This is a genomic window from Sinobaca sp. SA16-1 (genome assembly GCF_059510515.1).
On record NZ_JCAKFL010000002.1, the window covers coordinates 115,343 to 173,013 of the forward strand.

The 57,671-nt window shown below is 40.1% G+C and carries 62 protein-coding genes and 1 pseudogene (2 of these 63 running past the window's edge); 16 read left to right on the forward strand and 47 right to left on the reverse strand.

The window, feature by feature from the left end:
* From AC5W2J_RS04660 to AC5W2J_RS04670, 3 genes are all read right to left on the reverse strand, one after another.
* Positions 1-9, reverse strand: the 5' end (the start) of a protein-coding gene (locus AC5W2J_RS04660) for a Glu/Leu/Phe/Val family dehydrogenase (RefSeq protein ID WP_496058328.1). It extends 1,245 nt beyond the left edge of the window; the window shows 9 of its 1,254 coding nt (coding positions 1-9); its start codon is at positions 7-9; the stop codon falls past the left edge of the window.
* A gap of 125 nt (positions 10-134) precedes the next feature.
* On the reverse strand, positions 135-392 hold the full coding sequence (locus tag AC5W2J_RS04665; RefSeq protein ID WP_496058329.1) for a hypothetical protein: 258 nt from the start codon (positions 390-392) through the stop codon (positions 135-137).
* A 76-nt stretch (positions 393-468) separates the two neighbouring features.
* Entirely contained in the window at positions 469-1,338 is an 870-nt protein-coding gene (locus AC5W2J_RS04670; protein ID WP_496058330.1) for a Cof-type HAD-IIB family hydrolase, read from the reverse strand.
* A 226-nt stretch (positions 1,339-1,564) separates the two neighbouring features.
* Between AC5W2J_RS04670 and AC5W2J_RS04675 the strand changes: the two genes are divergently transcribed.
* Complete coding sequence (locus AC5W2J_RS04675; RefSeq protein ID WP_496058331.1) at positions 1,565-3,376, forward strand: alkaline phosphatase D family protein; 1,812 nt, start codon at positions 1,565-1,567, stop codon at positions 3,374-3,376.
* 73 nt (positions 3,377-3,449) lie between these two features.
* Here the strand turns inward: AC5W2J_RS04675 and AC5W2J_RS04680 are convergent, their stop codons facing one another.
* The 14 genes from AC5W2J_RS04680 to AC5W2J_RS04745 form a co-directional block, all read right to left on the reverse strand.
* Positions 3,450-5,504: a DUF2157 domain-containing protein gene (locus AC5W2J_RS04680; RefSeq protein WP_496058332.1), complete on the reverse strand. Its 2,055-nt coding sequence runs from the start codon at positions 5,502-5,504 to the stop codon at positions 3,450-3,452.
* Positions 5,505-5,880: 376 nt separating this feature from the next.
* Positions 5,881-6,180, reverse strand: a complete 300-nt coding sequence (locus tag AC5W2J_RS04685; RefSeq protein ID WP_496058333.1) for a TIGR04104 family putative zinc finger protein — start codon at positions 6,178-6,180, stop codon at positions 5,881-5,883.
* A gap of 342 nt (positions 6,181-6,522) precedes the next feature.
* Complete coding sequence (locus AC5W2J_RS04690) at positions 6,523-6,999, reverse strand: cupin domain-containing protein (protein WP_496058334.1); 477 nt, start codon at positions 6,997-6,999, stop codon at positions 6,523-6,525.
* Between the two features lie 13 nt (positions 7,000-7,012).
* The gene (locus tag AC5W2J_RS04695) at positions 7,013-7,489 is read right to left on the reverse strand and encodes a cupin domain-containing protein (RefSeq protein WP_496058335.1); all 477 of its coding nucleotides are present in this window, start codon (positions 7,487-7,489) and stop codon (positions 7,013-7,015) included.
* Between the two features lie 87 nt (positions 7,490-7,576).
* Positions 7,577-8,053, reverse strand: a complete 477-nt coding sequence (locus tag AC5W2J_RS04700) for a quercetin 2,3-dioxygenase (protein WP_496058336.1) — start codon at positions 8,051-8,053, stop codon at positions 7,577-7,579.
* A gap of 379 nt (positions 8,054-8,432) precedes the next feature.
* Positions 8,433-8,984 carry a dihydrofolate reductase family protein gene (locus tag AC5W2J_RS04705; protein WP_496058337.1) on the reverse strand — a complete coding sequence of 184 codons (552 nt, stop codon included), beginning with the start codon at positions 8,982-8,984 and terminating at the stop codon, positions 8,433-8,435.
* A gap of 352 nt (positions 8,985-9,336) precedes the next feature.
* Positions 9,337-10,860, reverse strand: coding sequence for an amidase (locus tag AC5W2J_RS04710; RefSeq protein WP_496058338.1), 1,524 nt, complete (start codon positions 10,858-10,860; stop codon positions 9,337-9,339).
* Positions 10,861-11,089: 229 nt separating this feature from the next.
* A complete protein-coding gene (locus AC5W2J_RS04715) occupies positions 11,090-11,653 on the reverse strand; it encodes a cysteine hydrolase family protein (RefSeq protein ID WP_496058339.1) in 564 nt (187 codons plus the stop codon).
* Between the two features lie 264 nt (positions 11,654-11,917).
* Positions 11,918-12,259 carry a hypothetical protein gene (locus AC5W2J_RS04720; protein ID WP_496058340.1) on the reverse strand — a complete coding sequence of 114 codons (342 nt, stop codon included), beginning with the start codon at positions 12,257-12,259 and terminating at the stop codon, positions 11,918-11,920.
* Positions 12,260-12,580: 321 nt separating this feature from the next.
* Positions 12,581-12,937 carry a hypothetical protein gene (locus AC5W2J_RS04725; protein ID WP_496058341.1) on the reverse strand — a complete coding sequence of 119 codons (357 nt, stop codon included), beginning with the start codon at positions 12,935-12,937 and terminating at the stop codon, positions 12,581-12,583.
* Positions 12,938-13,086: 149 nt separating this feature from the next.
* Entirely contained in the window at positions 13,087-13,482 is a 396-nt protein-coding gene (locus AC5W2J_RS04730) for a general stress protein (protein WP_496058342.1), read from the reverse strand.
* A 269-nt stretch (positions 13,483-13,751) separates the two neighbouring features.
* The gene (locus AC5W2J_RS04735) at positions 13,752-14,048 is read right to left on the reverse strand and encodes a hypothetical protein (protein WP_496058343.1); all 297 of its coding nucleotides are present in this window, start codon (positions 14,046-14,048) and stop codon (positions 13,752-13,754) included.
* Positions 14,049-14,211: 163 nt separating this feature from the next.
* The gene (locus AC5W2J_RS04740; RefSeq protein WP_496058344.1) at positions 14,212-14,958 is read right to left on the reverse strand and encodes a Na-translocating system protein MpsC family protein; all 747 of its coding nucleotides are present in this window, start codon (positions 14,956-14,958) and stop codon (positions 14,212-14,214) included.
* 167 nt (positions 14,959-15,125) lie between these two features.
* Positions 15,126-15,584: a DUF2512 family protein gene (locus tag AC5W2J_RS04745; RefSeq protein WP_496058345.1), complete on the reverse strand. Its 459-nt coding sequence runs from the start codon at positions 15,582-15,584 to the stop codon at positions 15,126-15,128.
* Between the two features lie 423 nt (positions 15,585-16,007).
* On the opposite strand from AC5W2J_RS04745, the gene AC5W2J_RS04750 reads away from it, so the two are divergent.
* Positions 16,008-16,412, forward strand: a complete 405-nt coding sequence (locus AC5W2J_RS04750) for a DUF6326 family protein (RefSeq protein WP_496058346.1) — start codon at positions 16,008-16,010, stop codon at positions 16,410-16,412.
* A gap of 66 nt (positions 16,413-16,478) precedes the next feature.
* Here the strand turns inward: AC5W2J_RS04750 and AC5W2J_RS04755 are convergent, their stop codons facing one another.
* From AC5W2J_RS04755 to AC5W2J_RS04795, 9 genes are all read right to left on the reverse strand, one after another.
* Positions 16,479-17,210 (reverse strand): Na-translocating system protein MpsC family protein, encoded by a 732-nt coding sequence (locus tag AC5W2J_RS04755; RefSeq protein WP_496058347.1) that lies wholly within the window; start codon positions 17,208-17,210, stop codon positions 16,479-16,481.
* Positions 17,211-17,530: 320 nt separating this feature from the next.
* Positions 17,531-18,094 (reverse strand): hypothetical protein, encoded by a 564-nt coding sequence (locus AC5W2J_RS04760; RefSeq protein ID WP_496058348.1) that lies wholly within the window; start codon positions 18,092-18,094, stop codon positions 17,531-17,533.
* 995 nt (positions 18,095-19,089) lie between these two features.
* On the reverse strand, positions 19,090-19,362 hold the full coding sequence (locus AC5W2J_RS04765) for a transaldolase family protein (RefSeq protein WP_496058349.1): 273 nt from the start codon (positions 19,360-19,362) through the stop codon (positions 19,090-19,092).
* Between the two features lie 22 nt (positions 19,363-19,384).
* Positions 19,385-20,107 carry a tubby C-terminal domain-like protein gene (locus tag AC5W2J_RS04770; RefSeq protein WP_496058350.1) on the reverse strand — a complete coding sequence of 241 codons (723 nt, stop codon included), beginning with the start codon at positions 20,105-20,107 and terminating at the stop codon, positions 19,385-19,387.
* A 93-nt stretch (positions 20,108-20,200) separates the two neighbouring features.
* A complete protein-coding gene (locus tag AC5W2J_RS04775) occupies positions 20,201-20,443 on the reverse strand; it encodes a hypothetical protein (RefSeq protein WP_496058351.1) in 243 nt (80 codons plus the stop codon).
* A gap of 37 nt (positions 20,444-20,480) precedes the next feature.
* Positions 20,481-20,687, reverse strand: a complete 207-nt coding sequence (locus AC5W2J_RS04780) for a hypothetical protein (protein ID WP_496058352.1) — start codon at positions 20,685-20,687, stop codon at positions 20,481-20,483.
* Between the two features lie 625 nt (positions 20,688-21,312).
* Positions 21,313-21,735: a hypothetical protein gene (locus AC5W2J_RS04785; RefSeq protein WP_496058353.1), complete on the reverse strand. Its 423-nt coding sequence runs from the start codon at positions 21,733-21,735 to the stop codon at positions 21,313-21,315.
* A 45-nt stretch (positions 21,736-21,780) separates the two neighbouring features.
* Positions 21,781-22,005, reverse strand: coding sequence for a hypothetical protein (locus tag AC5W2J_RS04790; protein WP_496058354.1), 225 nt, complete (start codon positions 22,003-22,005; stop codon positions 21,781-21,783).
* A gap of 48 nt (positions 22,006-22,053) precedes the next feature.
* Entirely contained in the window at positions 22,054-22,653 is a 600-nt protein-coding gene (locus AC5W2J_RS04795) for a recombinase family protein (RefSeq protein WP_496058355.1), read from the reverse strand.
* 291 nt (positions 22,654-22,944) lie between these two features.
* Between AC5W2J_RS04795 and AC5W2J_RS04800 the strand changes: the two genes are divergently transcribed.
* Both AC5W2J_RS04800 and AC5W2J_RS04805 read left to right on the forward strand, forming a co-directional pair.
* Positions 22,945-23,469 (forward strand): tubby C-terminal domain-like protein, encoded by a 525-nt coding sequence (locus AC5W2J_RS04800; RefSeq protein ID WP_496058356.1) that lies wholly within the window; start codon positions 22,945-22,947, stop codon positions 23,467-23,469.
* A 196-nt stretch (positions 23,470-23,665) separates the two neighbouring features.
* Positions 23,666-24,508, forward strand: a complete 843-nt coding sequence (locus AC5W2J_RS04805; protein WP_496058357.1) for a hypothetical protein — start codon at positions 23,666-23,668, stop codon at positions 24,506-24,508.
* Positions 24,509-24,699: 191 nt separating this feature from the next.
* On the opposite strand, the gene AC5W2J_RS04810 is transcribed toward AC5W2J_RS04805, so the two are convergent.
* The 3 genes from AC5W2J_RS04810 to AC5W2J_RS04820 form a co-directional block, all read right to left on the reverse strand.
* Complete coding sequence (locus AC5W2J_RS04810) at positions 24,700-25,212, reverse strand: tubby C-terminal domain-like protein (protein ID WP_496058358.1); 513 nt, start codon at positions 25,210-25,212, stop codon at positions 24,700-24,702.
* A 446-nt stretch (positions 25,213-25,658) separates the two neighbouring features.
* The gene (locus tag AC5W2J_RS04815; protein ID WP_496058359.1) at positions 25,659-26,471 is read right to left on the reverse strand and encodes a carbon-nitrogen hydrolase family protein; all 813 of its coding nucleotides are present in this window, start codon (positions 26,469-26,471) and stop codon (positions 25,659-25,661) included.
* Entirely contained in the window at positions 26,471-27,754 is a 1,284-nt protein-coding gene (locus AC5W2J_RS04820) for a sigma-54 interaction domain-containing protein (RefSeq protein WP_496058360.1), read from the reverse strand. Before AC5W2J_RS04820 ends, AC5W2J_RS04815 begins: the two co-directional genes overlap by 1 nt.
* A gap of 184 nt (positions 27,755-27,938) precedes the next feature.
* On the opposite strand from AC5W2J_RS04820, the gene AC5W2J_RS04825 reads away from it, so the two are divergent.
* The 5 genes from AC5W2J_RS04825 to AC5W2J_RS04845 all read left to right on the forward strand — a co-directional run bounded on the left by AC5W2J_RS04825 (position 27,939) and on the right by AC5W2J_RS04845 (position 32,066).
* Positions 27,939-28,718, forward strand: a complete 780-nt coding sequence (locus AC5W2J_RS04825; RefSeq protein WP_496058361.1) for a carbon-nitrogen hydrolase family protein — start codon at positions 27,939-27,941, stop codon at positions 28,716-28,718.
* Between the two features lie 10 nt (positions 28,719-28,728).
* Entirely contained in the window at positions 28,729-28,881 is a 153-nt protein-coding gene (locus AC5W2J_RS04830) for a hypothetical protein (protein WP_496058362.1), read from the forward strand.
* Positions 28,882-28,910: 29 nt separating this feature from the next.
* Entirely contained in the window at positions 28,911-30,314 is a 1,404-nt protein-coding gene (locus AC5W2J_RS04835; RefSeq protein WP_496058363.1) for a purine-cytosine permease family protein, read from the forward strand.
* A gap of 44 nt (positions 30,315-30,358) precedes the next feature.
* Entirely contained in the window at positions 30,359-31,357 is a 999-nt protein-coding gene (locus AC5W2J_RS04840) for an agmatinase family protein (protein ID WP_496058364.1), read from the forward strand.
* 445 nt (positions 31,358-31,802) lie between these two features.
* Complete coding sequence (locus AC5W2J_RS04845) at positions 31,803-32,066, forward strand: STAS domain-containing protein (protein WP_496058930.1); 264 nt, start codon at positions 31,803-31,805, stop codon at positions 32,064-32,066.
* Positions 32,067-32,131: 65 nt separating this feature from the next.
* Here the strand turns inward: AC5W2J_RS04845 and AC5W2J_RS04850 are convergent, their stop codons facing one another.
* A complete protein-coding gene (locus AC5W2J_RS04850) occupies positions 32,132-32,371 on the reverse strand; it encodes a hypothetical protein (RefSeq protein ID WP_496058365.1) in 240 nt (79 codons plus the stop codon).
* A 236-nt stretch (positions 32,372-32,607) separates the two neighbouring features.
* Here AC5W2J_RS04850 and AC5W2J_RS04855 point away from each other — a divergent pair, with 236 nt between their 5' ends.
* The gene (locus tag AC5W2J_RS04855) at positions 32,608-32,988 is read left to right on the forward strand and encodes a hypothetical protein (RefSeq protein WP_496058366.1); all 381 of its coding nucleotides are present in this window, start codon (positions 32,608-32,610) and stop codon (positions 32,986-32,988) included.
* 316 nt (positions 32,989-33,304) lie between these two features.
* Here AC5W2J_RS04855 and AC5W2J_RS04860 read toward each other — a convergent pair whose 3' ends face one another.
* Both AC5W2J_RS04860 and AC5W2J_RS04865 read right to left on the reverse strand, forming a co-directional pair.
* Positions 33,305-33,445: a hypothetical protein gene (locus AC5W2J_RS04860; RefSeq protein ID WP_496058367.1), complete on the reverse strand. Its 141-nt coding sequence runs from the start codon at positions 33,443-33,445 to the stop codon at positions 33,305-33,307.
* A gap of 439 nt (positions 33,446-33,884) precedes the next feature.
* Entirely contained in the window at positions 33,885-35,546 is a 1,662-nt protein-coding gene (locus AC5W2J_RS04865; protein WP_496058368.1) for a PAS domain S-box protein, read from the reverse strand.
* Between the two features lie 478 nt (positions 35,547-36,024).
* Here AC5W2J_RS04865 and AC5W2J_RS04870 point away from each other — a divergent pair, with 478 nt between their 5' ends.
* Both AC5W2J_RS04870 and AC5W2J_RS04875 read left to right on the forward strand, forming a co-directional pair.
* Positions 36,025-36,762, forward strand: a complete 738-nt coding sequence (locus AC5W2J_RS04870; protein WP_496058369.1) for a GntR family transcriptional regulator — start codon at positions 36,025-36,027, stop codon at positions 36,760-36,762.
* A 167-nt stretch (positions 36,763-36,929) separates the two neighbouring features.
* Positions 36,930-38,093, forward strand: coding sequence for a mandelate racemase/muconate lactonizing enzyme family protein (locus AC5W2J_RS04875; protein ID WP_496058370.1), 1,164 nt, complete (start codon positions 36,930-36,932; stop codon positions 38,091-38,093).
* A gap of 337 nt (positions 38,094-38,430) precedes the next feature.
* Here the strand turns inward: AC5W2J_RS04875 and AC5W2J_RS04880 are convergent, their stop codons facing one another.
* Together AC5W2J_RS04880 and AC5W2J_RS04885 are read right to left on the reverse strand one after the other, a co-directional pair.
* Positions 38,431-39,084: an FMN-binding negative transcriptional regulator gene (locus AC5W2J_RS04880; protein ID WP_496058371.1), complete on the reverse strand. Its 654-nt coding sequence runs from the start codon at positions 39,082-39,084 to the stop codon at positions 38,431-38,433.
* 484 nt (positions 39,085-39,568) lie between these two features.
* Positions 39,569-40,246 (reverse strand): dihydrodipicolinate synthase family protein, encoded by a 678-nt coding sequence (locus AC5W2J_RS04885; RefSeq protein ID WP_496058372.1) that lies wholly within the window; start codon positions 40,244-40,246, stop codon positions 39,569-39,571.
* Positions 40,247-40,555: 309 nt separating this feature from the next.
* Between AC5W2J_RS04885 and pdxR the strand changes: the two genes are divergently transcribed.
* Positions 40,556-41,935, forward strand: a complete 1,380-nt coding sequence (pdxR, locus tag AC5W2J_RS04890; protein WP_496058373.1) for a MocR-like pyridoxine biosynthesis transcription factor PdxR — start codon at positions 40,556-40,558, stop codon at positions 41,933-41,935.
* 201 nt (positions 41,936-42,136) lie between these two features.
* Here pdxR and paiA read toward each other — a convergent pair whose 3' ends face one another.
* From paiA to fba, 3 genes and pseudogenes are all read right to left on the reverse strand, one after another.
* Positions 42,137-42,655: a spermidine/spermine N(1)-acetyltransferase gene (gene paiA / locus AC5W2J_RS04895; protein WP_496058374.1), complete on the reverse strand. Its 519-nt coding sequence runs from the start codon at positions 42,653-42,655 to the stop codon at positions 42,137-42,139.
* Between the two features lie 25 nt (positions 42,656-42,680).
* Positions 42,681-42,920 (reverse strand): annotated as a pseudogene (locus tag AC5W2J_RS04900) (winged helix DNA-binding protein); the annotation flags it as partial.
* A 103-nt stretch (positions 42,921-43,023) separates the two neighbouring features.
* Entirely contained in the window at positions 43,024-43,878 is an 855-nt protein-coding gene (gene fba / locus AC5W2J_RS04905) for a class II fructose-1,6-bisphosphate aldolase (RefSeq protein ID WP_496058375.1), read from the reverse strand.
* A 170-nt stretch (positions 43,879-44,048) separates the two neighbouring features.
* On the opposite strand from fba, the gene AC5W2J_RS04910 reads away from it, so the two are divergent.
* Positions 44,049-44,825, forward strand: a complete 777-nt coding sequence (locus AC5W2J_RS04910) for a DeoR/GlpR family DNA-binding transcription regulator (RefSeq protein ID WP_496058376.1) — start codon at positions 44,049-44,051, stop codon at positions 44,823-44,825.
* A gap of 1 nt (position 44,826) precedes the next feature.
* Complete coding sequence (locus AC5W2J_RS04915) at positions 44,827-45,216, forward strand: tautomerase family protein (RefSeq protein ID WP_496058377.1); 390 nt, start codon at positions 44,827-44,829, stop codon at positions 45,214-45,216.
* A 41-nt stretch (positions 45,217-45,257) separates the two neighbouring features.
* Here the strand turns inward: AC5W2J_RS04915 and iolI are convergent, their stop codons facing one another.
* From iolI to AC5W2J_RS04965, 10 genes are all read right to left on the reverse strand, one after another.
* Positions 45,258-46,097: a 2-keto-myo-inositol isomerase gene (gene iolI / locus AC5W2J_RS04920; RefSeq protein WP_496058378.1), complete on the reverse strand. Its 840-nt coding sequence runs from the start codon at positions 46,095-46,097 to the stop codon at positions 45,258-45,260.
* Positions 46,094-47,134 (reverse strand): bifunctional inositol 2-dehydrogenase/D-chiro-inositol 1-dehydrogenase, encoded by a 1,041-nt coding sequence (iolG, locus tag AC5W2J_RS04925; protein WP_496058379.1) that lies wholly within the window; start codon positions 47,132-47,134, stop codon positions 46,094-46,096. Before iolG ends, iolI begins: the two co-directional genes overlap by 4 nt.
* Before the next feature lie 50 nt (positions 47,135-47,184).
* Positions 47,185-48,081: a myo-inosose-2 dehydratase gene (gene iolE / locus AC5W2J_RS04930; RefSeq protein WP_496058380.1), complete on the reverse strand. Its 897-nt coding sequence runs from the start codon at positions 48,079-48,081 to the stop codon at positions 47,185-47,187.
* A 12-nt stretch (positions 48,082-48,093) separates the two neighbouring features.
* Positions 48,094-50,007, reverse strand: a complete 1,914-nt coding sequence (gene iolD, locus AC5W2J_RS04935; RefSeq protein ID WP_496058381.1) for a 3D-(3,5/4)-trihydroxycyclohexane-1,2-dione acylhydrolase (decyclizing) — start codon at positions 50,005-50,007, stop codon at positions 48,094-48,096.
* 13 nt (positions 50,008-50,020) lie between these two features.
* On the reverse strand, positions 50,021-51,010 hold the full coding sequence (gene iolC, locus AC5W2J_RS04940; RefSeq protein WP_496058382.1) for a 5-dehydro-2-deoxygluconokinase: 990 nt from the start codon (positions 51,008-51,010) through the stop codon (positions 50,021-50,023).
* Between the two features lie 41 nt (positions 51,011-51,051).
* Positions 51,052-51,864: a 5-deoxy-glucuronate isomerase gene (gene iolB / locus AC5W2J_RS04945; RefSeq protein WP_496058383.1), complete on the reverse strand. Its 813-nt coding sequence runs from the start codon at positions 51,862-51,864 to the stop codon at positions 51,052-51,054.
* 179 nt (positions 51,865-52,043) lie between these two features.
* Positions 52,044-53,489, reverse strand: coding sequence for a sugar porter family MFS transporter (locus AC5W2J_RS04950; protein ID WP_496058384.1), 1,446 nt, complete (start codon positions 53,487-53,489; stop codon positions 52,044-52,046).
* A 143-nt stretch (positions 53,490-53,632) separates the two neighbouring features.
* Positions 53,633-54,508: a sugar phosphate isomerase/epimerase family protein gene (locus AC5W2J_RS04955; RefSeq protein ID WP_496058385.1), complete on the reverse strand. Its 876-nt coding sequence runs from the start codon at positions 54,506-54,508 to the stop codon at positions 53,633-53,635.
* Positions 54,509-54,552: 44 nt separating this feature from the next.
* Entirely contained in the window at positions 54,553-56,013 is a 1,461-nt protein-coding gene (locus AC5W2J_RS04960) for a CoA-acylating methylmalonate-semialdehyde dehydrogenase (protein ID WP_496058386.1), read from the reverse strand.
* A gap of 265 nt (positions 56,014-56,278) precedes the next feature.
* On the reverse strand, positions 56,279-57,307 hold the full coding sequence (locus AC5W2J_RS04965) for a LacI family DNA-binding transcriptional regulator (protein ID WP_496058387.1): 1,029 nt from the start codon (positions 57,305-57,307) through the stop codon (positions 56,279-56,281).
* Between the two features lie 335 nt (positions 57,308-57,642).
* On the opposite strand from AC5W2J_RS04965, the gene AC5W2J_RS04970 reads away from it, so the two are divergent.
* Positions 57,643-57,671, forward strand: partial view of an oxidoreductase gene (locus tag AC5W2J_RS04970; protein ID WP_496058931.1) — the 5' end (the start) only. Its footprint extends 817 nt past the window's final position; 29 of the gene's 846 nt are visible here — the first part of the coding sequence; its start codon is at positions 57,643-57,645; the stop codon falls past the right edge of the window.

Sequence of the window (57,671 nt, forward strand, 5' to 3'; positions counted from 1 at the left end):
TTCTGTCATTGTCCTACTCTCCTTCTATCCTTCATGCCGCTGTCTGTTTCTCTTGGACAAAAAGTAATTGCATGGTACAAGATACTCTTTGTACTCTTACCACTTTTCATGAAAGGTATAACCTACTCCAGGTATTATTCTTTTTTTTCCAGGCGCGTGAGCTTCCAGTAAATCGGAATAAGGATCAGAAGCAGGACTAAGCCGTACAAGTATGCTTCACCCAGGGATTCTGAGGTAATGTTAATAAACGGCATAATGACGAAGATAAATAAAACCAGAAATATTGCCTGAAACACAAGCAGTGGTTTACTGAACCGGCTGATATTCTTACAGGACGGGCATTTTAATTCCCACGGTTTGACGGCCCGGCTGCGCCATCTGGGTTTCCACATGGATATACGGCTTTGGCAATATGGACACGTTAAATGAAAAATGCGATCACCTGCTTTGTTCTTTTTTCTATAAAGCTTATGCTTTGTTCACTTTATCTTTTAAAAACGTACTCTGCAGGTAGGCGGCCACGCCGTCTTCGTCACAGGTGAACTCCGTTACCTCATCTGTGATCGCTTTAATGTCTTCGGCTGCATTCTGCATGGCTACAGCATGATGAACGTATTCAAACATCGGCAGGTCATTGTGGCTGTCACCCACCGCAAGCGTGTCTTCCCGGGTGAGGTTGTACCGCTCCACCATTTCTTTAATGCCGCTTGCTTTATTGATGCCCGCTGCCATCACTTCCACATTGTGTGAGGAAGAAGTGGACGTTGTAAAGCTCGTGTGTTCCTTTAAGCGCTCTAACTCTTCTTTCCATCCATCTATATGATCCGTTGTTCTCGAGAAGAAATAAAATTTCGAATAGCCGGCCTGCTCCGGCAGCGTTTCGGTCCAGACTATATCCTCTCTGACCGCCTGCTTGCGGGAGATCCATTCATTTATTTCCACTTCCTCAGGTTTCGGATCTTCTACCGCTCTTTCAATAAACTTCCGGTCTTCTGCCATAATGATGCGCGGGGCGTTATAAGGAAACAGCTCATAGTACACTTCCTTTTGCCTGGCACCTGCAATAATGGTCTCCACAAGCTCTACCGGCAGCGAATGTTCAAACATCACTTCTTCATTAATATGTCCTTCCATCCCATTGGAGGCAACGATCCCATCCACTTCAAACCCTTCCGGCACGAGGGACTTCACTTCCATCGCCGATCTTCCCGTAGCGATAAATACATAAAGGCCCTGGCTGCGCAGTTGATCAATCACTTCTTTAATTTCCATGCTTACGTTATTGCGGCTGTCGAGTACAGTGCCATCCATATCTAAAAAAATTGCTTTTGTTTTCATTTATTTTCCACTCCTGTTCGTTTCTTTTTATATGCGTGCTCTTCAATGCATAACATTCATCATGCCTTTCAAGTATATCAAAGACATGGTACCCTGCCTGCTTCTATTCCCCGCCGGCTGTCTATCCTAACATGAGATAAGATCGATTGAAGTTTCTAGAGTCCTTACGCTATCTGTAGTACACTCGGTAGTAGACTAATGAGGATTTCAAAAGGAGCGTTCTGCATTGAATGAGTACAACAGCTATATGTTTAAAAAAGGCCATCCTTTTTCCACTTATTTTCTGGAAGGCACCATTTTTCCAGTAATCGATACATTCGATTCCCTATTTACCGGAACCAATTCTTCTGAGGAAGTGTTTCCACAATCTGTTGTTTCCGGCGATCCCACGTCCAGCGGCATGATCCTCTGGACAAGGGTTAATCCTTCTTATATAAATGGCGCTGCCAATGGAAAAGTGGACAGAGACGCTTCTCTCTGGCAGACCGATCCTTTCCGCCTGGCAGCCGATGCAGAAGAGGACATTTTTGTGCTGCTTGAAGTGGCGCGCTCTGACGATTTTTTGTCTCCAGTCCTGCAGGCACTCGCTCCCGTCTGGAAAGAGCACGACTATGTCGTCCGGATAGATACCGATACATATCTGGAAGCAAACCATACCTATTACTACCGATTTATAACTACGGGCGGATATGCCAGTCCCGTCGGCCGCTGCCAGACGCTTCCTGGAAAAGACGAAGAAGTAGAGCAGGTTTCCATTGGGCACGTTGCCTGCCAGGACTATACGAACGGCCATTTTACGGCATTTACCCACCTGGCGGCTGAAGACATCGCCTTTTTCGTTCACCTCGGTGACTATGTGTATGAGGTGACGGGAAACGCCGATTACCAGGCTATGGATAACTTCCGGGAAGTAGATCTGCCAAGCGGCAGTCCTACCGCCTATACGCTCGCCGATTACCGGCAGCTGTACAAAACGTACCGCACTGATTTCCATCTCCAGCGCCTTCATGAGCGGCATGCAATGGTTGCCGTCTGGGATGACCATGAATATGCCAATGATACTTTTTACCCCGGTGTGGCGCCCGATGATGACCCCGATCCGAACATGGCACGCCGCTCTTCGGCGAACCAGGCATGGTTTGAACACATTCCCTGCCGGTTTACGTATCAGCAGGAGAATGCTTCTGAAAGCACCCTGGCGATTTACCGCCATATCGAAATTGGCAGCCTGGCCGGCATTTACATGATGGATGAACGCCTCTACCGGGACTCTTTCCCGTGCGGAAACGATCCGGCCGACCGCTACTTTACCGAAGGGTGTAAAGAAAGAGAAAGCAGTGGCCGTTCCATGCTCGGCACTCCGCAGCGCGACTGGCTGCTCGACAAACTCGCCTCCTCGAAGAGCAAATGGAACATCTGGGGCAATCAGGTACAGATTACCCAGCTCAAGTTTCTCGGCCGCTTCATTAACCTGGACTCCTGGGACGGGTTTCCCTATGAGCGGAATACGATCGCCCGTGCGATTGTGCAGCATCAAGTACCTAACTTTATTGCGCTGACCGGTGATTTTCATACGTTTGAAGCGTCGCATATTCAGGAGCACTACCGGAATGGAAAAAGCAAAGCGATCGGCGTCGAGTTTATGGCAGGACCCATCAGCTCCAACCATCTGATCGAAACAACAAAGAACTACGCCGATCATCTATTGGAACGCGTGCCGCTTCCTATCAAACAAACGACCGATGCGGTGGAATCCTACGTCCCTTCTGTGATTAAAGAAAGCATCAAACTGCCGGTCACCCGTTTATTTACGGAATTTCAGAATATCATAAAAACAGCCAATCCCTGGATAGAGCTGTTTGACAGCACGTCCCATGGCTATGCCGTTCTTACTCTCTCCGAAACAAAAGCGGACTGGAAGGCGTATGCGGTGGAATCGATCAAAGAACTCGAGTCCCCCAAATCGCTTTTGCTGCACTGCGAAGTGCCAGAAGGAGAATCGGTGATCCGCGTGTTAAAGAAAAACAGTTTTTTCTAAAAATAGAGCACAAGAAAAAGGAGCTGTCCTTACAAGGACAGTTCCTTTTTGGGGTGTGCGTTGTTATATGCTGCTATCGATACCGCACATCCTCTATTACCGCCACACCATCCGTTCCCATCCGCAGAAACACATGGCTGATTTCTCCTTCCGGCGCAGGATACGAATCAATTCCAAATTCTGTTCCGTTCCAGGCATTGACTCTGCCACGAAGGTGAGGAGACCGTGCTTCTTTTTTACTTGCTGTGATATTAACCATTCGATAGCTGCCATCTTCTGTTTCTTCCAACTGGGCGTACACGTAAGTTCCTGCTATAAAGTTTTCCTCATCTGTCCCGCCGTACATATTTATATACGCCTGGTTTCCTGCGCCTTCATATCCCGGACCGTAGTCTTCCACCTCCAGCCAAAGCGTCTCCCCGTCTCTTAATGCGGTTTCCTTTTGAACCGCTGGAATCAGCAGAACCGCTGCAGCAAGCAGCACTGCAGCAGCTGACAGTTTCCCGAGGTGCAGGGGGGCTTCTTCTAAACGGAGCTGCTTTTTCGTTTCCAGCATATAGGCAGTGAGGAGAAATCCCACTCCCAGGAGGAAAAGAGTAAATGTCAGATGAACGTGTGCCCAGAAGAGATCGATATACTGAATAAAAAGAAAAGCGAACCAAAGTACGGCTGTGATGGCAGCAGCGGTTCTGTCTTTTTGCTGCACCTGACCATAAAGCAGTCCTGTAAGAAGCAAAAAATATCCTATCAGATAGCTCCAATAAAGCAGCTCCGTACCCATCACGGTATAGGGAAGCTGAAACAAAAGCACCAGCGCCGCAAGGTATCCAAGCAGATAAAGGATTCGAATGGAAAACCGCCAGTATCCTGCTGCAGCCAGTATCAGGTTTAATCCGGCAGCCATCCAGACCACAGCCTGCGTGCTCTCCACTAACAAGAAGAGCCAGGTAAGCAGTGCTGCATTGGCTAAAGCATACACGATGATCCGGTAAAAAGGACGCTCGTCGCGCATCCAGATCCATCCTGTCAACGCCAGCAGAGGAATCATCTGCCAGACAGCCGCTTCTACGCTTAAGACAATCAATTGAATCATACTGAAAAATACGATGGCCTGAGAAAAAAAGGAATCCAGACCCCTTTTCCGCAACACAAAGCTGAACAGGACCAGAATACTTACAAACAGTACAATAGAGAGTTCCTCAAATAAAAACAGGCCGACGAAGCCGCTGAAAGCGCCCGCCGCTGTTAATGCTCCAACAAAAGTCACCGTATGCAGAAGAAACAATTTAGACTGCCCGCTCCGCCCGCGTTTCGCAAACGAAGAAATAAGCTTCACGCTGCCGTAAACGGCACCAGCAGCAAAGAGAAAGATTATAGCAAAGACGGCTCCGCTATATATGTCCATCATCGTAATAAACAGAAATTGAAACGCATACAGCCCCGCAAACACAATTGATATTTTAAGCGCGGCGGGGTTGCGGCGCATCGCATAAAAGGACGCGGCCAGAATGGCAAGATAGGCTGCGCCCGCGAACACTTCCACTTCAGGAAGCACATACCGTACGGCTCCGCAGAAAGGAAACCAAAGAACAGCAGCAAACCAGGCATGCTGCAGCAAAGCATCTTTTCCTTTTTTTATACTCCACCAGTAGATACATGCATTAACGGCGGATGCTGCTAACAGGCCGATCAGTGTGCCAATCTCCGGCCAATTGTAATAACCTGGAAAAATAATCGTCCAGAGCAGCGCCTGGAACAGAAGAAATCGAAGCACGAGCAGCGATCGAATTTCTACCTGAAGCGTGACAACCAGTACAGGAAAAAGCCAGAAGAGCAATAACCACCAGCTTTCTGCCTGAGAATGGTAAATCGTTCCTACAAGAGCAACAGCAGGACCCAGGCAGATAAAACCAGCAAATAAGCTCAGTCTGCTGAAAAAGGGATACTTTTTCCGGCCGAGATAGGCCAACACGAAAAACAATACAAGGAAACCAACGGTAACACCCACCTGCTCCAACCGATCAAACAGATACCACCAGCTCTCCATATAGACAACAGCTGCAGCAATAAGCAAAGCAATACCTAAAACGTACGTCCATCGAACCATTACAGCTTCCCTTGTCTTCATCGCAGTTCCCTCTCCACCCTGTACAGTGTATAAATCCTCTCCCTTGCATGGTATCTTCGTGATGTATCAAGATATATTTATTATACTTCAGCATTGCTCTAATTGGATGATTTTTGAAATTAATTTTTATCTGTGATTTTAAATAAAGACCAGCCAGAAGACTTTTTAGTCTGTCTGCCTGGTCGTTTTTTTATATCTCTAATAAACTACTTAACTCTCATGTATACCCTCTGTTTTGCTTGGCTGCTCATCTACCACATCATGAAGCGTGAATGATTCCTCTTCATACTTAATACGTGTCCCATCATCAACTATCTTAGTGATGATCTCTTTTTGCATAAAAACCACTTCGTTCTTTTACGTTATGTACTTTAGTTCAGAATAACGATTCTTCCTGATTAGAAAGTTTAAGATAAAAAGGATAACCTGCTAAAAATAATGGCAGTGCCATCAGAAAACCCGCTACTGCTAAGACAGACGGTCCCAGTATAAAATTGAATGTAAATATAAGAAACATAGTCGGAAATAACAGCCCGCTTGATACTTTCCGTGAACGGGCTGTTGGATATTGCGTTGATTTACAGTATGGACACGTCATTCCCTGGTCAATAGTGAAAGAATGCTTTACCGCTTCCCCCCCTTTCCATGCGGATGAACAATGCTGGCAGACAGGCATAGCTTATCACCTCTTTTATGTAAAAATTAACCATTTATATCAGTCTAACATTATCGGTAAGCTGTTTATCAGAAGAGAGTCTGCCCCCCGGTACACATTATTCGATCCTATACCGGTGTTTTGGTAAGATACTTTTACAGCAGTATCGAGGAGGGAGTATCATGAAAGAAACAGATCATCTGACTCTTGGCCCGGGAAGACCGAACTCCCTTTGATTTGTAAAATAACCTGGCTCCATTTCGCGTTGGATATCCTTGCCATGCCGGATGTACAAAAAAAACCTCTGAATCAAAGGCTGATTCAGGGCCCAGATGGTGTGCTCCCAGCATATCTTTTCTTTCGTTACTCCAACACTTCAACTCCATATTCAAGCGCTCGCCCGAAAAGTTTTTCCAGATCGGTTTCCACGTCTTCCGGCGGCAGCTTGTAATCAGTTGCCGGGACACTGCAGTCGATAAACAACTTCTCCAATCCCGCTGGCATAAGCATTGTAATGATTTTGGCAGGTTCGTTCTTTTCGATTTTATACATATGGGCAATGTTACGCGGCGCAAAAACAAAAGTACCGGGCTTGGCCCAAATGGTTTTCTCCCCAATCGTGAAAGTGGCTTCCCCCTCCAGCACGTAAAAGTATTCATCTTCGTGATGGTGAATATGGAGAGGCGTAATGAAATCAGGCGGATCGATTTCTTCGAGTAAACTGAAAGCACCGCCTGTTTCCTCCCCCATTACTTTCACTTCCATCAACGAACCTAGAAACCAATACATTTTTCCTTCCCCTCTGGCCAGCGAAAATGCATGGTTATGCTGCTTCTCCATTGTTTATTCCCACCTATTCCAGAATTTCAATACCGTGACTCTTTGCAGCCTCAGCAAATTTCCCGAGGTCCAGTTCCTTTCTCACCGGTGGCAGTTTTAATTCCTGGGCACTCTCACTAAACTTCATATACAGCTGTTCGATGCCGGCAGGTGTAAACATGATCAGTAGTTTTGCAGGAGAAGAGTCCCCCACTTTCATCTTGTACTGCGTGCCGCGCTGGGCATAGATAAAAGTCCCCGGTTTTCCGGCAATCGTTTCTTCGCCTAAGGTAAAGGAGATCTCGCCTTCCAGAACATAAAAGACGTCTTCTTCATTTTTTTTGACCGTCAGCGGCGTTTCATGCCCTGCAGGAAGCTGTCCTTCAATCAAGCTGAAAGCACCATTTGTTTCTTCACCCGTTGCCTTTATTTCCATTAAAGTTCCATCAAACCAATACGCTTTGCCTTCCCCATGCTTAATTGAAAAAGCGTTCTTTACTCGTTGTTCCATTTTTCTTACCTCCCATTATTATCGTTATGGGACAGACGGCAAGTTACCATTAGCGGGATTCAGTTGACAGGTTGGCATCTCGTTCAGCTATCCCAGAATCTCGATACCGTATTCCTGAGCGGACTTTATCATCTTTTCCACATCCGGCATAATGGTCTTTGCAGGCAGTTTACGCTCTGTAGCTGGCATTCCGGCTTCAATATAGAACCGTTCAACTCCTGCAGGTGACAGCATAACCAGCATTCTGGCAGGCTCATTGCCCTCCACTTTGAACTTGTGGGGGATGTTGCGCGGCGCGTAAATAAACGATCCCGGTTCTCCTTTAATCGTTTGGTCTCCGAAGGTATAAGTTAATTGACCTTCCAGAATATAAAAAACTTCCTCTTCGTTTCGGTGAAGATGCAGCGGCGTTTCATAGCCGGGTGGATGCAGTCCTTCCACCATACAAAAGGCATTGTTTGTCTCTTCACCAGTCGCCTTTACTTCCATAAGTGAACCATCAAACCAATAGGCTTTACCTTCTCCTTTCAATAATGAAAATGCGTTATTCATTTGCTGGACCATTTTTCTTCCCTCCCAAATTCACCCCAGAACTGAGTATCAGGCCACTTGATCCCCCCTTTCCTCTGAGTGATATTTCAGGATGTAAATCGATTCGTTCTGCCCTCCCTCCCGTTGGAGTACCGTGAATGAAGGCTGCTTCTTATATGTATGCTTACCTGAATTTGTACTATATATTATACGCCCATTTAAATGAAAATTCTATATTTTCAGAAATAAGTATCGTTAATTTTTCATTAAATCCAGCTGCTTGTGATTGAAAAAATCTCCAGTTCTCAAAAGCTGTACATTTGGCATGCATGAGCTCAGAGTATCATCGGACGCATGCATGCCTAACTGCTGAATAACTAAAACTATAAAGAAAACATACTTCTGTTTTTATTTAGTATTCCCTCATGATCTTATACCAGATTTCCACCTGCTTTGCGGTTTCGATAGTCCGCCTTTTTTCCAATCGGATCTCAAGTTCTTCCAAATGCTCGAATAATCGAACGCCCCGGCCAAGTATGATGGGCGCAATCCCGATTTGCAGTTCATCCGCTAAATGTGCTTTTAACAACTGCTGGCCGACATCTGCTCCCAGTACGACCACATCTTTTTCTTTGGCTGCCTCTCTGGCCTGTTGAATCGCGCTTTCAATGCCGTCTGTTATGAATGTAATGGTGAGATTCTCATTTTCTTTTGGATGTTTCGCAGGAGGGTTGTGGGTCAACACAAACAATGGCACTTGAAATTCATAGTTATCTGCATAAGCGTCCGGGTCTTCGCTCATATCAAAACTATTCCGTCCCATTACAACCGCTCCCGTGTTGGCCATTTCCGCTTGAATCACTTCGTTCGGCTCAAAGCTCTCATACAGTTTCCCCAATTCCCCATTCCGGTCGCTGATATACCCATCGACTGATAAAATCATTCCCAGGCATACTTTCCCCATGTTCTTCCCTCCGCTTCTTTTTTTCATTAAAAACTACCTCATTCAACTCTTCCAGGGGGAGAAAATCCGTCTCTTTTATGTATTCTTCTTTAACGCTCTATAACCCTTTTAAGGAATAAATCGGCTGCTTTCGAATGATAAAACGGCGTGATACAAATGGTCTTTTTAGTATGGAAGAACAAACAACATTTATCCTTATATAGAATCTTTAAGGTGGAGCCTCCAAGTTTTAACAATTTACCACGCTCAACAAAACCCATCGTATATCTGTGGATCCACGATGGGTTTAATACGACTATAGTGTCACAATTCTTTTTTGTTTTATATGAACCGATCCATTCTCAGATGGTTTTTATACGGAGACTGATTGTACCGACGTTACTTTAGATTGAAAGGCATAGGCTGTCTGCAGAACCTGCTCATCCATACCCATTTTCCCAACAAGCATCATTCCAACCGGAAGTCCATTTGATGTTCCGCACGGTACATTCATCGCAGGGTGGCCAGTAATATTAAATGGCGCTGTGTTCTGTATCATACCGAGCGCATTTCCGATCACTTCTTCACGAGTGGCGTCTGCGGGAGGAATCTCGGTTGCTTTCATGGGGGTTGTCGGCATAACAAGTATATCAAAATCTTCAAAAGCTTTGTCATAGGCAGCTTTCAATGAACGAGCGAGGTTTTGGGCCTTGGCGTAATATTTTCCATTGTATTGGCTCCGCATGTACTCACCAAGCAGCATGATCATCTTGACCGTCTCAGAGTATTCATCCGCTCTTATTTTCCTGGACTTTCCATAGTAATCTAGAAAAAAAGTACTATAATGGCCTTTATAGTTTTTCCCCATTCCGTTTTCGTTGATCATCATAGAGGTCAAACCTTCAATACCAATGCCATTCCATATATGAATTCCATCCACATGCATGGGGATGGATACTTCTTCAACAACTGTTCCAAATTCTTTTAGTGACTCTGCCGTTTCCTTGACCTTTCGATTGACATCCTCTTCCGAAACGTCCCATTCAAATCCTTCGCTGACAATACCTATTTTTAATGACACTTTTTCCTGAAGAGCATCACTGTAATTTTTCTTTTTCAGCCCGCTCTGCCTTGCATCCAGTCCGTCCTCTCCAGCAAGTACATCGAGCAGAAGAGCTACATCTTCAACACTTCGGGCCATAGGACCTGTGTGATCTAATGTTTGTTCAATCGGTACAATACCAGTATACGGAACAAGGCCATGAGTCGGTTTTAATCCATAAATACCACACCAGGCACTCGGCATTCTGATGGAACCTCCTTGATCTCCACCGATGGCCATATCCACTTCTCCAGAAGCAACGAGCGCCGCGGATCCACTTGAAGACCCACCGGTGGAGCGTGTCTCATCGTGCGGATTCAACACAGGGCCTGTGGCAGAGGTATGGCTGCCACCTGACAGACAAAAATCTTCGCAGACCGCTTTTCCTGCGATCGTACCGCCGGCTTCCAGGATTCTGGTGACTATAGTTGCATCTTCATTTGGTATATACCCTTCTAACAAAGCGGATCCGTTCATCATAGGCACTCCTGCCAGGCTGACATTGTCTTTAAGAACAATCCTTTTTCCAGCAAGCAGCCCTTCTTTTTCACCTGTAACTTCTGACTTCCAATACCATGCATTGTACTTGTTTTCTTCATCAGAAGGCCTATAGCCGGGTGTCCGAGGATATTTAACCGGAAGAGTCGGCTCTGCCAATTCATCAAGACGCGCGTATGAACCGAGTGTGCCCTCTATCAAGTCTTGATACGCTGCAACGTCTGCGTCCTCCAAATGTAAGTGAAATTGATCTGCGATTGTTTTTAATTGTTCTACTGTCGGTTTTTTTACTCTCATGTGATTCCCTCCCGTGAATTTTTGATATAAAAGGAAACTGCCTCCTTTTATTTTTACAATTGATGATTAAAAAAACCATTAAATTGACAGATAATCTACCTCAGTTTTTCCTACGGTGGAAAGTATATCTACTTTTTTTATAAATGTGCAGACAATAAAAAAATGCCCATAAAACAATGAAAAATGGAAACTTGTAAAAACAAGTTTCCATTTCATTATAATTATCATTTTATAGGGTGGTGGCTTTCTGTTGCAGGAAATCTTCGGTTGATATCACTTTCGCATACATGCCTTGGAGTGCGCCGACAAACGCATATTGAACCTGTTCTGCTGAAACGGTCTTATTTTGATAAGCCAACTCTCTTGTCGCACAGGCATCTTCGATAAGTGTTGTTTCATAGCCTAAATCCACGGCCGCCCGCACGGTTGCATCGATACACATATGTGTCATCATGCCCACCACTACTACCTTTGTTATTTCTTTTTCTTTTAATTGGTTTTCTAATTTTGTTTTTAAGAAGCTGTTGGGAAAGTTTTTGACAATGATGCTTTCTTCTTCCAATGGCTGAACTGCTTCATGCAGTTCTGCACCTTTTGTATCCGGAAGAAAGAAGCCGAGGGCCGGATCACTTGCGATATGTTGTACGTGAAAAATAGTATCTTTTTGATTTTGTCTAAACCATTCAAGAACTTTAGCAGCATTCGCAGCTGCGCTTTCAGGGTTGCTTAACTCCATTTTTCCATTTGGAAAATAATCGTTTTGAATATCGACAATGATTAAAGCTGTGCTCATTTGCTTCACCCCATTACTAAGATTTTAATACAAGGTAATCATATACTTAATTTCAACTTATATCGACCTTCAAATTTTCCGCTGATATTTCCCAAGTCCAAATATCACTTTTTTATATATAAAATTCTTGTGGAGAGTCTTCCTATTCTTTTTGTAAGTGTACAGACCATACGAAAAACGCCCATAAAGTTATCTATAACCTTTACGGACGTTTAATCTGATTTTTCTTTCTTTGCAGAGAAAACAATCGCTGGAGTGTTTTCTCTATAAAGAAGAGGAGAGAGTTTTTTTCTCACTTAATTGACCTGTTGCGACAAAAAATGTTTGCTCGTCGGTTTCTTTTCTACATATTTTCCGTAAAACAACCGTATATCGCTTCCCCTCTATCATAAGTTCATAGGGATGATTTGTTTCAAGCGCGTCCTGAATCGCAAACACAATCTTACCAAAATTGCTTTTTTTCGTTTTTTGTCTGCCAAAAAAACGTCTTTTCACTTTGTGTTCTCCTCGTTTGGAAACAAGAGGACATTTAAAATGCATCACAATCACTCCACATGTTACTATTCCATTTTCTAAAAATAAGGCTGAGTTTTGATTTCCAGCCATGTTTCTCTCCCCCCTTGTTTACTTTATATAAGGCATATCGATATTCTGCTGATCGTAGGAATGGATGGATCGACTGCCGGCATATGAACTAATGTGATTGTTCAACCGGTCATCTTTTTATCAAATGTTCAATTCATCAGCATGAAGGTTCCAACTGCTATAACAATGAGGATAATAAAAGCTGTGATCATATATGTCGTTAAGCTGTTCATACTACTCCTCCTTTTTCCCAACATGCTATTTTTGATTTGACGAAAACAATTTTTATGGTTAGTATAAAAACGCCTAAATAGACAATGATATTTTTGTTCAGGAACCAACTTATCCCCCTGTCACTTGCTTAGACAGATCATTTTGGTTAAAGAATCCCTTCTCTTTTCGTACATGACGAAGAGGATTTGAAAGAAGCGAATAAGGAGGAACAATATCCAAATCCACTTCTTTTGTTTTCATCAACACATGAAGTCGTTCTTGCACAACTGGTAGAAATGAGACGGTCGTAATAATCCATTCCCGGGGATGATAGGGGGAGATGGCTTCATAGAGTTCCTCTTCCGAAATAAAACAAACAAGCTGGTACCCCTGCTCCCGCCATGGTTTGAGATCACTTAATGTACCGACGATAATTTCATGGTTCTGCTTGCGGCAAAGATACGCTACCAAAGGGGTAGTATTCATGGGAAGCCTCCTTTTTTTATCATACAGATTATATGTCTATTCGATGTTATCAGCGTTACTCGCCTTTTTTGAATCGTATTTCGTTACAATGAGCCGGTCATTCTCTTGTACTCACTATTTCTTCTTTTTTAAAACGATTGGGATTGATTTCAGCCTCTATTTTTGGCAGCATACGAGCTGTCCGCATGGATCAGCACCACCATATTTCCACGTTCTATATCATCGATATAAAGAAGCGCTTCTTCTTCCAGCAGGCCTAACCGGATTAAAGTATCTTTAGTGTGCCCTCCGTGTTCGATACCTTCCGGTGTCCCGGAGAACACTTCCTTCATGCTGTCCAGAAAGTCGTGTTTTTCTTTGCTTCGCTGCCGTGGATTTTCTACCTGAATATTGGTATCTGTCTCTTCGGCCAAAATAGTTCCCCGTTCTTCATCATTGAGAACGATGGAAAGGTCGCTGGAACGAATGCCCTGTTTTTTCAAATATTCCACGCGTTCTCTTGCTTCATGTGCGGTTTCATATACACCCTGTAATTTTGTCGTCATTGTATCGCACCTTCCTTTTCCTTTTTTTGTTTTCTATCTGGATACCTCTCTTCTTGCGTTCTTTCACCATGTGTACTCTTTTTGTTGTATGATTGTTTCCTCCTTTTTCAGAATAGTCCGTAAAAAAAGCCACACCTGCCTTCGAAAGGCGGTGTGGCTCGGACAACAAACGTTCTTGTCTGCTGACTGTACCATAGGTTTATAGAACGGCCCTGCCGTACGTTTTGTCGTTATACAAAGAATGCCTATTTTTCTTAAAGAAAATCGAATCATGAATCATTTCTTATGTCAGCCTGCACGTCCATAGTAGTGTTATTTACATAGATGGTTTTCTTTTCTACTATGGTACAAGCTTCTTTTTCCCATTCATGCCGTAAAGCAGAAGGATAGCAGAGAAACGTAATAATCATTTCCTGGGAACGATAAAGCTGCAGAGCTTTCACTAATTCTTCCACTTCGCTGAATATGTTTTCTGTTGTTTCACCTGTAATTGTTTTAATTTCTGCCTCCGTTCCCACTAATACTTCATTGCTTTTACTAACATAGACAAAAGCAAATAATGTCATGGTAACGCCTCCTTTTAATGCCAATAGAAAAAGCCACATCTTCCCTAAAGAGGAGATGTGGCTTAGACAACAAACGTTCTTGTTTACTGCCTGTACCTTAGATGTATAAGCGGCTGTTCCGCTTTTTATATTATTCTAATTATATCACACTTTCCCTTTTATATCAATCCGCTCCGGTGTTTCCTCCCCTCTTCTTTCGGTTTTCTTTCGGTTTTTCTAAGCCAATCAATAAATATCCTTTATCTTTCTGAAAATGCCAGTCAACAAATGTTTCTTCAATCGTTCGCTGTAACAGACTTTCCAGCACATGCTTAGCAAATATTCTTTTTTCCAGCGGCCGCTTTACAATTTTTAAAGTCTCGACATAGTCCTGCTCGATTAGGGCATTTTCAATTTCAACAAAAACGCCAATACGTTCAACTAAAATAAGCCGTGGGTTTAACCAGAATAGATTGGTTTCCTCCGGTTCCTTCTGCACTTTTTCGCTGAGAGCGTTTATTTGTCGGTGAAACATCGTTTCATTCAATTCTTTGGGCCACGGAAACGCATCTACTTGTGATGGGGAAACGTCCAGTACAATCCACACCATTCCCGTACATTTTTTATTCTTTCGAAAGTTCCAATCATAATAAATTTCCAGAACCGTTTCGTTGGTTTCTTCTTCCACAATCTGCTGAATGACAGGAAGAATTTTGATCATCATCTGTTCGCGTAATTGATCCAATTGCAACCGGTTGTTTTGGTTCAATAACACCTCTTCCATTGGAGCTAAAAACCCTTGTAAATGGATGGTGACAAAAGGTGGGGTGACCATCACATAGATACTCTCAGGCCCTTTTCCAAAATGCGTTTGAAACATTTTCCCTAACCGTTTTGATGCCTGCTGCTCGTTTTCTTCTTGGGTATCCATTTGCGGCATCCTTTCTTTAAGCGATTAGCCTCTTCGGCAGATTATGTTTGATTTGTTCTTATAAAGCATTAGAAAAGAGCTGCAAATCCGCTAGTGAATTTGCAGCTCTTTTCAACAAAATACTTAAACAAATATACAGACCATTCTACGATACAGCTTTATTTGAATTACCGGTTTGAAGTTGCTATATGGTGATCTTTTTCAGGGAAAACCTTCTGGTCCAGGTATTTATGGAAAAACCATTCTCCTGCGCCGATGATAAGTGCGGAAATAATGGCTGCCTGTACGATGTCATCACTGGTGACAAGTATAACATCTCCCATCAACCAAATTACAAGAAAGGCCAGAACGATATCTCCAACTGTCGCCATAGCATTACGCTTTGTCTGGTCTGAATCAGCATCATTCGTGCCGACTCGAGTCGTTTGACCCGAAGCGGGTTGAATTGTATGATCTTCTTTTTTGCGGAAAACCATAAGATCCCCGAGCAAATAAGCCAACAAAGTTAGAACCAAACTGATAATCAGTGTATTGCCGACTTCTACATTGTAAAATGCTGTCAAGACAATTAATAGGACAACAGCAACCATAAGAAATTTCATACTAAGTGCTTTTAAGTGTTTCACTGTCTTTTCCCTCCTTTCTATTTTAATTGATAATTCCCTGGTTTCGTCAGCTATTATTCTGCTGCTTTACACGGACTGGCTGAATGAAGCCATAAAAAAATAGGCCGAAAAAGGCCTATGCGCCTTTCTCGACCTATTAGCAGGCATTGATTCCTCTAATTACAGCCGGTCATGTATAAAGTTAATTAGATCCATTTATCCGAAACCACGTCATTATTCTAAACGGTGTTACTCTTACTATTCCCAAGTGGAGTGTTCTTAAACGTACGCCATCTGCCTCTAATCAAAAAAACTTCCTTTTTTTGTATTTTTGGAAATATATAGTTGACAAAGTTCCAACAGCTTCTATAATTTTTAATATATACTAGTTTTGCCCCTGCTGAACACAATATTTCATGTGTACATAAAAGGGGGGCATGAAATATGAAATTTAATAAAGAAGACATGAAAATGAACCTTTCACTGTTATGGATATTTGTGCTTTTGAACATGATTTACGCCGACATTTTTGGATTTATGAAGACTGGGTTTATACAGGAAATTATAACGGGAAATGTTGACGGCATCCAGATCACACCTGGTTTTTTGTTGATAGCAGCCATACTTATAGAAATTCCAATTATTATGGTTCTTTTATCAAGGTTTTTGAAGTATAAAATAAATCGATGGGCGAACATCATTGCAGCTTCTTTCACTATTGTATTTATTATAGCTGGTGGAACAGCCGCTTCTTTCTATATCTTTTTTGCAGCCATAGAAGTGGTAGGTTTGTTACTAATAATATGGTGTGCTTGGAAGTGGACAGATCCTGACACTGCTCCTCTATAAGCTATTCATTTTATATAATAGTAGAAGGGCTTGTACTGTCATTAGTTTCGTACATTTCTAGTTAACTCAACCTATTGCTGTTTTTTTATTTTCTTTCGGTTTTTCTAAACCAATCAGTAAATATCCTTTATCTTTCTGGAAATGCCAATCGACAAACGTCTCATGGATCGTTCGCTGCAACAGGCTTTCCAACACATGCTTAGCAAATAAATTTTTTTCGAGCGGGCGCTTTACAGTCTTTAAGGTCTCGCCATAGTTTTGTTCAATTAATGCATTTTCAATTTCAACAAAAATGCCAATTCGTTCGACTAAAATCAACCGTGGATTTAACCAGAATAGATTGGTTTCCTCCGGTTCCTTCTGTACTTTTCTGCTAAGCTCAATAATCTGACGGCGAAACATCGTTTCATTCAATTCTTTAGGCCACGGAAAAGCATCTACTTGTGATGGAGAAACGTCCAGTACCATCCACACCATCCCTGTGCATTTGTTGTTCTTTCGAAAATTCCAGTCATAATACATTTCCAGAACTGTCTCGTTGAGATCTTCTTCCACAATCTGTTGAATAACAGGAAGAACTTTGATCATCATTTGTTCGCGTAATTGTTCCAGCTGCAATTGCTTATCCTGATGCAATAATATTTCTTCCATTGGAGCTAAAAAACCTTGCAGATAAATCGTTACAAAAGGGGGGGTGTTCATCACGTATATCGCCTCGGGGCCTTTTCCAAAATGAGTTTGAAACATCTTCCCTAATCGTTTCGATGCTTTCTGTTCCTTTTGTTGTTGAGTAAGCATTGAAAGCGTCCCCTTTCAATAATAAGCTTTTGTTTTGTTTACTTTTTATTAGAATCTTATAAACAAAAAAGATAGCATATGTGGTTTCCCTTTTTAGTATAGAATATCAAACTTTTCTTAAAAAAAGTAAAGAATAGCTTGCATTTCTACATACATAAAAAGAGCGGCCAAAAGTAGCTGCTCTTTTTGTTATTCAACAGTAGGAATAACTATTTTGTTTAAAAAAACTAGCATCATTTCCATAAAATGGCAATTTATTTAACAGTGAAATACATAGAGGAAGAGCGGTATTGCTCTTTCTCTTTCCACTACTCTTATGGTCAAGTGGTAATGATATCGTTTCGTAATACCTCGAAGAAGAACCGGTAGCTGCCTCTATCACCACCGTCATCAACGCCTTCAACAACAAGATCGTGAGTCCACCGTTCTACGGGGCGGGAACCGTCCTTACGCCGGTAATTAGGTTGAAGCGGGGGCCCGGAACCGCCCATAAGTTCTCCTGCGGAAATGAACTTGGCTTTCACTGGGCAGGCATCGTCTCCCATTCCGAGAACATTTCCTACCACCCACAAAGAAGCGTCGTAGAATGTTTCTTTCTCGCTGGCTACAACCAACTCAGCTCCAGCACCTATCAATCCCCCGGCTGCAGCGGCAGCGGCTTCATTCAACTTGGCGGCAACTTTACGGGTTATAGCCTCTACGTCCCCACTGTCTTTTTCAATCCATGCTACGCGAAGGTATAAATCTTCTACTGGTACTTCATTTACCAGAGGGACTTGGGGGAACGTCAGCCTTGCCCCTGGTTTGCCCATATTCAAGTATTTGCTGTCCGGAATCCGTATGGACTGAATCAATCGGTTGGCTGGTCCATGTACGGAGATCACTCCATAGACCTCGTCGGAGTTTTCCTGCCGTACTTGGCACTCAATCGCTACCAGCCGCACACTGACCACAGACTTTTCAGTGATACGTGTCTCATGATTCTGATGGTTGTATTGAATTTGACCAGATCGGCACTGTAGAGCCCACTTTCCAGGTTCCACCTCAGAGACGGGAAAAGTTGGGTCCAGCGGTAGACCGAGCGCAGAAAAGGTACCTCCGAAGCGCTCCCAGGCATTTTTTAGTTCCTCCTGGGCCTGTTGTCCCTCTAAAATCCGGCTAATATGACTCCGCTGGTTAGGGCCAATTTTGCGGATCGGAACTTTAATTTGTCCTCCATCTTTGAAAGGTTCTAAAACGTCAGATTGCTGACCTGGGAATAACCTCCCGGCCACCGCTCCTTTAAATCGGCTGGAGGTTTGAGCAGGGAACTCAATCACATCAGAATTGACTTTAAGCTGACCGTTGCGCAGTGCGGCAGAAATCAAATCGATGTTATCCGGACTAGGCATAGCGCATCACCCTTCCGTTTATTTTGGTTACTATTTTTGACTGTTGACGCCTTTTCACTTGGCTTCAGTCTTTCCATTTCGTAACATTTGATGATAATTTCTGTTAAAGCATCAGATAACTTTGAATCACTAAAATAGTTGTAAAGCAGATCTTCGAAACGTAACATTGTTGCAACAAAGCGCTTACTTTATGATTATAACGACCCAGTCTTAAAGGCGAAAAATACGTTCTTTTTCATTATTATGATTTTTCAACTACATAATATCATATTTTTAAAAATTATGAATTTTTAATTAGTAATATTAATTCTATTTATTTTTTGAAATACTTCAAGGTTTTTCCCAACTAAAATTTAAAAGAAAATCTTAGAAAATTGACCAAAAAACTAGTAAAAAAACAGTCTGGAAATTTCCGGACTGTTTTTACTCCTTTTTGAAATCCATCTGGTAAGCCCCTTTCTAATCTTGTTTAAATCCCTTCAAACTTTTCACCGTGCTTCATGACCAAACGACGCTTTCATTACATCAGGAGAAAGGGTCACCGCGTGACAGCCGGCTACACTTAACTGCTGCACCTGTTTTGCATTTTTAAAACTTGCTTCGAGTACTTTTGTATCAAATAGATGGTGGTCGATGATCTGCAGTAATTCCTTCGTCACGCCTATCCCATCCAAAAACATATTATCGATCCTGTTCACATAAAGAACGGGCATTCCGCTCTTAAACGATTTAAATAATCTTTTCTCTGTTAGAAATTTCATTGTGTTGTGATTAAAGTTTGCTCTATTTATTAAATCGATAGGAAAAAACAATCCAGCTAACTATTAATAACGGTTTATTTTCATCACTTACTACATGGGAGCTAATGCTTAATGAACGAACCCCGCCGATAAGGTCCCGCTCCACATCCCCTATCATTTCTCCGTCTTTATATACCTCCATTCGCTCTCGAATCGTCTTTGCTCGGAATTCATAGAGATGTCCATCGATTTCTAAAACCATATGCTCCAGCAACTTTTTCATATGTTCTTTTGTTAGCTCACTTTTAATTTCTGCTATCCTTGTGTTATTTTCCCAAATGGTATAACGTGCATGTCCTTTCCAATTCTCTTCACTAGAAACGATAAACGTTCGACCGTCCTGAAATTGGAATGCTAATTGCAAAAACCAGAGTCCTGGTGTACGCAATACATCCGCTACCATTTTATGATAGCTTTTGGCGTAAAATCGGTTGTATGTAGCTACTAATTCTTCTCCTTGAAAAATCTTCTTTTCTCCTGTGAGTAGCTTGTCTTTAAGTACAGTTGTCCATTGTCTACTTGAATCGGTTGGAGAATAAGCGGCGTCTTTATGCTTCTGCCTTATGCTAATCCAAAGAAAAAATGGTAAAGCCAGCAAGAAAATAGACGCCCCTTTAAGGTGGGAGGGGTTATACTCTCCTGCAATTGCCCACCTAAGAGAAATACCTATCAAAGCCGCTATAAATAAAACAACCATTTTTGTCATGTGACTTCCCCCACTTAACTCCTCTATAAAAAGACAGGAGACTTTCCTTTCTCCTCTAAATCTATAGTTCGTTTGTTCTTTTCATTACCCCCATTAAAAAAATAGAAAAATATAAGCTTGAACGAAGACAAGCAGTGTCGCGAAGGCGGAATGTTTCCGGTCTCTGGTAGACTCTTCTACTATGTACCATCTATACATATTGATGGGTATCCCTACAAACACCACAAGACCAAAGAAAATCCAAGATAAAGTAGGCGCTTCAAAGATAATCGCTAACGGAATATATAGGAGAATACCTGTCGCTACGAGGTAATACGTCATACGGATGGCTTTCACGTTTCCCCTCCTTCTTGTCTGTTCGAAGTATTCATCCTCATACGATATAAAAGGCGAATAAGATGAACAAAAATAAAAAAGTATACAATAAATTAGACTTTTTCTTCTCTGCTTGATAATCGATAAGAGTAAGAATAGTGAATGCTATTAGCATAATCAGCCCCATTATAGAATGATCTGCGAAAAAGAAACCAAGGGCCAGAATACAAATAAGGATTCGCATCGAATATTGGACCGTTGTCATGATGACCTCCTATACGATTACATGATTTTCTATACATTACGGCGCCAAAACGATAATTAAGACAAGCGCATACAGTCCAGCGGTCAGAAGACTGTACCATTTCCTATCTGCCTGATAATCAACGATACGGGCGGCGATAAGCGATAGAATAGGAAGATAGACAAATAGAAAGTAATCCGTAAATAAGATACCTATTCCGAAAACGCTGATACTTATTCTTGTAACAATTTATCATGTCGTCATACAAAGCCTGCCTTTTTTATAATATGTATCTCAGAGGGAGGATGTTTTTCTCTCACCGAGCAGACTCTACAAGGATTGTACTCGGTTTGTTTATTCATTCTTTTTTTATGTACATACCATTGCATTTATAAAACTTCTTATTCGGCAGGTTTTCTGCTTTTCAAAAAGGTATAAAAGATGGATCCCACAGAAAAGAAAGCTACAATAATAAGACCTCTTTGGATAGTACTTTCCCATTCCATACCATCTAAGAAAAGCCCACTGTATATTAAAAGCAAAAAGAAACCGATCAATGCTCCAATCAATATGTTTATAAGTGGTTTTATGTAATGGATAGCTATCTCCCTCTCTTTTACTGGTTGTTTCCTCTCGATAGACTAACCTAATCCTTTGTTTCCGGTTGGACGATCCATTTTCCCTTCTTTAATTGATACCCTTGTCGGGTCATCGAGAAGAAGTAGCCTCCTAACATAATAAGTAAAGAGACGGCAGCAATGACGCCTCCCATTAATATACTCATCCATAACCTTTCAAAGGTAAAAAGAAAGCCTGTCATCAGGATAGTTAAAATGGCAAAATAGGCGATCGGATTCTTTGTACCATCAAAATTTTGGTCAAATGTGGTCATACCTTCTTCTTTAAAATGCTTATACACGGTAAACCGAAAAAAGAAGCTGATCGTCGCCCCAGCCGCTACCCCTATTACTATATTATCTGCTACAGTTGCGACACCGAAAAGAACAGCAAAAGTAAAAATACCCAATATAAAACTTAATCCATGAAAAATGGCGTTTTTATCCTTCACTATCATCCTTCCTTTCTATTACTATTTAATAGATCCCCTCTCTTCTCACATAATCAAACGGGAAAATAGAGCCAGTAATGCTCCTACAATAAGTATAATTCCCCCTATTCGATATTTTTTAAATGACGGGGAGAAATAAAAATGCAGACCTAAAAATAAAATGCCCATAACAGTAAAAATACTTCCCCATTCTGATGAATCTATAAAAAAGAGTAACATCACTCCTATCAATATAGAAACTGCAGAAGCAATATAAAAAATGTAATTCATTAAAAACCCTCTTTTCTATAGCATAATATAAAGAAACAGATAACTAATTTAACTTTCTAATTGTTTTACTAATTTATAAAACGTTGTTTTTTTCACCTCAGCTTTTTCCATGGCCTTTACTGCGGTGATCTTTCCTTCTTTCCATTCCTTGTACGCCTCTAAAAAAGCATCACTTGCTTGCGCTTGTGGTCTTCCATACGCCTTTCCCTGTTTTAAAGCCATATCGATTCCTTCACGTTGGCGCTTTCGAATACGATCTCGTTCTTCCTGCGCCATCCAGGATAGAATTTGTAGCACCAAATCAGCAATAAAGGTCCCCATGCTGTCTTTATATTGGGTCGTATCCAGTAAGGGCATATCCAGGACGACAATATCGGCTTGTATTTCTTTCGTAATGGCATTCCATTCCTGGACAATCTCTTCCTTATTTCGGCCAAACCGATCCAAGGAATGAATATATAACACATCCCCTTTTCGTAGCATCCGTTTTAAGAGCTGGTACTGGTCCCTCTGAAAATCTTTTCCACTCACTTTATCGATAAAGATATCTCGATTTGGGATGCCTTTATCGTTCATTGCTTGGACTTGTCGTCCTTCATTTTGATCTTTGCTGCTGACTCGTATGTACGCGTAGTGACGATGTTCCATCAGTATCCCCTTTCTTTTTACAACCCTCCTGGAAAGTATACCGTTTCCGTTCGTAAATGTGTAGGCGAAATAAAAAACGACCGTAAAGTTAATTACAACTTTTACGGACGTTCATAGTGATTCTTTTTGCTCTTATTTTATGCGTTCCTAAAAGTTTACTTTTACGAACAACGAAAAAATACGTTACTAGCACTTCCTCTTTCCTATCCTTTTTACATGTTTAATTTAGGTAGAAAAGGAAATAGATAGAAGTAATGCATTTTTAATTATACATAAGGAGTTCGATGGTCATTGGAATACTTGTCATTTACAAAACCCTTTTTTGTTTTCTCTACTAAAAAAAGCAGTCTAAAAAACAAAGAAGGGCAAATAAAATATCGTTGTCAAAAATATTATGCTTCAAGAAGCGAATTATTTTTACTAAAGAACATCCACAACGTGAAAGTGTACGATGCTTCGAATAACCTTCAAGGTCATGTTATTCAAACCGAACGAGCACGTGATAAATGGAAAATAGAGTTTGGAGAGCAGCTAGAACATATGGCCCGTATGGAAGATGTGTCTACTATTTCCACTCACAAAAGACTTTCCATAAGCTTTTTAGATAAAAGGTGGTTAATTAAACATAATCTTGGTCAGAAAAAAGCACATATGTATCAAATAAAAAATAATGAACCGGAAGATGAAATGGTTACATTCACTACGGACAAAATAAGCTTATCCAATCACGAAATAATACCCGTTGAAACAGACGTAGATGAAAGATTGATCATAAGCGCTTTATATACGTTCGCTTTAATCAAAAGCAGAGAATAAAATTTAATTCCTATTATATCCAGAGCCACTCTTTAAGTCATCTTCCATACCCAGCTTAGGGAGGACACTATCTCTATAAGTGTTTTTTAATGTTCGCAGACCTCTCCCAACTAACCTTTCATACGTCAATGCTATTAATACGCATTTTATACCTAACCAGATCCTTTAAATTCGTTAACAGAGAGGAAGAAAGTAATTGATATACCAAACGTTATTAGTGTTTTGTGTTTTAGGAGGAGTATTTTTCATTCTAGATCCTTTACTGGGGGAGTCTTCCTCCCATCCCCATGAGCGTATTAGACCCGAACGGTATTATTCTTTACTTGGTCTATATGCCATTTTTGTTTTTTTCTCCATCGTTTACACTACCAGGGTGTTTAAAAACAGAAAGAAAAAACAACATCGGTCCCTGGCTCATTTAGACCCTGATCATCTAAAGCACCTGCAGCCGAATCAATATCTTTTTCAAGAACCTTATCAATTGCTGCATGACGTACCACACGGTATTTATAACCATCAAGGGGAAGTGCTGGCTGCATTTGAAATAAACGATTCGAAGACTTCACCACATGCTGATGTACTCACCAGACTAATGAAATATCCCAATGTCAAAATATCTTCTCACACGTCTTCTACGATTATCCAGTTAGAACATGAACCTTTTCGGAAAGCCATGTTTTTAAGAAAGTATAAGGTATATAGAAATGGAGAGTATCAAGGCTTTCTCGAAATACCAAAAGTAAAGCTCAATCATATGAAGCATCTGTTCTTTTTCAAATATACGAAAAACAACAAAGAATACCAGATAGCAAGTGGTCAGTTAGACACGGTGGCTTACTTGACTGATCTGGAAGAAGACCGGGATATCCTTACCGTGGAGCGCTCTACCCTGGGCCTAAATAAATCCAAAACAGCTGGGGAAAAAGGACGCATCCATACGATAGAAGACTCACATATACGGGACGAGAATGAGATGGCTTTAGAAGAAAAAATGGCTGTTTATTTACAAGCCTGGCTATTTGCTAACAAAAAATCATGATTTTCTGCGCTTCATTGAATACGATTGCTAAGGTCATAAGTTAAGGAACCGCGTATCCTAGTGTATTTATTTCCTAACACGATCCTTTGTTCATATGGGAGGTTCTGAATAGGAGAAGACACTTTCGATTAAAATACGAAGGGGGTCTTTCTATGCATACTATTGATGAAGCTCTAATAAAAATTTTGCACTTACGCTTTATGGAATCCACACCAAAAGGCGTGCACTATTCCATAGAACAAAATAGGGAGATCTGCCCCTATAAACGAGTCTTCTACCTCCCCTTCATACGTTCTTTTTACTGACGTGGTTCGATAGGTTTCTCCCACTTCTTCTTTTTCCGAATTTAATATTTTTCCTTTTCCAGAAAAGGTTGCTTTGATAGAAAAGAATGGGAGCTCCTCTACCTTTACATCCATTTGGTGCATTTTAAAAAACCCGTCTGGATTACTTATCCTACCAATAGAATGTTCTCCTTTCTTTATTTCCCATTCTCCTCCTTTAATCAAGGTGAAAGAGTTTTGGACAATACGATATTGGTCACCGTTTGTATCATGTATATTCAGATTAATATCATATTGTGGGCTTCTTGTTTGAGGGTTCGTAAAATATCTACTAATGGAACCTATTTGTTGGCCATTTTCATTTACATCAAATGTTTTATCTGATTTACCAACGGTTGGCGCTGTATATTCAAAGTGCATATAAACCCTCTTTCTCTTTTGATGTCTTATAGATCTATAAGGGAAGGGATCAGACATCCTTGCCTATTTATTGAATGAAATGATCTTTTGTTCATCCAAGACGTTATACAAATAGCATTACATACATCGCACCAATCAAAGCACCCGTTTCTACATGAGTAAAAGACTCCTGATCATGGATATACATTTTTTTCTTGAGCCTGGGAGGTTCTAAATAGGAAACATATGCTGCTGCTATTTTTTTATCAGCTGCATAATTCCAAACTCTAACTTTAAGGGATCACTACTAGCTTATCAAAACACTTCTTCTCTTTTTTTTCATCGATATCTAACTACTATGCTCCTAAACCGCTTGCAACAAAAGATCGAGAGATTTGAAAGGGTCCAGCCTGACAACTTTTATATCTCCATTTAAAAGCAGCGTAAACTTAAAACAAAGATCCCTTTTACTTATTACGTACGATTATAGGCTTCTTGTAGAGATCTTCTCTTCTGTTATTAAGATAATCTAGAAAGCCTCGAGCTTTTTTTATTTCCGGAAGGTGGAGTTTTATAACGGCCAACTCTTCGTTGTGGCCACCTTTATACAAGGACTGCCCTTTTGGATCTATCACTTGGCTCTCTCCAAAAAAGACATTATCAATGTGTAACCCAACTTTATTAACGGCTACCATAAAAAGATGATTTTCCATAGCACGAGCGTGGAGATAACTGTCTTGATATTGTTGATAAGGGACCATATTTGCTGCCAATACTATCACTATTTCTGCACCATTAGCTGCAAGCTTCCTTGCCATTTCCGGAAATTCCACATCATAGGTGATTAAAATTCCAATATTCCCCTCTGCACAATTTATGAGCGAGAAATGATCTCCTTCAGTAAAAATTTCTTTTTCATTATGATATAAATGAGTTTTTCGATATACATTCAATATCTCTCCGTTCGAATCAATAAAAATCGCAGAGTTATAAAGTTTATTGTCACTCGCTTCTGGAAAACCAGCTATTATTTTTATTCCGCAATTTTTAGCCGTGTCTTGCAGCATTTTAATACTTGGCCCCTCAACTGATTCTGCAAGTTCATATAGTTTGTCATTGATCACATATCCGGAAAGAAATAATTCCGGAAACACAATACATTCAGCACCTTGTTGTTTTGCCTCGACTATGGAAGTAACCATTCTTTTTAGATTTGCGTCTTTATCTAATAGTTCGCATCGCAATTGAGCAAGGGCCACAGTAAAAGAATCTTTTGCCATTAACTTTTATTCCTTTCTTTAAGCGAGTTCTTTTCAAAATATTTTTTAATTTTTTTAGAAATAGTAGATTGGTCTACTCCTAAAACTTCTGCTGTTTTATAAGTGTTTTCATATTGACGATAAGCTTGCAATATCAGTTTTTTCTCTACTTCTTCTTTCGCTTGTTTTAATGTGGGAAGTTCTTTTTCCCAACCTTCATTAAATGGAAGCGGATTTTCTCTTGTATTGTGATATATTTTAGCTTCTAATGCTAAATCTTTTTGCTCAAATTCTAACGCTCCATTTGTTATAATCAAGCGCTCTATAGTATTTTCAAGTTCACGCACATTCCCTAACCATTGCTTTTGACAAAGATTACTAATTTCTGCTGGAGTGAGAGAAAAAGAGCTTTCGTATTTTTGATTAAATTTTTGAATTAAGAGCTTAATTAAATCCGGGATATCTTCTTTTCGCTCACGTAGTGAGGGGATCCGAATTGGTACCACATTTAAACGATAGTATAAATCTTCTCTAAAAGCCCTCTCTGAAACCAATGAAGCTAGATCTTTATTTGTGGCTGTAATAATCCGTATGTTAATTTTTTTCCGAGAGATACCTCCAACTCTTCTAATTTTATTTTCTTGGACCACATCTAGCAATTTCGATTGCATAAAATATGGAATTTCTGCAATCTCATCTAAAAAAATGGTACCTCCTTCTGCCGCTTCGAATAATCCTATCTTTCCGGTATTTTTCCCTCCCGTAAAAGTTCCTGGTTCATATCCAAATAATTCCGATTCTATTAAATTTCCTGGTAATGAACCACAATTAACCGTTACAAAAGGCATTTCTTTTCTACTGCTTTTATTATGAATGAGGCGAGCAATGGCACTTTTTCCAACCCCTGACTCCCCTAATAACAAAATTGTAGGATCTACTTCAGCCATGTTATCAATAATTTGAAGGATCTGTTTCATGGGTGGTGATTCAAAAATCATTTTTGTGTCTAAATGTTCTGGTTTCTGATAACCAAAACGAATGAATACATAGGCTTTACAAGCTAAGTTTTTTAAAGAATACGAACAATAATAAACAACATCTCCATAGTGAGTTTTTATCGATTGAGAAGTTACCTCAAAATCAAGAGAAGTCGTAAAGACGTTTCCCCAGTTTAAATCACGAATATTCTTCCCATTTTCAAAAAAAGTATTAGGATGTTGTAAAACTATTTTTTCCTTTCCTTGGATATCAACAATTAATCCTTCTTCATCGGTTAAAATCAATATTTGATGAAAAAATGCCATTTTATCTCCCCATTTTGATGCTTTATATCATCATGATGCGCCAAAACATCGTAATTTTATTAATTTAATGAATTATATCATCTTTTTAAGATAATTATCTAAAAAAGACTGAAAAATCAATCTAATTATATTGGCATGATCATTGCATTAATAAAAGGAAATGTGAATTAAAGGAGGGAAAAAAATGAATATTACTATTGCTCAATTCACACCACTATTAGGCAACAAAGAAAAAAATTTAGAGAAAATTGAAAAAATCATTAAAGAATCTAAAGAAGACTCTACTGATTTAATTATCTTTCCTGAACTTTGCTTAACTGGATATGCGATTCATAAATTATCCGAAGATATATCTGAAAAACTTCAAGGAGAAAGTGTTCAAACAATGCAAAACCTTTGTTTAGAAAATAAAGTTAATGTGGTATTTTCCTTTCCTCAACGTAACGATAAAGGTCTATATAACACCGCGGTATACATCAATGATGAAGGGGAGATTCAATCTGTTTATCAAAAAACACATTTATTTGATAAAGAAGCAAATATTTTTGAACGTGGTGAACATTTCCCAATCGTACAAACTTCTTTTGGTAACATTGGATTAATGATTTGTTACGATTTAGAGTTTCCTGAAGTGGCAAGAATTTTGAAAATGAAAGGGGCAGACCTTATCGTATCTCCCACAGCCAATATGGTGCCTTATGCGGAATACCAAGAAATTTACACTAAGAGTAGAGCCATGGAAAATGAAGTTCCTTTAGCCGTATGTAATCGAACAGGCAAGGAAGAAGAGATGACTTTTTTTGGCCAGAGTATGATAGTAGACGCATTTGGTAATTCTCTACTAAAGCTAGGAAGCAAAGAAGAAGTAAAAACGATTCACGTTCCATTAAATCTCCCCAAAGATCCAAAATTAGATTATTTGCACAATCGTCAAGCTGACTTGTACTCTGACTTAATCTATTAATGTAAGGAGGATGAACATTATTAGTAATGATAGAAAAGATGAGTTACAACAATTTGCCGAAGAATTAGAGATAGTCACTGATGTAACAAAGACTGATCACCATTTATTATTTTGGATAGGTGTCACGCCATTCTTTATCCTGTTTCTCTTTATCGGACTATAACTTATATTGGCCATGAAAGGAGAACTCTCATGCGGAAAAGCTCAATCGATATCGCACCTATCGCAGCGAAAGATCGAGATGCTAGTCCATTTACGATGTTTTGGCTTTTTGCTGGTGGAAATGTTCTATTAGCAACGTTTATGGTGGGTAGTGCTTATGCAGAAGGGCTTGGACTGACATTAATGATTGTTGCTACTATCTTTGGTAACTTAGCAGGGTATACTATATGCGCTTGGTCTAGTCAAAAAAATGTTAAGTATGGAATAGATGAGGCAATTTCTCATCGCCCAACTTTTGGCTATCATGGCGCATTATTTGGAGTAATGCTAATTGTTTTTATTACCATCGGCTGGGTTGGAATTCTTTCTAACATGACAGGAAGCGCTGGCCAAATGGCTATGAATACTATAACTGGTGGTTTTAGCTTCAAAGGGGATTACAGTCTATACGCGCTTGGTGGGGGCATTCTTGTTCCGCTTATCCTATTATTAATCAATCCAAAGATTGGATTCAAACTTGCTAATGTAACAGTTCCACTGATGGTATTATTTTCCCTCTACATGCTCTATGAGATGATTACAGGCAGTGGGGCTGCTTCATTATCAAGGATAGAAGCAACGGGTAGTGTTAGCTGGATGTACGCCTTTGAAGTCATCTTCGCTTTTGCTGTCGTTTGGTTACCTTACTTGGGAGCATGGAATAAGTTTTCAAAAACCGAAAGAGGTGGATTTTGGGGCACTTACCTTGGCTTAGCCCTTATCGGCATATTGTTTGGAATTATTGGAGGTATAGCAACCCTTCTAACTGGAGAAATCGACCCCACTTTATGGATGGCTGAACTGAATTTAGGTATTTCTGGTTTCATTATCGTAATTTTAGGGACCATTACAAGTTCTGCGATGCTGTTATATGCAGCTATTATGGCGATTCTTACCGTATTTCCCAAATGGAACTTTCACCTAGTTGCTATCTGTACGGCAGCTCCAGCGGTCATTTTCGTCTATGAAGGTACGTTAAGAGGAATCTTTGACTTAATTCTTATTTTTGGGGGGATGTTAGCAGGACCATATTGGGCGATTATATTAATTGATTATTTCTTCTTAAGAAAACAAAAAATCGACGTGAAAGCTTGTTTTGACCCAAGAGGCATTTACCGTTATTTTAATGGAGTGAACCCAATAGCTGTCACTGCTCAAATTATTGGTATGATTACCTGGATTTTTCTTGGTGGTTGGATGACAGGCTTTAACATGCTTACATTTTCATTAGGTGATCAATTTTTCTACTTCACATCTGCAACACTTCCTTCAATGGGAATCTCTGCCATGGTTTACTTTGTACTAGCAAAAACTGTTGCTTCGCAATATTTATTTGTAGGTAAAGAAGATAATCAACCTTCTATCCCTGAAAAAAAGACCGCTAGTAAAGTTTAGAAAAAATCAATCCAATCACACAAATCAAATGGAGGCTGATTAAGATGACTAATGATACTTGGAGTAGTGTATTACACGCAGGACCAGCGACCTTTTTAAATAGCCCTTTAATAGAGCCCGATCGTCAAAAATTAATGAAACATAATGTGAAAGCTGGAATTCTTGGAGTACCTTTTGATAACACTACGATCACACGAACAGGTTCTACAATGGGACCACGTCGCGTTCGCGATGTTTCCTCTATGACTATCCCTTACCATTTTGATTACGATATAAATGTCCATGAAGCATTTAATGTTCATGATTGTGGAGACGTCAGGGTTAAAATTGGTGACGCATTTAATACTATTGAAAGAGGAAAAGAAGACGTCCTAGAACTCCTTCATGCGGGTACCCTTCCTGTTTTAGTTGGAGGCGATCACGCTGTTACTATTTCTTCTACCAGAGCATTATCTGAATTCGATTCAACCAAAAAATATGGTTTTATTCTGTTTGATGCTCATTTAGATACAGCTGAAGCTATTGACGGTGATAAATGGAATCATTGTTGTCCAGTACCACGAACGATGGAGCTTGATTCGTTTCGTCCTGAAAATGCGGTTATTATAGGACCTCATGGGCCAATGAATCCCAAAAGTGAATTAGAGTACGTAAAAGAAAACAACATCTCCTTGTATACGATGAGAGATGTCTATAAAAATGGAATAGAAAAAGTAGTAAAAGAAGCTATTGAGATTGCATCCAAGGATACTGATGGGGTATATATCTCTTTTGATATGGATTCACTGGAAGCTTCTCAAACCCCTGGAACGTGTGCCCCTACCCCAGGTGGAATTCTTGTTCGTGAAATGATTCAAGCCATTGATCTTCTTGGTAACGTAGAATTAGTTGGTTTCGATGTAGTCGAAATTGCCCCTCCATATGATCATGGGGATATCACAGCGATCACAGCGACAAGATTTATTATAGATATGCTCGCTTCCTATGCCAAAAGTGTAAGCGAACGTTCCACTCAACAACTTATTAAAAGCGACTCAAAATAAAAAGAGCGGGCCCAAAATTTATCCTGAAAATCCCTACAGCAAAATCAGAAGATTAAATGACCAACCTCGTATCACTTTTAAAAGTGATACGAGGTTGTTTTGGAGGTATAGTGTAATTCCCCTTCGCTTCCGTCACGTTTAACGTGGAAAAAATAAAAACACGGAACTTGTCAGTGTTTTAAAGTCTATCCTTTTATCGAGCGCACATTTAGGGCAATGACTTAACGTTATAAATCTAAATTTTTTGGACGCTACTCCTCAAGCAGATAATGTTCTCTCCGGAACAATATCTTCCTTACGAGAAAAGGAACTATGCGTTTCTATATCTCCTGGATTATGCTTTAGTTTACATATCATTGGTTATCCGAAACTCTTCCTATACAAAGAGAGAAAATGGCAGTGATTAGCCTCTTCTCTCCTTTTCTGTTTGTAAAATCGTACTTTTATAAACACTTTTTCCTCTGGCCTTCTTAAAAATTTCATCCGAAAACAGCAATTGTTTATTGATCTATCCGGCGTAGCCAGCATCGATACATATGTCGCTCATCAGATTTTCAGACTGATCCGTTCGTTAAAGCTGATTGGTGTGCAGCCTGTGCTGGCAGGAAGGCGTCCCGAAATAACCCAGACCTCCGTCAATCTTGGCATCAGCTTTCAGGATGTGCCGATTGCTTCATCGCTTGCCCAGGCAATGGATCAGGCACACTAAAAAAGACCGGTACCCATTAGTGGATACCGGTCTTTCCTTTGTCTTCAATGCAGAATCATCTGCTTTTAGACTTTTTCTACAATGTACGTTGGTTTTTCAACGAATTCTTTTCCGCCGAGTTTCTTCGAATGATCGAAGTAGCCGCCGAATTTATAGACGACTTTGTATTCCCGGTCCGGTTCTGTAAACAATTGGTTTTCATTGTTAGAAATAACCGTGACATGATTGTTTTCTACAAAGCTGTCAATTTCACTCGCTTTATAGTTTGTACCTCCAGTTAGTTCGGAAACGGATTGGCTTCCCATATATAATCGCTCCTTTGCGTTATAGTTTGTCACTTCATACTTATACCCGGTTAAAACCTGTTTTAATCATACGATTTAATAGCGACCCCGGATGCTTGGCTCTACGTCCTCTAAATAAAACTTCGTCAGTTTTTCCTGCTCGTCTCTCGAGATCGATCGTTTACACATAAATCTTGACGGTCCCAATTGCTTTTAAAAGTCTTGATAAAGATATTTTAGTATCTTCTTCTTTGAAAATGGATGATATGCCATCTTCTATAGAGGAAGATATTAATTTGTTAAAAAGATTAATAGTAATTGAAAAATCATTTAATGTTGAATTTGCGTTACCTGAAAGAGTTAGCGATATAGAAATAAACAAAGTTGAAATGTTGGAAAGCATCCTAAAACATGAAGCAATAAAAATAAAGATAAATAACATGGTTATTAAATTTAATGATAGGCAATCCTTAAATAATTTATATGATGTAATAACAAAAACGAATGATAAAGGCACGTTACTCAAAACTGCACACGAGGGAGAAGACGCAAAAATCAATTTATTCGATAAAGATATATCCTTTAGTCGATTAGAGCGTACTCTTACTAACGTTAAAATTGAAAATATAAAAAAATAAAAAGAAAAATTGATGATATGGAACCTGGCGATATGCCGCTTTCTGGGTCCTCCTCCTTTTCCTCAAACGGTTTCAAAGAAATGGAAAGAATGAACAAATAAAATAGACGAGCCTCATGGTTTAACGTAAGGGTGGAAGTCGTCCTAAGAAATTAAGCACGAGGGCTGCTGCAACGAAAACAAAGATATTGAAACAGGAATTGCAGCACAGAAATTTCTGAGGAGGAGCCGTGGAACTTCCTTAAGTAGGATAAGTTTATACTATAAAACGGAAAAACAGCCAGGTTTTTCGGCTCCTGGCCGTTTCCAACATCATCTTATTTAGACATTTTATTTTTTAGCTTATCTTTCAAATGCTTGCCTTTCTCTTTATATTGGTCTTTGTTTTCTTCCCAATGGAGTTTTCCTTTTTCCATGGATTTATCTTTCAATTTATGAAATTTATCTATCAATGCCATTTTTATCATCCTTTCGTTCCATAGTATACACTACTGTACCCTTCTTAAAAACAGCAGGCCTATATTTTGCGGTATAGATACCACAAAAGGTATTTCTCTTTTGAAGGAAATCCGCTCTTGACTACTGCTTTCACTGTTATTGTACCCCTTTTATCACGTTTTCTGTAGAAATACCTGCTGCTTTTGTAGATAAAATAAAGAAGAGAAAGGCGATCATTAGAATCCATTAGTTAACTTTACATAATCGCAGTTATCCGAAGCTTCTCCTATAAGATAAAAAATGAATGATAGTATCCGCATGAATCCAATCTGTGTTTATCATAATTTACATACAAATGCCTGGGAGAAAACCGGTTAACCGGTTTTCTCCCAGGCATTTGTATGTATCTTTCTATCTAAAAAAGGGTTCATTTTCTAATGAAGCTCCAATGACGATGCTTTACATTCGACCATAAACGATATACTCGTCTTGATCAGATTTTTTCGCTTCATACAGAGCCGTATCAGCGCACTTTGTCAGCTTTTTTTCGTTGACGGCGTCGTCCGGATACAAGGAAATTCCAATACCAACTCCTATAGGAATCTTGTAGCCATTAAAAGGGACGGGCACTTCATAAGATTTCAAAATTCGTTTAGCTGTATTCTCCGCTGCTTCCAGCGAATCAATGTCAGGCAAAACAACTCCCATTTCATCGCCGCCTAATCGTGCTGTTGTAGCGGCCGAACAGACACAAGCCTGTAGACGGATAGCCATTTCCTTAATGACAGCATCTCCTGCATCATGACCAAATTGATCGTTAATCTTTTTAAACTTCCGTCCATCCATCAGTAAAACCGCCACTTTCTTGCCAGATTGCTTTGCTTGTTGGATCGCCGTTTCCAGCCTATTATCAAAAGTGCGCCGGTTAGGTATGCCCGATAAATGATCGTAGAAGGCCATTTTTGTCATTTCATCTTGGAGACGCTTTCTCTCCGTAATCTCTCTAGCAATGGTGAGTACTTGATTCACTTTTCCATCCATCAGGACAGGCGTAGAAGAAACTTCCATCCAGATCCAATGCCCATCACGATGAAGAAAACGAACTTCAATGGCAGCCGGTTTGTTTCCATACATAGGGGACATAATAGCTTCGATCAAACGGAAGGCATCTTCCGGATGCACATTGGTAGTAAAAGGATTCCCCATATATGCTGAATCCGGGTATCCTAAAATCTTCTCATTGGAAGGAGAGACGTATTCAATCAAACCCGAGGGATTGATTAGCGTAATGACATCGAAAGCACTTTCTGTTATCAGCTTGTATTTCTCCTGGCTTTTCTGCAATTCCTTTTCGGCTTTTTTAAGTTCTGTCACGTTTTTATAAAAGATGGTTGCACCGATGATTTCCCTATTTGCATTTCGTACCGGAGTATATGAAGAGATAATATGTAACGGGGTGCCGCTCTTCGTTAAACGGATGGTTTCGTGTGAATTTACCGTTTCACCTTTCATGATTCTTTCCACGATAGCTAAAGGTTCTGATTTCATATGTTCTGGAACGATAGAACCTCTCTGATTTACCATTTCTTCTTCACTGTAATGGAACGTTTCTTCAAAGGCACGATTCACTTTCGTGATGTCCCCTTTTATATCAATGAAAAAGACAGGATCTGTAGAATTTTCCCAAAAAACTTCAAGTTCTTCTTTTGTCTCTATCAGTGCTTTTTGTGCCCGGTTTCTCTCTGTAACGTCCCTTACGATTGCTAAAATATACTGGCACTGGCCACCTTCTGTCAGGATAGGATGGAGCACGGTTTCCTCTGTGCGTTCCTCGTTTTCAGCTTCTATCCTTTGGATAAACTCAACCGATTTTTGCGTGGATTGAACTTCGCAATAATGCCGAATCAGTACCTGGGCTTGTACTGATGGCATCACATCTTCTATTCTTCTTCCAATAATCTTTTCTTTGAGGGGCAGAATGTTATATGTGGCTGGATTTGCATAAACGTAAAAAAACGTTCCTTGATCTTCTTCCATCAAAAAAACCAAATCGGGTATCAAATCAAAAAGAACTGTGGAAGCTAAAATATCTAATTCCATTTTCCCTGAAACATTTTTCATGCTTTTTCTCTCCTTTGGTAACTAACGATACCTTTTCCATTCAGACTATATTTATTGCTCCTCGATATTTATTAAGAAATATTTTCTTTCTTGATGTTGCTCGTCTATGACGGACTTCTATAATTTGTGGAAAAAGAGCAACTACAAATGTATATTACTAGATTTTTATGAATATTGTAACATATCTGTCATTTAAAACATTTTTTGAAGATAGGAAATTATTCTATAAAAATAAAACAATTATTTTTTCATTATTACTTGAGATAGCTGCAGTGGAAGTTCAGCGAAGTCATAATTATGGAAAATAGTTGGAAGCTCTCTTTTTGATGCCAGGGAAGATCCCACCCCCGGCCATTTCTTCATAATGCTTTATATTCAAGGACGGGCGTCACTTGTAAAACCGCGCTTTTTATAGTGGAAGTTTGATATAATTTATTTAATATCGGCGACGTTAATAAATTGAAATTTGGTGAATCTCATGAAGGAAAAAAATAGACCAAGTAACGATAACACTGCTTTAAAGAAAACCTTATTGCTATATAAAGAAGAAGCAAATGAAGATCGTTTACCGCAGCAAGCTTATATCATTATTCAAAAAGCAATTCTAAACCTGCAGCTTCAACCTAATGAAGCTTTTTTGGAACGGGAAATTATCGAAATGTTGGAAATGAGCCGTACGCCCGTACGTGAAGCCTTAATTCGATTAGAAATGGATCGCTGGATTAGATTAATTCCACGTAAAGGGTTTAGTGTCGAACCAATCATAAAAGAAAATATTGAGCAAATTTGTCAAATTGCTGAAGCTTTAGATGGTGTGGCTGCTGAATTAGCCACTTTCAATATTAACGAAGAGCACCTTGAAATTCTGGATTCCCTTATTACGAATCAAGAAGAGTATTTGAATAAAAATAATTTAAAGGCTTATTTAGATGCAGATAATCAATTTCATCATTTAATCGTTGAGTACTCCCACAATGAACGGCTGATAGATATAATGGACAGTCACTCTGATCAATTGTATCGGGCTAGATTGTTTACCATTAATGAGCGAAAGCTTCCTATTCGGTCCATTAAGGAACATCGGGCCATAGTAGCTGCCATGCGAGCCCAAGACAGCAAAGCCGCTCAACTCTTAATGCATTCCCACAGGCATCGTGGAGGACAAGAAATTTTGGGAATTATCGAAAGAAAGCCAGCGAATAAGACGAAAAAATAACGTAAGACGTTTCTTAACAAGAAGCGTCTTTTTTTATACGCAAAATTAAAAAATTTATTATTTAGCAATTTAAGCTATTTTAACTAATTTAAAGCTTTATATTGACATTAATGAATTTATTAATTATTCTTTAAACAGATAACAAATATCAAATGGGAGGTTTTCAGATGAAAATAATTGATATTAAAGAAAAAGCAGTACCTATTAAATCGAGTATAAGCAATGCTTATATTGATTTTTCAAAAATGAATGTTTCTGTTGTGGCAATCGTCACAGATGTATTGAAAAACGGCAAAAGAGTTGTAGGATATGGGTTTAATTCAAATGGCCGGTATGCTCCAAGTGGAATTCTTCATGAACGATTTATCCCACGTTTATTAGACGCGGAAACAAATGATATTCTAGATGATGAGAAGCTGAATTTTGATCCTCATAAAATTTGGGATATTTTAATGACTGGCGAAAAACCAGGCGGCCATGGAGAAAGGTCGGTCGCAGTGGGAACTCTTGATATGGCAGTTTGGGATGCTGTTGCAAAAATAGAAGAAAAGCCTCTTTATCAACTGCTGGCCGAACGTTATGGGGATGGAAAGCCGGATGAGCAAGTATTTGTTTATGCGGCAGGAGGCTACTATCAGCCAGGGAAAGACGATAACATGCTTCAAGAAGAAATGAAAGGCTATCTGGACTTAGGATATTCAGTTGTGAAAATGAAAATTGGAAACGGTTTAGAAGAAGATCTTAGAAGAATTGAAGCCGTACTAGAAGTGGTGCCCTCCGGCCAATCTCTAGCGGTAGACGTAAACGGACGGTTTGATTTGAAAACAGCGATTCGTTATGCAGAAAAATTAGAGTCATATAATTTATTTTGGTATGAAGAAGCAGGCGATCCATTAGATTATGAGCTTCAGGCGGAGCTTTCTAAGCATTATAAAAACCCTATGGCCACTGGAGAGAATCTATTTTCTATGCAGGACGCTCGAAATCTCATTCGCTATGGGGGAATGAGACCGGATCGAGATTATCTGCAATTTGACTGTGCATTAAGTTATGGCCTTGTAGAGTACATGAAAATACTGGATATGTTAAAGGAACATGGATGGTCTCCCCGCCGCTGCATTCCGCATGGAGGACATCAAATGTCACTGAATATTGCAGCAGGACTGGGACTGGGAGGAAATGAATCTTATCCTGGAGTTTTTGAACCATTTGGAGGGTTTGCCGATAATATTCCTGTTGAGAATGGATATGTTGGGTTGCCTGACGTTCCTGGAATAGGTTTTGAAACAAAAGCACCGTTAATTAAACTGCTTCGTTCGGTAGCTGAATAATACATTACAAAGACAATGTTTTCTTAACTGACTGCTGACTTTTAAGCAATTTAGGAAAAAAGGAGACTGAAGCTTTTGTGCCCACACGATGACATCGATACTGTGTCTTTATCATGGTATCCGTTTCATCGTTTTTTTATTCCACTGCTTTCTTTTTATAAAGAAGCTGTCTTTCTCTAATTCACACCAAACTATATACTTGTAAGGAACGTATTTCAAAGCTCAAGTTTAAAAGCTTTGAAGAAGTTGCTTTATATTTAATGAAGCATTGTAAGGCAATACTTTTTACTCAAAATAAAAAAGCTGCGATCTGAATTTTTAAATGTAGGAACAATTACTAAAGATTTTTTCGCCTCTTTTCCATCACTTCGGCGATTTGTTTCGAATCCGGATTTTCTTCTTTGTGCAATTGCTCAACGATGTTCGCATAATCCGTTTCATTTTTATTCTGACTTAATTTATAGGCAGCCTGAATCTCTCCTACCTTAATCTTAAATCCAACAATCCCCTTTATTTCTTTTTCTAATAAAGAAGAAGAGAGCTTATCCCAAAGAACCGGGTTCTCACGATGTTTCTCGTATTTTTCCAATAATTTTGCCAGATCCTGTTTCAATGCTTCTTCTTCTAAAATAGTGGCAGATCCATATACATGAACCTCCTGAATGATGGCAGGTCCATATATATGAACCGCCTGATAATTCCACGTTGGAACATTTTCCTGTTCATACCAGGAGGAAGAAATGTAAGCGTGTGGCCCTTGAAACGTAATGAGTACCTCTTCAGAGGAGTCGAATGTCCGCCACTGCGGATTGCCGTAAGCCATATGTCCGGTTATATAATACTTCTCGTCTTCTTTTATTAATTGCAAGGGCAAGTGGGTGGCAATGGGTCTTCCTTTTTTTGTAGTGACAAGCGTTCCAAAGGAATTCGTTTGAACAAATTCGCGGATCTTTTCAACATCGGTAATCTTATAATATTTTGGAATATACATGATAGCGTGCTCCTTTTTGTATGAAAATGATTTACTAAAGCCTTTCCAAGAAGTTCTACTACCTTTGATAGAAAAAGATTATGGACTTAGGAGTACTATTTGTAAGCCGAGACCGATATAAAGCCAACTTAAAGCTTTTTGACCCCATCATAAACCGATCGAGTGATTAGCAACAAGACAGCAGGACCTGGGACTAAAAACAATCCGCAGACCACCAGAATAAATGTGCTCAATTCTGCGACACTTACCATTGAATCCCCCTGCTCATTTCACATCCCCAGACCATTCGAATTCACATATAAAGGACAGAGGAAAAGAGCGACTTCACTATTCAATTAAATATTTCCTATTGGACTTCTGCAAATTCCCATGGAAATCCCGTGGTGACTAATGATTTTTTTTAGATTCACAATCGCGTTACCTGAATAAACTTGTTCCATGATATTTTCTATTCTTTCGCTATCTTGGTCACTTACTTTTTGCTTTATAAGCATTTTTTGAAACCATTGGCTAATTTCCATGGGAGAAACATTCCCTGCAATGGAAGAAAGGCGATCGTATCCATGAAAGACTTTTTTTCTAAGTCTACTTCTCCCCCGCCGTAAAAATGTATATCGTTTCGGTCTACACCTTTTTTTATTCGTTCAACTTTTTCTTTGCTTCCAGCATCTTTTATTCCAACGACTAAGTCTGACTTGCTTAATTCGATAATACTCTTCTCTGATAAATCAAAGCCCGTCCTTTTTGGATTGTTATATAAAATGGCAGGTTTATTACTGAGGGCCACAATCCTCTTTGTATAAACGAGTGCTTCTTCTTGTGTAGGTATAATATACGGCGGATAGCCAAGCATGATACCGGCTATTTCTGTGTGGCGAATCTTTTCAGCTAATTCTTCTGCCTCTTTCTGTCTGATTGAAGCCACCCCAAATATAATTTCCATATTAGTAATGAGTTCTTTTTCCCGTTCTAAACCATCTATTATTTCCATTTTCTCTTGGAGGCTCAAACTATGCTGTTCTCCAGTAGTTCCAGAAACAAGAACAGATTTTACGCCTTGTTGATACAGGTCTCTTATATGACTTATTGTCCCTTGAATATTTAAAGATTCATTTTCAAAAAAAGCGGTTGGTACGGCAATGTGAATTGTTTCTGTTAACATTGTTTTTTTCCCCTTTCTTTTTTCTACTTGAACTAAATTGCTCCGTTAGTTCGACTAGAAAAAGCAGCACTTGATTGACGATTTTCTATACGCTCTAATTTAAGTGAAAGTCTTCGCCAACCAACCTTCAGCCTTAAATAGACTCTTTGACTTCATTCATGTCTCTCACTTCATAAGATTTAGAAATAAACAGTTTTGAACCATTTCTTGTTTGGTTTTATGCATTTTCAATACCAGTATCTTACTATGCAATTTGACATCTAAAAAGGTACAATTATGGATAAATAAGCATGTCAAGGAGGCGGCAAAGTGAAAAACACTATTTTTGTCTTGAAGGATGAGTCTCCCAAATACAAGCAAGTATACGAGCAGTTTAAGTCGTTTATTGAACGAGGCGATATCCCTCCCAACAATCGGCTGCCATCCATTCGTCAACTGGCTGAATCCCTTCAAGTCAGCCGCAACACCACATTAATGGCCTATGAGCAGCTTGTCGCGGAAGGCTATATCCGCGGAGAAGGGAGGAAAGGGTATTATGTAAACGAATTAGAACCACTTTTAGTTCAAGATGTTTTCATCTCTCCTGAGAAAAAGCAGAAAGAGACCATACCGCCCATCAACATTGATTTTAGAGCAGGGGCTGTGGATCAAGCCCATTTCCCTTTGAAAATCTGGAGAAGATTATCAAATCAAGTATTAACATTGACGGAGAGCTTTAAATACGGGGATCCCTTTGGGGAAGTGTATTTTCGGGAGCAAATTGCCGCTTATTTATTCCAATCGCGTGGCGTGAAAACAGAAGCCAATGCGATTGTAATCGGCAGCAGTACCCAACAGTTATTAATCCATCTTGGACAAATTCTGAAGGAGGAGAACGACGGCATTATTATCGAAGATCCGGGTTACGATGGAGCAAAGGAAGCTTTTCGGTTTCATCGTTATAGAATGGAGACTTTACCGGTTTATGAGGGAGGGGCTGATTTTACCGAATTAGAAAAAATGGAGTCAACGCTGATTTATGTCACTCCATCTCATCAAAGTCCGTTAGGGGTCAGTATGTCGATTCAGCAAAGGCAAATGCTCATTTATTGGGCGAAAAACATTAACGGATTTATTATCGAAGACGATTACGATAGTGAATTTCGTTATACGCAACAACCGTTTCCAGCACTGGCTTCTATTGATTCAGCAAGAGTCATTTACTTAGGGAATTTCTCAAAGTCCTTTCTTCCCGGGATCCGTCTGAGTTATATGGTGCTGCCCCAGTTACTAGTAGATCGCTACAAAAACCAATTTCGTCATTTTGAGAGTACCGCTTCACTCCAAAATCAGCTGACCATGGCAAAATTTATGGAAGAGGGAGAATGGAATCGTCATATTAAACGTATGCGGCTGGTGTACAAACGAAAAATGCAGTGCTTAGTATCGGAATTGAGAAAGTACTTCAAAAAAAGCATCTCCATTATTGGGGAACAATCGGGGTTATACATCTTAGTGAAGGTACATCTAAATCGGTCGGAAGAATGGTTGATCGAGCGTGCTTCCATTTATGGAGTGAACGTGTATCCGACCTCCATTTATTTTATAGAAAACCATCCTACAGAAGCCGTTATTAAACTGGGATTCAGTAATCTTTCCTGTGAGGAAATACAAGAAGGCGTAAGGTTTTTAAAAAAGGCGTGGACATAAAAACACCGGTGTTTTTCCTGTTTAACAGATTGAGTGAAGACCAACAGGGAAAGTTTTATCTTTCTTTGTTGCTTCTTTACTGCCAATACTTAAATTTTTATATAAGGAGCTGGACGACTCATGGATTTTTATATTGTGGATGTTTGTCAAAAAGGAGTTTGGTATTAATATAAAAGTTCAAACTCCGTCTTCCACTAACATTTATGAAAGTACTTTGGTCATAATCAGGTCTACTTGTTCGTCATCCCCCATAAAAAAGGAATGGGAACCTGATTGGAGAAATCCTTTTTTCTGATAAAATGCAATGGCATTTTCATTTTCTTCCCAAACGCCCAGCCAGATTTTCTTTTTCTTTTGTTCCTGAGCAATTTCCATCGTTTTGTTCATTAGATGTTTTCCAAGACCGTGTTTCTGAAATTTCTGCTTCACGTAAATCCGTTCGACTTCGAGCGCTTCCTCGCCCATTGCTTCCGATTGAGCATCGTCGGTATTAACCTTTAGGTAACCCGCGACCTCTTGACCTACATATACAAAAAAGAACTGAGAAGATCGATTCGCCAATTCGTGTTTTAATTGATCCAAGCTATAGGCTTTTTCCAAATAGGCATTTAAGTGTTCCGGTGAATTTTGTTCCTGAAAAGTCTCGGTAAATGTCTCTATACTTATTGTTTGCAAGTCTCGTGCATTTTCAAAAGTACACTTCATTATCGTTATCGTCATTCGAACAGGTCACTCCTTTAGCTCGTTAATAGTCTCGCTTATGGCCTTTTTTTATAAATTCCCAATCCTTCTCAACATTTTTCCGGATTCGCTCTAAAAACTTGTAGGCAGCCGTCATTTCTTGTTCAGAAAAGCCCGCTAAGGCTACACGATCGGAATGTTCATTCTCTCTTTTGATGAAAGGATAGACCGTTTTTCCTCTTTCCGTTGGAAACAGCTTTTTTTTGCTGTGAGAATCTTCTTTCTTTTCAATAAAGCCGTTCATTTATATCTATTAAATAAAAAACCCAAATGTTGGATTTCACTCTAACATTTGGGGGCACTACCAACCGCGATTGTAAACTCTAATAATAAGAGAGCTTTTTATCTTATGCTTTTCCTGAGGTGCCGAATTCCCTAACTTTTTCTGTTACGGACTGCTTCACTGCTTCAATAGCTGGAAGGAGAATTAGACGCGGTTCATACACATCGGCATCTTCCGCCAGCTTCTTCTTTACTGCTTTGGTCCAGGCTTGTATGTTTTCTGTGTTTACATTGATTTTAGCATGCCCCAGGGAAATCGCACGCTGAACTTGATGAGCCGGAATGCCTGTACCACCGTGAAGTACCAGGGGCAGCTCGGTTTTCCGGGAGATTGCTTCCATCTGCTCAAAACCAAGTTTAGGTTCTCCCTGATAAGGACCGTGAACGGAGCCCAGTGCAGCCGCCAGCGCATCAATTTCTGCTTCTTCTACTAAACGAATACACTCTTCCACATCTGCATATCTTATGCCGCCTACCAGACCATCCTCTTGGCCTCCTACAGAACCAACTTCCCCTTCCACTGAAATACCCCATTTACCAGCATAAGATACTACTTCTTTTGTCATATTGATATTTTCTTCTATGGAATGGTGCGACCCATCAATCATTACGGACGTAAATCCAGCATCCACCGCTTTCTTGCAGCGCTCTACACTCTGGCCATGATCGAGATGTAAAGCTACCGGCACTGTAATATTCAACTCTTCGTACATCGTGCGGACCATTCCAGCCACATTTTTGAATCCTCCCAGAAAATCAACCATTCTATCGGAGGCAGCAATGATCATTGGGGACTGTTCTTCTTGTGCCACTTCTAGAAAAGCAGGAATAAATTCAAGGTTATTAATGTTGTACTGCCCTACAGCATATCCTTCTTGTTTTGCCTTATGAAGCATTTCTTTCATGGATACTAATGCCATATTTTTCACTTCCTTTGTGTTTATATAAACATCTTACCACTTTTTGATAAACTTTTGATTATAGTTTGATAATATATTGAAAATATATGATATACTTTAGGAACTTTCTTTTTTATTTATACTCTGCTATCTTTAACATCAATAGAAATCAGAAAGCAGCGGTGGATTACATGATAAAAAGACAGCGAATAAATGAAATAAGGAAATATGTTGAATCTTACCAGGTAGCTTCATTTGAGACTTTATCCGCTGAATTTAACGTTTCCCTTAATACCATCAGGCGAGATGCTGAATCGCTTGTTCAGCAGGAATTAGTCAAAAAAGTTCATGGAGGCATTGCTGTTCCAGAATCCGGACTTTCTAAATATGAAGATAGGGAGGGACATAACGAGACTGCTAAAAAAGGAATCGGCAAGGCAGCCGCTGATCTTGTAGAAGAAGGAGATATTATTTTTATCGATACGGGCACCACGACCGTTTGGATGGCTCCCTTTCTCAAAAACAAAAAAATAACCGTACTGACTAATAATTTACATTTCATAAATGAAGCAAAAAAATCGTCCGATTTAACGATCATTTCAACTGGAGGGTTATTTGATCCTTCTACTCATTCATTTATCAGCATAGATAATATAGAAGGAATTACCTCTTATAATATTGATAAAGCGTTCATGGCTTCTACCGGCATTTCACTGGAAGGCAGCATAACCCATGCCTCCCCTCTTGAAAACAACATAAAAAAAGCAGTCGTACAAAAAAGCTCTAGTGCTTATATTCTTGCCGACCACTCAAAATTTGAGAAAAAAGCGCTTATGACCTTTGCCCGGTTTCATGATATTGAAGCCGTTATCACCGATGAAGTTCCTTCTAAAGAAATAGAAACTCTACTGAACGAGTCCCGCGTAACTCTTTATAGAACCAACAAAAATAGTAATATGGAGGAATAATATGCCTTTATTAAGATTTGATATGATCACCGGAAGAAGTGACCAGGAATTAAAGCACTTATTGGATACCGTTCACCAGGCAATGGTTGAAACATTCGAAGTTCCTGAAACAGACCGCTACCAGATTGTAAATCAACATAAATCAGATGAAATGATTATTGAAGATACGGGACTTGGATTCACCCGCACAAATGATGTCGTTATAATAAGTGTAACGAGCAAAACCCGTACGAACGAAAAAAAGCAGGCATTTTACCGTTTGGTGGCGGAAAATCTGCAAAAAGAATGTGGCATCTCTCCGGAAAATATCATGATAAACATTACAGAAAATGGGGAAGCGGATTGGAGTTTCGGAAACGGGGAAGCGCAGTTTCTAACAGGAAAACTCTAATAGAACTAAAAAAGCACCAGGCTGCGGACCTGGTGCTTTTTTTAGTTCTTTACATGAATTTTATTTAAGACTTCCAATGACGTGTCTTTAGCTGTCTTAATAGCTTCATCCGGGCTCAGTTTGTAATATTCCGGACGGAATAACTCAACGGATACTGCGCCGTCAAATCCTCTTTCTACAGCTGTTGAGATAATTCCCTGCAGATCAATAGCTCCATGTCCCGGCCATACTCTATCTTCATCTGTTAAGAACCCGATAGGGAAATCTTCAGTGTCATCAATATGAAGAATAAAGATCTTATTTCCATCCGCATTTTGCAGATCCTGTATTTCAGATCCCATGGCATGGAAATGAAAGCAGTCCAGTACCAGTCCTACATTTTCTTTCCCTACAGCTTCAACAATATCGTAAGCCTGGCCAAACGTGTTAATCGTGCACTGTGGGTGCCCTACAAATTCGACAGCTATTTTAACTCCATAGGGTTCAGCTAACTTAGAGAACTCCTGTAATACGCTGATAGCACTTTTCTTAATATCTTCATTTAAGATCTTTTCTTCTGTGACGAGGGGCACAGCAACGATATACGGTGCATTAATATGCTTTGCTTTTTCCAGCATATCCTTGAATTCTTTCACGTTTTCCTGATGTTCCTCTTCTGTACGGTTATTGAAAAAAACTAATGCGTTCATTGCCAGTGGCTTTATATGGTTTTTTTCAAAATAAGAAGCCAGGTCTTCTATCGAATGCGTTTCTAAATACTCCGGAAGTTTATCCATGGTACGAATTTCAATATAATCGTATCCGTGCTTTTCACAAAGTTCTAAGTCGTTTTCTAAATTGGAGTTTTCCAGTGTAGTGGCTTGGTTATAACAAAGCTTCACAGGCTGCTCCCCTCCAGTTTGTTTTGTTTATAGAAAGTCGGACGGTCCGGCAGTTCAATAACTTCCACCTGCTCGGAGGTCTGGGCTCTAACTCCTGCATCCCCTGTAACAGAAGCAATATAACCATCCCAGGATGAAGGTCCCTGCGGCTCGCCTTTTTTCTTAATAGAGTCTATAAAGTCCTGAAACTCGTTGTTGAAAGCATCATCAAAGCGGTGTTTCCAATCCTGCAGAATGTTGTAGCCGTGAACACCGTCTTTACGGTAACCGATACTCGCTACTTCCGGCAGCTTCACGACTCCTTCTTCTCCGATGACTTCACATTGAATATCATATCCAAACTGACAGTTAACAAAAATTTCCGCATGCATAATTATGCCGCTTTTTGTTTCAAATGTTACGATCTGGGGATCTTTCAAATGCTCGAGTGCTCTGCTGGTCTTCTTCGGATACGTAACTTGAATAGATTTATAGTCGTCTCCTACGAGCCAGTGAAGTGTATCAATTTCATGAATCAGCGTGTCAAGAATAGCCATATCTGTCGTATACCGCTCTCCGACTTCCGGATTTCTGTGAGAGCATCGAACCATAAGAGGCTCCCCAATAAAATTGTTATCTATCGCTTCTTTCATTTGAAGGTAACCGCTGTCATACCGGCGCATAAAACCGACCTGCACAAGTCGTTTTCCCTGTTTCTGCTCAGCTGTCACAATACGTTCGCAGCCTTCGGACGTAGTAGCTAAAGGCTTTTCTACAAAGACAAATTTACCTGCTTCGATTGCTTTTAGTACCGTCCCTTCGTGTGCAGGCCCCCAGCTGGTTACCAGCACGGCCTGAACATTGGGATCATTGATTAATTCTGTATCATCTTTATGCACAGCTGCTTTGATATCTAATTCTGTTACAATGTTTTCGGCTAGTTCCTGGTTCACATCCGTAACAGCAACAATGTCCGCTCCTGTCAGTTTACGTGTGATACGCTTCATATGCTCCTGTCCAATGGCTCCAGTACCTACTACTCCAAATCCTAAACTCATAACTATTTCCTCCTAAATGTAATGCTTTTTATTTTCTTCACGCCCAGCAGTTATTTGGTTTTCTGCAAAAGCTCCGTGTCCAAGTATTTTCTTGCTTTTAGAGCATATTCGAGAGGGTGTGCCTTCTCAGGATCCTGTTCTGCTTCAATCACAATCCATCCTTTATATTCCTGTGCCAGAAGTTCCTCATACACTTCTGTAAAATCAATATCTCCGTCTCCGGGTACCGTGAACATCCCCTCCAGAAATGAGTCCATAAAAGAATAGTTCTTTTCTTTGCAGGCATTCATAATCGAATTTCTGACATCTTTGAAATGTACGTGTTCAATACGATTCATGTGTTTTTTTAATAGAGGAAGACATTCTTGATCTGAAACATAAATATGACCGGTATCATACAACAAATGCACCTTTTTCGGATCGGTACGTTCCATCAGCCGGTCAATTTCGTCCAATGTCTGCACGCCTGTACCTAAATGATGGTGAAAGACAAGCTTTAAATCATAGCGCTTTGCCATTTCTCCCATATCATTAAGACCTTCTGCCAGCCTGTTCCACTCTTCTTCTGAAAAGTACGGCTTATCTTTAAATACATTTTTCGTCGTTCCCTGAATACTGTAAGTTTGTTCAGACACTACGGCTACAGCTGCCCCCATCTCATGTAAATAGGCACAATTCTCTTGAAACACTTTCAATACTTCGTCGATGCCGTCCCTAATAATAAAACTCGAAAACCATTTGCCGGCGATGGTTAAATTGCGTAAAGCCAGTTCTTTTTTTAAAATAGCAGGTTCAGGGAAGAAGCCGCCTACTTCTGTCCCTTCAAAACCCGCAATACATATATCTCCCAGTAGATGCCCTAATGTATTGTCTTTACCTATCTCGGGCATATCATCATTCCGCCATCCAATCGGAGCAATTCCCCATTTAATATCCTGGTGAGTCATGCTATCTCTCCTTTAATACTTTTTTGCCTGAGCCAGCATTTTTTCTTTAAAGGAGTAGGCTTCTCTAATACTTTCTTTTTCTGAAACGGCAGCTACCCCAAGATTCCACCAGCTTCCTTCCGACCCTTCGGTCATCGTTTTAGGAAGAACTTTCATTTCTATTAATGTAGAGCGTGACTGCGTTTTTGCATCTTTAATTGCCGCTTCAAGCTCTTCTTCTGTATTGGCTCTGTATACTTTCGCTCCGTAACCTTCTGCTACTTTGGCATAGTCAATATTCAATACTTTATTATCCGCCGTGCGGAACTCACATTCATAGCTTCCGCTGCCATGATCCATCTGCAGGTTATTAATGCATCCATACCCTGCATTATCGAAAAGAAGAATATTTATTTTTTTATTGTATTGAAGGGACGTAATGAGCTCTGAGTGGAGCATGAGAAAGCTTCCATCTCCAACTACCGCGTACACTTCTTTATTGGGTTCTGCCAGTTTTGCTCCAAGCGTTCCTGAAATCTCATATCCCATGCACGAATATCCATACTCTAAATGGTACGTATTCGGCGTATTCGTCTCCCATAAGCGCTGCAGGTCTCCCGGCAGCGATCCTGCGGCACAAACCACAACAGCGTCTTCATCTACGGTGTCATTGGCTTTTAAGAGCGCGTTAGTCTGCGGGAACTCCGTGTTGAGGGTATCTGCATATTCATTCATTATTTCCTGAGAAAAATGGTTTTTTATTTCAGGATCAAAGTTCTTTCTATCGAATGTGATATGACGAAGTCTGTCCCGCTCCGTTTTCCATTCTTCTTTAACGCTTTCAATAAAGCTTCCATAATCACTTTTATAACCCTGCAGCAGAGGCATTAACTGTTCTAAAGCCGTACGTGCATCTGCTACTACTTGAAACGCATCTAATTTATAAGCCTGCATCCGGCTGACATTGATATTTAGAAATTCTGCCCTTTCAAAGTTAAATACGGTTTTCGAAGAGGTAGCAAAGTCTGTATATCTCGTTCCTATTCCTATAACAAGATCAGCCTCAGCCGCAGCTTTGTTAGCGGCTGACGTCCCTGTGATGCCCAAACCGCCGAGGTTGTTTATAAAGGAACTTTCCACCGCTGACTTTCCTGCCTGTGTTTCCACGAGCGGAATGTGATGTGTGCCGGAAAAAGTCATTAAAGCTTCTCTGGCTTCCGAGTACTTCACTCCTCCACCAACTACAATAAGAGGTTTTTTGCTCGCTTTAATCTTTTCAGCAGCTCCTTCCAGTTCTCTCAATGTAGGAATTGCACGGTTCACATAGTGTACACGCTTTTGAAAAAATTCTTCTTCATAGTCAAATGCTTCTCCTTCCACATCCTGGGAAATACATACGGTCGCAGGACCGGCTTTAGAGGGATCTGTCATTACTTCAAAGGCTCGTATTAAACTTGTCATCAGCTGTTCCGGACGCTGTACACGATCCCAATATCTTGAAACAGGCTTTAACGCATCATTGGTTGTAATAGCCATGCTGTGCTCCTGCTCTACCTGCTGTAAAACCGGGTCGGGCTGGCGGGAAGCATAGGTGTCCGCGGGAAGCAGCAGAACTGGAATATTGTTTGCCAAGGCTGTAGCAGCCGGGGTCACAAGGTTAGCGGAGCCCGGCCCGCTTGAAGTCGTAACGGCATAAATTTTCTTTCGCAGCATTTGTTTACTGTAAGCAATGGCTGCATGAGCCATACCCTGTTCGTTTTTTCCCTGAATTACTTCCAGATTTCCTGATTCTTGCTCTAGAGCCTGCCCGATCCCTAATACGTTGCCGTGTCCAAAGATATTAAAAACCCCTTGAACAAAAGGAAATTCTTCGCCATCTATATGAATATACTGCTGGTTTAAAAACTTAACCAACGCCTGAGCTGTTGTTAATCGAATCGTCCCCATTGTTTATTCTCCTTTATGCATACGTGTTATTTTCCTGGATTAACGCTTCAATTTCTGATACTTCCGGCATCGCTTCCGAGGAGCTGTGCTTGCTGACGACGATAGAGGCTGAAGCACTGCCGTATTTCAATGCTGTTTCAACGTCTTTCCCTGTAAGAATAGCGTAAAGAAAAGCTGAGGCGTAGGAATCTCCTGCACCAAATGTTTTTAATACTTTTGTCTTGTAGGCTTTTCCCTGATAGCTTTTTCCCTCTTTTGTATAGGCATACGAACCATCCACGCCGTGCTTAATAACTACAAGCTCCGGCTCATGCTGAAATAGATAATCAATGGTCGTCTGATTGTCTCCTTCCGAAGAAAGGTTTTCCATCATGTCGTATTCTTCACGAGTCCCAATAACAATGTCTGCTTTTTCCGCTACCAGCGAGTAATATACAGCTGTTTCTTCACGGGACTGCCACGTATACGGGCGATAATCCAATTCGAAAGCTACTTTAATATTATTCTTCTTGGCAAGATGCACTGCCTTCAGGGCCGCTTCTCTGGAGGGACTCTGTGCTAAAGCCGTTCCGGAGATAAGGAAGATTTTTGCCTGCTTTATATACTCTTCTTGTACTTCAGACGTCTTGATATAAAGATCCGCAGCATTTTCTCTGTACATTAGAATGCTGCATTCTTCCGGGCTTAATATTTCCGTAAAAGCGAGTCCGGTTTTTCTTCCTTCCGTATCTTTTACCATCTGCGACGTATCAATGCCCTTACTGTTCATATACTGCTCGATAAAACGTCCGTGCTGATCATCGGGGATTTTTCCGATAAATCCTGCTTTCAAGCCAAGCTTGGAACAGCCGATCGCGACATTTGCCGGCGATCCTCCTACATACTTCTGAAAAGTCATCGTTTCTTCCATTGGGCGGTTATATTCAACAGCGTTCAAATCAATGCAGGCTCGCCCAAAAGCAATGACATCGAACGCTTTGTTTTTCTCAAAAGATATAGCCATAGAATGAAATCTCCTTTTTGTTTAGTTTGTATATTTTTTTGCTATTTTAGAATCCATTCATGGTCCGGATCATTATGGAACTTCCATACCCGTTCCGGCCCGGCCATCACATTTAGATAATAAGACGTGTAGCCTGCCGGAACACCAACAGGATGATACCCTTTCGGCACGATAACCATATCTCCGTTTTCTACGGTCATCGTCTCATCCAGGGAACGATCATCTGTATAGACCCTTTGAAAAACAAATCCCTGTGGAGGATCCTGCTCATGGTAGTACGTTTCTTCCAACAGCGACTCTTCTGGAAGGTTATCCTGGTCGTGCTTATGAGGAGGATAGCTGGACCAGTTTCCGCTCTCGGTAAATACTTCCACTACCAAAAGGCTGTTTGCCGTCGGATCATTATCCGGCAGGATATTATGAACCAGTCTTTTGTTGCTTCCTTCTCCCCGCTTTTCGACTCCCATATCTGAAGCTTTTAACAATTTTGTAGGCAGCTGGCTTTCGGAGGGGGAATAACAGAGAGCCACCCGTGAAGACGTATCAGCTCTCACTTCAAAGGTTTGATCATTGGAAACATACACGCTGTCTGTGGGCTTTTTCTCAAAAACAGAATCTCTGGTACCAATTTTTTCGAAAGTATTTTCGCCTTCCGTTACGGTAATTTTTCCAGTCACAGCCACAATGCAGCACTCCAGCTTTTCCAGTTTTTCTTGGTACACGGATCCGGACTGCAGGTCAACCATTTTAAAACTTACGTAATGAAGATCTGAATTACCTTCCGAAACCTCATGGATAAGAGAAATACCATTGGCTTCTTTTTTATTTAACGGTTTACGAATAAGCTTACTCATTTCTACCTCTCCTTTAATCAATAGTGCAATCGATTACATTATTAAAACAAATGATGCGTATAGAGCATGAGAAGATGGGCACACGCCGCACTCTTAATTTTCTATACGCATCAGAAAGTTTACCAGCTATTTTCTTCCTATTCAGAATAATGGTTAAAACGCTTTCAGTCAATACCTCATTAATTTAATTTACTTTCCTCTAATATTTCTTCTTTACTCTTTGTGCTGTCTTTTCTGGCTGCAAGCCACGTTGCTTCAATTTCTTCAAGCGATTTATTTTTTGTTTCAGGTACAAATTTCAAAACGAAGAAGAAAGCAAACGTACTTACCAATCCGTAGATAAGAAATGTGCCTGTTCCAAAAGCTTCGTTTAAAGGCGGAAAAGTAGACGAAGCAATCAAGTTTGCTCCCCAAACAGTTGTTACTGCTAGTGCCATGGCCTGACCTCTGATTTTATTTGGAAATAGTTCCGAAAGCAGTACCCAGGTTACAGGGCCCCATGTCATTTGGAACAACCCTACAAAAAGGAGAATAAAGATTAACGTGCCAATTCCTTGAATACCCATGAAGAAAAGTGCTGATACAGCTATTAAACATACAGCGCACCCTGCCGAACCAAGAAGTAACATAAACTTTCTTCCCTGGCGGTCAATAAGTTTTATAGCAATTAAAGATACGGCTACGCTTATCACTCCAACGAATATTGTTTGCAACATAGCGGTTGATTGACCAGCACCAAGATTTTCGAAAATGCGCGGAGCATAATACAAAATGATGTTAATTCCAATAAATTGCTGGAGGGCTGCAACAGATACTCCCACAATTAAAACTAGTTTCCCGTAATATAACATTCCTACTTTTTCTGTTTTAGTATTCAGTGAATGCTGGATTTCCTGCAGTGTATCCGCAGCCGCTTCTTTTGATCCGTTTAATTTCTCCAGAAGGTTAAAGGCTTTGTCATTTTCTTTCTTAAGTGCCAGATATCTAGGTGTTTCCGGAACGAACAGAAGAAGAAGGAAAAATAATGCCGCCGGAATCAACTCTGAAGCAAACATAAGTCTCCACCCAATATCGTTAATCCAGTCTCCCGTTCTGTTTAAGGTAATCAACCAGTTGACAAAATATACAACAGTCTGACCTACCACTACAGCCATACTATACAATACAACCATTTTGCCGCGGATTTTTTTGGGACTCATTTCACTAATATAGATGGGAGCAATCGCCGAAGCTAAACCAACACCAATTCCGCCGATGACTCTATAAAAATTAAATGTTGCCAGCAAAGCTACGCTTGGTTCTCCCATTGTGAAGAAAATTAATTCCGGATAAGCTGACCCTAATGCAGAAAGGAAGAATAGAATCGCTGCAATAACCAGCGTATTTTTACGACCGATTCTATTTGAAATAAGGCCTGAAACTAATGCGCCTATGATACATCCGATTAAGGCACTCGAGACTGTAAGTCCGTGTATGAATGAACTTAAACCTAAGCTATCAACTAAATATAACTGTACGGACTGCTCTGCACCTGCAATAACTGCTGTGTCATACCCAAACAAAAGTCCACCCAAAGAGGCTACTAAAGCTACAAATAAAATGTAACGATATTTATTATTTTTCATTTTATACGAAGGAATTTCCTTCTTCCCCACTTTCCTCAATTTAATGTAATCGTTTTCAAATATGTGCAAAAAAGATAAACAATCACTTTCAACAGAAGATAAAGTCCATTGTCTTCAAAACCTAAGAAGACAATGGCTTATTATTATTTAATGGAGGCTTTAGTAATCAATTCTTCTTTAAGGCGGTCGAGCATGAATAGGCTTGATTCTTCTGCACGATGTTCTTCTCCGAACACAGCTGACGTAACAATTCCATCAAAGTTAATCTCACGAAGCTTATTGAACAAGGCATCCCAGTTAATGTCTCCTTTTCCGATATCAAGATGCTGGTGGACCGTGGCATGTACGCCCGGCGGGTTCACTACATAACGCAGGCAGGAAGAAGCTTTATGATTAAACGTATCTGCAATATTAATGTGCTTTAACTTATCTCCTGCATAGTCAATCATTGAAGCAATATCGCCTACCCCGTCATCGTAGAAGAACGTATGAGGGACAGAATAGAAGTAACCCAGCCAATCTTTATCAAATCCGCGGATCATGTCTACAGCAGCGTTGTTGTTTTCAATGAAATCATAAGGATGGGCCTGAATGTGTACATTCAATCCTTCTTTTTCAATCGATGGAATCAACTCATGCATCGATTTCACAAACATCTGCTCACATTTATATGGCATATCATTCTGGCCGGTAAATTCTGAATTCAATATATTAACATCCAATTCCACTGCTATTTCAATAACCCGTTTCCAATTGCGTACTGCCGCTTCACGATCCTCTTCATCCGGACCCGCCCAATGCTGCATTGGCAGAAGGGAAGAAAGCTTGACCCCCGTATCCCGTAGTGCATCTTTTAATTCTTTTATTCTTGCTTTATCTATACGAGGGTACTTATAGAAAGGCATAAAGTCGTCACGCGGAGACAATTCGATATACTCGTAGCCCATTTCAGCTACTTTATCTACCATTTTTGGAATAGGCATATGTCTAATCATATGCGGATCTAGTGCAATTTTCATTATTTATTCCTCCAAATTGTTTAATGTTTTACATTTGTTTTGTTCTACCAGCGTGCCGTCAGCATCTTTTTTCGGGTATAGAAATTTACGCCATCCGTGCCATTGGCATGAAGATCCCCGTAAAAGGAATTTTTCCAGCCGGAAAATGGGAAGAATGCCATTGGTGCCGGTACTCCCAGGTTCACTCCAAGCATCCCTGCTTCAATTTCCTGTCTGAACTTCCTCACGCTGCTGCCGCTGTCTGTATAAATGCATGCACCGTTTGCAAACTCCGATTTGTTTGTCAGTTCGATTGCTTCATCAAGAGTGTCTACTCTTACAATGGATAGTACTGGAGCAAAAATTTCTTCTTTCCATATCGTCATGTCTGTCGTTACATGGTCAAAAATCACCGGGCCAAGGAAGTAGCCGTCTTCCAGCCCAACCGCTTTATTTCGGCCGTCCAGAGCGAGCTCTGCACCTTCTTCTTGTCCTTTTTTAATATAATCTTCTGATTTTTTCTTATGAGATTCGCGGATAACTGGACCAAGGAACACTCCTTCTTCCATCCCGTTTCCGACCGTCATTCCGTTCACTTCTTCTTTTAGCTTCTCCAGGAAAGGCTCAGCTACATCTCCAACGGTTACTACAACTGCCGCAGCCATACATCTTTCTCCGGCCGAACCGTAAGCTGCACCTACAATCTGCTGAACAGCGCCTTCTATATTGGCATCTGGCAGCACAATGGAATGATTTTTAGCACCGGCTAGAGCCTGTACCCGCTTCCCGTGAGAAGTTCCTGTTTTATAAACATATTCAGCTACCGGCTGGGAACCTACAAAAGAGATCGCTTTCACTCCTTTGTGCTCCAGAAGCCCGTTCACTACGTCATGTGCGCCGTGCACTATATTTAATACTCCGTCTGGAAGACCAGCCTCTGAAAATAGTTCAGCCAGCTTATTCGCCAGAAGAGGGGTTCTTTCTGATGGCTTTAGTACAAATGTATTTCCGCAGGCAATAGCGAGCGGGAACATCCAGCACGGCACCATCATCGGAAAGTTAAAAGGAGTAATGCCTCCAACAACACCAATAGGGTACTTATACATGCCTGATTCGACGCCCGTAGCTATATCCGGGAGCTGTTCTCCTTTCATTAAGGATGGGGCACCTGCAGCAAACTCAACACACTCAATACCTCTTTGGACTTCCCCATAGGCTTCACTGTAATTCTTACCGTTTTCTAACGTAATAAGACGGGCTAATTCATCCCAATGTTCAATTAAAAGCTGCTGATATTTAAATAAAATACGTGCTCTTTTTGGTACGGGCGTATTACTCCACATTTTGAATGTTTTCTCAGCTACCTGGACTGCGCCATCGACATCTTCTTTATTGGAGATCGGAACGTGTGCAATGATTTCTCCTGTAGCAGGGTTGGGAATTTCCTCCGTGGCCGCTGCTTTTGCGTCAACCCATTTACCATTAATATAATTTTGAAGATTCTGAACTGTTTTTGTAGTAGACATTTTAGTTCCCCTTTCAGTTTATGATAAGCAATTAATAAAATAGATTAGTTGTCAAAACTCAAAATGTAATCGATTGCAATTTTGTTTATAAATAGAATACTAATTCATATAATTGAATTTGTAAACGCTTTTATTTGAATTAATTGATAATTATATTAGATAAACCTGGATATTCTAATTAAAAATATCTGATTTTGTTGAATTAAAAGGGCTTTTAGAGATAAAAGCAATCGATTACATTTTCAAATAAAAATTTACATTCCGGCTAAATTTTATTTTTAACTAAGGTATTGGTAGACTTTGTTTCAGCTCCACAGGTCTGTCTAACAATCAACTGATTGTCCAGAACATATTTCTTTTTAGAAAAAGTTTCTTTCCTTATTAACTTTAAGAGCAGTTCCATCGCTTTTGTACCGATTTCATATTTAGGCTGGTCTATAGTAGTTAAATGCGGCGTAAAAATAGACGCCATTTCTATATTATCAAAGCCCACTACCGCTATATCTTCCGGTACATTCAATCCACTTTCTTTTATAGCATTGATTGCTCCTATGGCCATTTCATCATTAAAAACAAATACGGCACTGGGGGGAACTTCCAAAGAAATCAGTTTCAGCATCTGATTGTATCCTGATTTAATACTAAAGTCGCCTTCTTGTATATATAATGGATTGCCCTCTATATCGTTGCTAATTAAAGCCTGTTGAAACCCACGGAGCCTGTCTCTGCTTAGAATTACATCCATCGGACCAGTAATATGGGCAATACGACTGTGCCCCAAATCGACCAGGTGCTGAACTGCTTTCCTTGCACTGCTGATATTATCTATAGAAACCGTGGGAATATTTAAGCCATCCATATACTCGCATGCCAGCACTACTGGATAATTTTCAGCAATATGAGTCAGCTCCTGCTGATTGCTTCTGGCAGTGAGCAGAATCATTCCATCTACCTGTTTTTGATAAAGCAGGCTTATATACTCCCTCTCCCTTTCAGGATTGTTTTCGGTGTCTGCTAATATAACCTGATAATTGTTTTTTACTGCGTAATGCTCAATTCCCCGCAGAACGCCGGCAAAGAAAGCACTTGTAATATCAGGAACAACGACCATTATAATTTTAGTTTCTCTCGTTCTAAACTGTCTTGCTACTACGTGGGGCTGATAATTGAGCTCTTCAATTGCAGACAATACCTTTTCTCTGGTTTTTTTGCTTACCATTGAAGGTTTGGTTAATACTCTCGACACAGTAGCAGTCGATACATTAGCAAGCTTCGCTACATCATCCATCTTCATATTCTTATCCTCCTGCTATTTGAAAACGATTGCATAAACCGTTATATTAGAAATATTTATACATTTTATTCTACTTATATTAATTAAAATAAGCAATTAAAGCTCTATTTAAAATGAAAAAGACTCTTAAATGGTTTATTAGTGCCACTAACTAAAATAGTTTCGACAAAAAATTGCCTAAATTAGACCGCAATTACTCTGACGCTACAATTACTTCTTGCGCACAAGTCAGAGAAGGCGGTAAATTCGCTGGATCATTGAGTGTGTCATCTGATACCCACATTGAAAGCCTTAGAAAGCTAGTGTCATCCATTTAAAGTACAGGGACTAAAGCAATTTTACAAATATTTCATGTTGGTCGGAT

Coding starts and splice junctions, on each gene's coding strand:
- AC5W2J_RS04730 (WP_496058342.1), bottom strand. CDS start 13,482: ATGACGACAAAATTACAGGGTGTATATGAAACCGCACATGAAGCAAGA.
- AC5W2J_RS04780 (WP_496058352.1), bottom strand. CDS start 20,687: ATGACAACGGTCCAATATTCGATGCGAATCCTTATTTGTATTCTGGCC.
- AC5W2J_RS04960 (WP_496058386.1), bottom strand. CDS start 56,013: ATGTCTACTACAAAAACAGTTCAGAATCTTCAAAATTATATTAATGGT.
- AC5W2J_RS04830 (WP_496058362.1), top strand. CDS start 28,729: ATGAACATTATTAGTAATGATAGAAAAGATGAGTTACAACAATTTGCC.
- AC5W2J_RS04965 (WP_496058387.1), bottom strand. CDS start 57,307: ATGAAGATGGATGATGTAGCGAAGCTTGCTAATGTATCGACTGCTACT.
- paiA (WP_496058374.1), bottom strand. CDS start 42,655: ATGACGATAACGATAATGAAGTGTACTTTTGAAAATGCACGAGACTTG.
- AC5W2J_RS04855 (WP_496058366.1), top strand. CDS start 32,608: ATGGATGATATGCCATCTTCTATAGAGGAAGATATTAATTTGTTAAAA.
- AC5W2J_RS04685 (WP_496058333.1), bottom strand. CDS start 6,180: ATGCCTGTCTGCCAGCATTGTTCATCCGCATGGAAAGGGGGGGAAGCG.
- fba (WP_496058375.1), bottom strand. CDS start 43,878: ATGGCATTAGTATCCATGAAAGAAATGCTTCATAAGGCAAAACAAGAA.
- AC5W2J_RS04720 (WP_496058340.1), bottom strand. CDS start 12,259: ATGGCTGGAAATCAAAACTCAGCCTTATTTTTAGAAAATGGAATAGTA.
- AC5W2J_RS04835 (WP_496058363.1), top strand. CDS start 28,911: ATGCGGAAAAGCTCAATCGATATCGCACCTATCGCAGCGAAAGATCGA.
- AC5W2J_RS04665 (WP_496058329.1), bottom strand. CDS start 392: ATGTGGAAACCCAGATGGCGCAGCCGGGCCGTCAAACCGTGGGAATTA.
- AC5W2J_RS04735 (WP_496058343.1), bottom strand. CDS start 14,048: ATGACATTATTTGCTTTTGTCTATGTTAGTAAAAGCAATGAAGTATTA.
- AC5W2J_RS04705 (WP_496058337.1), bottom strand. CDS start 8,984: ATGGGGAAAGTATGCCTGGGAATGATTTTATCAGTCGATGGGTATATC.
- iolD (WP_496058381.1), bottom strand. CDS start 50,007: ATGGGGACGATTCGATTAACAACAGCTCAGGCGTTGGTTAAGTTTTTA.
- AC5W2J_RS04875 (WP_496058370.1), top strand. CDS start 36,930: ATGAAAATAATTGATATTAAAGAAAAAGCAGTACCTATTAAATCGAGT.
- AC5W2J_RS04790 (WP_496058354.1), bottom strand. CDS start 22,005: ATGAATTACATTTTTTATATTGCTTCTGCAGTTTCTATATTGATAGGA.
- AC5W2J_RS04765 (WP_496058349.1), bottom strand. CDS start 19,362: ATGAAATTTCTAACAGAGAAAAGATTATTTAAATCGTTTAAGAGCGGA.
- AC5W2J_RS04865 (WP_496058368.1), bottom strand. CDS start 35,546: ATGAAAAATGTTTCAGGGAAAATGGAATTAGATATTTTAGCTTCCACA.
- AC5W2J_RS04770 (WP_496058350.1), bottom strand. CDS start 20,107: ATGACAAAAATGGTTGTTTTATTTATAGCGGCTTTGATAGGTATTTCT.
- AC5W2J_RS04690 (WP_496058334.1), bottom strand. CDS start 6,999: ATGGAGAAGCAGCATAACCATGCATTTTCGCTGGCCAGAGGGGAAGGA.
- AC5W2J_RS04870 (WP_496058369.1), top strand. CDS start 36,025: ATGAAGGAAAAAAATAGACCAAGTAACGATAACACTGCTTTAAAGAAA.
- AC5W2J_RS04795 (WP_496058355.1), bottom strand. CDS start 22,653: ATGGAACATCGTCACTACGCGTACATACGAGTCAGCAGCAAAGATCAA.
- AC5W2J_RS04860 (WP_496058367.1), bottom strand. CDS start 33,445: ATGGCATTGATAGATAAATTTCATAAATTGAAAGATAAATCCATGGAA.
- AC5W2J_RS04740 (WP_496058344.1), bottom strand. CDS start 14,958: ATGGATACCCAAGAAGAAAACGAGCAGCAGGCATCAAAACGGTTAGGG.
- iolG (WP_496058379.1), bottom strand. CDS start 47,134: ATGAGTTTAGGATTTGGAGTAGTAGGTACTGGAGCCATTGGACAGGAG.
- AC5W2J_RS04910 (WP_496058376.1), top strand. CDS start 44,049: ATGATAAAAAGACAGCGAATAAATGAAATAAGGAAATATGTTGAATCT.
- AC5W2J_RS04815 (WP_496058359.1), bottom strand. CDS start 26,471: ATGGCAAAAGATTCTTTTACTGTGGCCCTTGCTCAATTGCGATGCGAA.
- AC5W2J_RS04955 (WP_496058385.1), bottom strand. CDS start 54,508: ATGAAAATTGCACTAGATCCGCATATGATTAGACATATGCCTATTCCA.
- AC5W2J_RS04755 (WP_496058347.1), bottom strand. CDS start 17,210: ATGCTTACTCAACAACAAAAGGAACAGAAAGCATCGAAACGATTAGGG.
- iolB (WP_496058383.1), bottom strand. CDS start 51,864: ATGAGTAAGCTTATTCGTAAACCGTTAAATAAAAAAGAAGCCAATGGT.
- AC5W2J_RS04950 (WP_496058384.1), bottom strand. CDS start 53,489: ATGAAAAATAATAAATATCGTTACATTTTATTTGTAGCTTTAGTAGCC.
- AC5W2J_RS04680 (WP_496058332.1), bottom strand. CDS start 5,504: ATGAAGACAAGGGAAGCTGTAATGGTTCGATGGACGTACGTTTTAGGT.
- iolE (WP_496058380.1), bottom strand. CDS start 48,081: ATGACTCACCAGGATATTAAATGGGGAATTGCTCCGATTGGATGGCGG.
- AC5W2J_RS04700 (WP_496058336.1), bottom strand. CDS start 8,053: ATGGTCCAGCAAATGAATAACGCATTTTCATTATTGAAAGGAGAAGGT.
- AC5W2J_RS04695 (WP_496058335.1), bottom strand. CDS start 7,489: ATGGAACAACGAGTAAAGAACGCTTTTTCAATTAAGCATGGGGAAGGC.
- AC5W2J_RS04710 (WP_496058338.1), bottom strand. CDS start 10,860: ATGAGAGTAAAAAAACCGACAGTAGAACAATTAAAAACAATCGCAGAT.
- AC5W2J_RS04810 (WP_496058358.1), bottom strand. CDS start 25,212: ATGCACTTTGAATATACAGCGCCAACCGTTGGTAAATCAGATAAAACA.
- AC5W2J_RS04880 (WP_496058371.1), bottom strand. CDS start 39,084: ATGTATATTCCAAAATATTATAAGATTACCGATGTTGAAAAGATCCGC.
- AC5W2J_RS04725 (WP_496058341.1), bottom strand. CDS start 12,937: ATGAATACTACCCCTTTGGTAGCGTATCTTTGCCGCAAGCAGAACCAT.
- iolC (WP_496058382.1), bottom strand. CDS start 51,010: ATGGCTATATCTTTTGAGAAAAACAAAGCGTTCGATGTCATTGCTTTT.
- AC5W2J_RS04850 (WP_496058365.1), bottom strand. CDS start 32,371: ATGGGAAGCCAATCCGTTTCCGAACTAACTGGAGGTACAAACTATAAA.
- AC5W2J_RS04840 (WP_496058364.1), top strand. CDS start 30,359: ATGACTAATGATACTTGGAGTAGTGTATTACACGCAGGACCAGCGACC.
- AC5W2J_RS04885 (WP_496058372.1), bottom strand. CDS start 40,246: ATGTTAACAGAAACAATTCACATTGCCGTACCAACCGCTTTTTTTGAA.
- AC5W2J_RS04715 (WP_496058339.1), bottom strand. CDS start 11,653: ATGAGCACAGCTTTAATCATTGTCGATATTCAAAACGATTATTTTCCA.
- AC5W2J_RS04820 (WP_496058360.1), bottom strand. CDS start 27,754: ATGGCATTTTTTCATCAAATATTGATTTTAACCGATGAAGAAGGATTA.
- AC5W2J_RS04825 (WP_496058361.1), top strand. CDS start 27,939: ATGAATATTACTATTGCTCAATTCACACCACTATTAGGCAACAAAGAA.
- AC5W2J_RS04915 (WP_496058377.1), top strand. CDS start 44,827: ATGCCTTTATTAAGATTTGATATGATCACCGGAAGAAGTGACCAGGAA.
- AC5W2J_RS04670 (WP_496058330.1), bottom strand. CDS start 1,338: ATGAAAACAAAAGCAATTTTTTTAGATATGGATGGCACTGTACTCGAC.
- AC5W2J_RS04750 (WP_496058346.1), top strand. CDS start 16,008: ATGAAATTTAATAAAGAAGACATGAAAATGAACCTTTCACTGTTATGG.